Genomic DNA, 56,979 nt, shown 5'->3' with positions numbered 1-56,979 from the left:
GCCGATGACCGAGATCTACTACTCCTACGGCCTGTTCTCGGCGGGCGGCGGCTACGCCTTCAAGCGCAACGCCGACGGCACCTACGATCCGAAGGACACGGGCATGAACAACCCGGGCGCGATCCGCGGCATGGAAACGCTGATGTCGCTGATCAAGGGTGGCGTGATGCCCAAGACCGCGAGCTATGCCGAAGCGGAAGCTGGCATGAACGAAGGTCGCATCGCGATGACGATCAACGGCCCCTGGGCATGGAACAACCTGAAGAAGAGCAAGATCGACTTCGGCGTGGCACCCTTCCCGAAGGTCGACGGCAAGCAGGGCGGCGCCTTCGTCGGCGTGCTCGGCGCGATGGTCAGCACCGCCAGCCCGAACAAGGAAGCGGCCAACGAGTTCCTCGAGAACTACCTGCTGTCGCTGGACGGACTCAAGGCAATGCATGCGCATGTGCCGCTGGGTGTGCCGGCCAACAAGGCGTTCTACAACGAACTCAAGAGCGATCCGCTGATCGCCGGCACCATGGCGGCGGCGCAAGCCGGTTCGCCGATGCCGAACAACCCTGAAATGACGCGTTTCTGGACGGCGATGCAAGCCGCGCTGCAGAACATCACGCAGGGTCGCGAGTCGGTGAAGGACGGTCTGGATCGCGCCGCCAAGCGTATCCGCGGCGAGTAAGCCGCACGGGGCCGCGTCGTCTGCCACGCCACCCGGTGTGGCGGCCGGCGCAGCCCCCAACGACAGGACGCGGCTGGCGCAGTGGGGCGGGGTGGCCCTGCGACGCGGCAGGTCGGCAAGGCGCCGGCCCGGCAGCGTCCTGATAATCAGAAAGAGAAGATGAAAGTGGTGAAGGAATGAAGCGCTCGTATCTGCACATGGCGCTCGCGGCGCTCGGCGCGGTGTCGCTGCTGGCCGGGTTCGCACTGGTCGTGGTGTTCTACATGGCGCGTCAGCCGATGCTGGCGATCGGCGCGCTGGCGATGATCGCGGCCGCCGTCTGGGTGTATGTCTCGCCGCGCTTCTACGCCTGGCGTTATGTGGTGCCCGGCATCTTCGCGGCGCTGCTCTTCATCGTCCTGCCGATGGCCTACACGCTGACCATCGGCTTCACGAACTACAGCTCGGCGCACCTGCTCTCGTTCGAGCGCGCGACCGAGGTACTGGTCGGCCGCACCGTCACCAGCGGCGAAGGCATGAGCTTCAAGCTCTACCCTGAACAGGGCGGCGCGCACCGGCTGGTGTTCGCCGACGACAACGATCATCTTTTCACGACCGGGCCGGTGAAGCTCGGCAAGGCGCAGCGCGTGCCGGTGGCGCCGCTCGCGGCCGAACCGCAGGGCGAAGCGGCCACGCTGAAGGATGTGATTGCCCTCAAGGCAGGTCTTTCCGAACTGACCGCGGTGATGCCCGACGGCACCGAGATGCGCCTGAGCAGCCTGCGCCGCTTCTCGGCGATGCACCCGGCCTACGCCCGCAACAAGGACGGCTCGCTGACCGACGCCGCCGACGGCAGCATCCTCACGCCCGACTTCAAGCGCGGCAACTGGGTGCGTGCCAACGGCGAAGCGGTGGAACCGGGGTTCCGCGTCTATGTCGGGCTGGAAAACTACGTTCAGATCTTCAAGGATCAGCGCTTCTTCGAACCCTTCGGCCGCGTCTTCGGCTGGACGGTGTCCTTCGCCGGCATCAACACCGTGCTGACCTTCGCGATCGGCATCCTGCTCGCCACCGCGATGAACTGGGACGCGCTGCGCTACCGCAACTTCTACCGCCTGATGCTGTTCCTGCCGTACGCGGTGCCGGCCTTCATCTCGATCCCGGTGTTCCGCGGGCTCTTCAACGAGAACCTCGGCGAGATCAACATGGTGCTCGACATGTTCTTCGGCGTGCGGCCAAGCTGGTTCTCGGACGCGACGCTGGCGCGCAGCATGGTGCTGATCGTGAATACCTGGCTCGGCTACCCGTACATGATGATTCTGTGCATGGGCCTGATCAAGGCGATCCCGTCCGAGCTGTACGAAGCCTCCGCGCTGGCCGGTGCCGGCCCGCTGACGAACTTCTTCCGCATCACGCTGCCGCTGATCTCGCGCCCGATCGCACCGTTGCTGATCGCGTCCTTCGCGTTCAACTTCAACAACCTCACGCTGATCGCGCTGCTGACCAACGGCGCGCCTGACTACCTCGACACCCAGGTGCCGGTGGGCGCGACCGACCTGCTCGCGTCCTACACCTACCGCATCGCGTTCCAGGATTCGGGCCAGAACTACGCGCTGGCCTGTGCGATCGCCTCGATCGTGTTCCTGATCGTCGCCACGCTGGCGGTGGTCAACCTGCGCCTGTTCAAGGTCAACGACGCCAACGCCTGAAGGAGCTGATGACATGGCTATCGTCCTGAAAAAATCGCACCGCTGGCGCGTGTTTGCCACCCACGCCGCGATGATCCTGTTCATCCTGATGACGGTGATGCCGTTCCTGATGATCGTGTCGATCTCGCTGCGTCCGGGCAACTTCGCCGGCGGCAACCTGATCCCCTCGCACATCAGCTTCGAACACTGGAAGCTCGCGCTCGGCATGTCCTACGTCGATGCCGACGGCGCGCTGGTCAAGCCGCCCTTCCCGGTGCTGCAGTGGATCATCAACTCGATGAAGGTCGCGCTGCTGTCGGCTTCGATCTCGCTGATCCTGTCGATCACCAGCGCCTACGCATTCGCCCGCATGCGCTTCCGCGGCCGCGACACGATGCTCAACGCGCTGCTGCTGCTGCAGATGTTCCCGTCGGTGCTCGCGCTGGTGGCGATCTACGCGCTGTTCGACCGCATCGGCGACTTCGTGCCCTGGCTCGGCCTCAACAGCCACTGGAGCCTTGCGCTGGCCTACACCGGCGGCGTCGCGCAGCACATCTGGCTGATCAAGGGCTACTACGACAGCGTGCCGCGCGAGCTTGAAGAGGCCGCGTCGGTCGATGGCGCAACACCCTTCCAGGCGTTCGTGCATGTACTGCTGCCGATGGCGGTGCCGATCCTGGTCGTGGTCTTCGTGCTCGCCTTCCTCGGCGGCATGATCGAGTACCCGGTCGCCTCGGTGCTGATGCACGACGAAGACAAGCTGACGCTGGCGATCGGTTCCCGATTGTTCCTCTTCAACCAGCGCTACCTGTGGGGGGACTTCGCGGCCACCGCGATCCTCGCCGGCATGCCGCTGACCGTGCTGTTCCTCGTGACCCAGAAGTGGCTCGTCTCGGGCCTCACCTCCGGGGCCGTCAAGGGCTGAAGCAACCGACATCCGTCTGCCTTGCGCCCGCCGTTGCGCGGTGGGTGCAGGCGGCGCTCATCCTTAGCAAACAGAAATCGACCACCCATAGCGATAACGACAGGGGACAAACCAACATGGCCAAACAAGGTTTCCGACTGAGCGCGCTGGCGATCGCCGCGCTGTGTGCCTTCGCCGCACCGCTGGCGCAGTCTGCCGCCGCACCGTCCACCGTGACAGTGCAGCCGGTGCAGGATCTGCGCGCCGACTTCATGATGGGCGCCGACGTCTCGATGACCGACCAGCTCGAGCGCCTCGGTGCCAAGTTCTACGACGCGCAGGGTCAGCAGAAGGACATCTTCGCGATCCTGAAGGAAAACGGCGTCAACTGGATCCGCCTGCGCCTGTGGAACAACCCGGTCAATGCGGCCGACGTCGTCGAGGGTGGCAAGACCCTCTCGCGCAAGGGCGAGCCGGTCGGCGGCGGCAACAACGACCTCGCGGCGACGATCCGCATGGCCACGCGCGCCAAGGCGCTGGGCCTGAAGGTGCTGCTCGACTTCCACTACAGCGACTTCTGGGTCGACCCCGACAAGCAGAACAAACCGGCCGCCTGGGCCAACCTGAAGGGCGCCGAGCTCGAGAAGGCGGTGCATGACTACACCGCCGACGTGCTCAAGGCGATGCGCGAAGCCAAGGCCTCGCCCGACATGGTGCAGATCGGCAACGAACTCAACGGCGGCATGCTGTGGCCGGACGGCAAGACCTGGAAGGCAAAACCCGAAGAGCAGATCGGTGGTGACGACGGTTTTGTCGCACTGCTGTCGCAGGGCATCAAGGCCGCGCGCGAAGCGGACCCCTCGCGCCAGATGAAGATCGCGGTGCATCTGGCCAACGGCGCCACCAACGACCTGTACCGCCGCGTCTTCGATCTGCTGACAAAGAAGGGTGTCGACTACGACATCATCGGCCTCTCGTTCTACCCGTACTGGCACGGCACGCTGGAAGACTTCCAGACCAACGTCGACGACATCTCCTCGCGCTACGCGAAGGAGGTGGTACTGATGGAAACCGCCTACGCCTTCACGACGGAAGACGGCGACGGCTTCCCGAACCTCTTCAACAGGGACATGCAGAAGAGCGTCGGCTACCGCGCCACGGTGCAGGGGCAGACCAGCCTGGTGCGTGACCTGATCAATGCGATGGCGCAGGTGCCGGGCTCGCGCGGCGCCGGCCTCTTCTACTGGGAGCCGGGCTGGATCCCGGTCAAGGGCGCAGGCTGGCGCACCGGCGAAGGCAACGCGTGGGACAACCAGGCGATGTTCGACTTCAAGGGTCGCGCGCTGCCCTCGCTGGCGGTGTTCAAGCGTGTCCGCGAAGCCGGCAGCGAGGCCGATGTGCCCAAGCTGCTGCCGATCGCCGCGCAGAAGCTGACCACCTACATCGGCGAAGTCTTCACGCCGCCGGAGAAGATCCGCGTCTCCTTCTCGGATGACGCACAGCGCGACGCCTGGGTGAGCTGGGACGACGTGCCGGCCGACAAGCTCAAGGAAGCCGGCAACTTCGTGCTCAAGGGCCACCTGAGCAACCACGACGTTGCGGTCGAGGCCAACGTCGCGGTGGTGCCGCGCCGCAACCTGATCGAAGACCCGAGCTTCGAGAACGGCAAGCTCGAAGGCTGGAACATCGCTGGCTCTACCGCAGCGGTCAGCAACGAACGCAACCCGGGCAATGCGAAGACCGGCCAGCAGTCGATGCACTACTGGCTCGGCGAACCCTTCAAGTTCGAAGCCACGCGCAGCTACACCGGCATCCCGAACGGCACTTACAGCCTGAAGATCTGGGCGGCCGGCGGCGGTGGCGAGAAGGCGATCGAAGTGCTGGCCCGCGACTGCGGCGACGGCAAGCGCTACACCAAGGCCATCACCAACACCGGCTGGCAGAAGTGGGCGCAGTACGTCGTCACCGGCATCAAGGTGACGAACGGCAGCTGCACGGTGGGTGTTGCGGTCGATGGCCAGACCGGCAACTGGGGCAACTTCGACGACGTCGAGTTCATCCGCGACGGGGCCAACTGAGCACCGTACGGATCTGGTCGGAGCGGCGCTCATCCGCCGCTCCGCGTATCGACGCGGTAGGGGGGAGCCTGCCATGAAGAACAAGGGAATCTCGCTGCGCCTGTGGGCGATGGTCGGGGCTGCAGCCCTGGCCCTGCTGCTCGTCGGTGCGGCGGGGATGTTCGCGGTCCGTGCGCTCGACCGGGCGCTTTGCATCGCCAACGGTGAGACGATTCCGGCGATCGGTGCGACCGCCGGCGCCGAATCCGCGCTGCTGCGCGTGCAGGTGGATGTGCTGAGTCACATGACCAACATCGCCGACGCGAAGAAGGATGCGATCGAAAAGACGCTTGCGGCCGATCTTGCCGATCTCGACAAGGCGCTCGCGTCTCAGGAGAAGCGCCTGTCGGGGTCCGACGAAGCGCGCCTGATGAAGGCCGACCGCGAGACCGTGAAGGCCTTCCTCGAAGTCGTGCCCGAGGTGCTCGCGCTGTCTCGCAAGAATCTGGATGACGCCGCGCGCCACGCCGTCGAGAACGACCTGCTGCCCGCGGGGGCAATAGCACTTGCCGCGCTGCGCGCGCATGCCGACTTCAACGCCAGACGCTCCGCAGCCGAAGCGGCCGCCGCCGCCGAAAGCGCAAGCCGCGGCCGCCTGCAGGTCAGTGCGGTGATCGTGCTCGGCATTGCGGTGGTCGGCGTGCTGGGTGCGCTGCTGGTCCGCAGCATCTCCGGCGCGCTGACACGGGTGCTCGATACCGTGACCCGCATCGGTCGCGATCACGACTTCACGCTGCGGGTGCCGGTCGGCCGCGCCGACGAACTGGGCCTGATCGCGCAGAGCCTCAACACGCTGTTCGACGCGCTGCAGCGTGACCTGGCGCTGCTCGCCAACGGCGTCGCCCGCGTCAGTGGCGCGGCGGGGCGTGTGGCCAACGGCGCGGAAGGTGGCGCGGCCTCGGCCGATGCGCAGAGCGATGCCGCGGCCACGATGGCGGCGGCGATGCAGCAACTCACCGTCAGCGTCGCGCACATCGGCGACCGTGCGGCCGAGGCGCATGCGCTGTCGCACGAGTCCGGCGAACTGGCGCACAGCGGTGGCGAAGTGATCCAGCGCACGCTCGACGACATCGCCCAGATCGCAGCCGCGGTTGACGCTGCATCGGAACGCATCCGCGTGCTGGGCGCTGACAGCGACCGCATCTCCTCGGTGGTGGCGGTGATCCGCGAGGTGGCCGAACAGACCAACCTGCTCGCACTCAACGCGGCGATCGAAGCGGCGCGGGCCGGCGAGCAGGGCCGCGGCTTCGCGGTCGTGGCTGACGAGGTGCGCAAACTCGCCGAGCGCACCGCGAGTTCCACCCGCGAGATCGCCGGCATGGTCGAGGCGATCCGTGGCGGCGCACGCGCTGCGGTAGAGGGCATGGACCATGCCGTCGCCTGCGTCAGCGAGGGGGTTGCCCGCGCCAACGATGCCTCCGCCGCGGTGCAGCGCATCGCGGTGGCGAATCTCAACGCCGAGGCCCGCGTGACCGAGATCAGCGACGCGATCCGCGAGCAGGGCAGCACCAGTGTTGCGGTTGCGCAACGGGTCGAGCAGATCGCGCAGATGGCCGAGGCCGCGAGCCGTTCTTCCAGCGAGGCCGCCGCCCTCGCGCGCGAGCTGGATTCGCTGTCGGGCGACATGCGCCAGGCGCTTGCGGGCTACACGCTCGCCTGAGGCTGGTGATGAACGCGGCACGCCACGCAGGTCACACCGGAAGCGGCCCGCCTTAGTGCCGCAAGGCACTGTCAGCGCACAGCGATTCAAACATCCCGCGTCACACATCGTCACCCGCGCGCAAGCGCGCCGGGCGGGGCGAACACGCGTCCGCGCGGGCCGGGTTTCCTCAAATCTGATTTAACGAAGCCCCCAAAAAACCTCGTTTGCGGCCCGGCACAGGCGGCGCGAAGAATAGGCGGCAGTTGAGATTAAACGTTTTACCGGCACGGCAGTGAGTGCCATGGGGCAGACAGGTATTCGCGGCGGGCAGCAGCACACGGCCCGCATGCGGCGACAGAAAAGCGGCCGCCCCCGAGAGGTGGGCCGCAGACAGCCACGGTAGGTGGAACAGGCAATACAGAGGAGAAAAGAGATCATGAAAAAGCAGTTTCCGATGCGTGTAATCGCTGCCGCACTGATGCTGGCAGGTACCAGCGCCCTGGCGGCGCCGGGTCTTTCCAGCAACGGCTACTTCCGTGCCGGCTTCGGTGCCAGCAAGGACGGCAGCCAGGCGTGCTTCGGCCTGGGGCCGGCGAAGTACCGTCTGGGCAACGAATGCGACAACTACGGCGAGTTCGGTCTGGACGTCGAAGGTCCGGCCATGTCCAACGGCACCGTGTGGAAGGGCCACGCGATGCTGACCGGCTGGAAGGGCTATCCGGATTCGATCAACGGCGCATCGACGAGCTGGTCGCAGCTCTACCTGTCGGGCCACAACCTCGGCACCGGCGTGCTGCAGGGCGCGAGCATCTGGGCCGGCCGTCGCTACTACGATCGTCCGGACATCCACATCCTCGACTACAAGTACCAGCAATCCGACGGCGACGGCGCCGGTGTCGAGAACCTGGACTTCGGCTTCGGCAAGTTCAGCTACGCGATCGAGCGCACCGCGGTGACCTGGCGCGACTCCAGCAAGAGTGACGACGACACCCTGTACTACGCGAACCTGCTCAAGCTCGAAAGCGTCAAGATCCATGACAACGGCTACCTGACCTTCAACGGTGGCTTCTCGACCGGCAAGGAAAGTCGCGACCAGAAGTACAAGGCAGAAGGCGGCTGGTATGGCGGCGTGTTCTACGACGCGCAGCTGGGCGACCTGAATGCCTGGAACCGAGTCGGCATCCAGTACGGCAAGGGTTCGATGGCGAACGGCAACTTCGGCCAGATCAACACCGATGCGGCCAAGGAAGACACCACCACGCAGTTCCTGGACAACGTCAGCTACACGTCCGGCGACGGCAAGTGGACCGCGCTCGCGAACATCATCTATCGCAAGGACAAGCGTGCCGACCTGTGGAAGGACCAGACCTGGTTCTCGGTGGGCGCCCGTCCGCACTACCACTTCGACGACATCTGGGGCGTGGCCACCGAACTGGGCTGGTCGCAGCTGAAGTCCTCGGGCGACGAAAAGACCCGCACGCTGAGCAAGGCGACCGTGGCCCTTACCGCGGCAGCCGGTCGTACGCCGTATTCGCGCCCCGAACTGCGCGTGTTCTACACCGTCGCGAAGTGGAACGAAGAGGCGAAGGGCTGGGTCGCGTACGACACCTACGGCACCCAGACCTCGGGCAGCTCCTTCGGCATCCAGGCCGAGAGCTGGTGGTAAGACGCAGCGCGGCGGCCCCGTCACCGGTCGCCGCGTTGCAGCGCACATCTTCGTGCGACGGAAGGTCATCTCCTTCCTGTGGTTACGCCGTCTCACCGAAGGTGGGGCGGCCTTTTTTTTTGGGCTTCGCCCGGCATGGGTGAAGCGAGCTGGAGCGGAACAACGATGAGCACATCCACTTCGATTTACTGCCTCTCTGCCTTGCTGGCGATCGGGCTTGCCGCCGAATGCACCGCCGCAGAAGCCGGCAAGCTGCTGGTGTGGGTCAACAAGGACAAATGCTTCGACGCCTGGACGCGCACCGCCGAGCAGTACGGCAAGCAGACTGGCGTCGCGGTCAAGGTCGAGGCGACGATTCCCGACTTCTTCCACAACGCCGCGGCGGTCGGCAAAGGGCCCGACATCGTCGTGTGGGCCCACGACATCCTCGGCCGCTGGGTGGCCGACGGGCTGCTGCAGCCGGTGACGCCCAGCCAGCGCGTGAAGGACGCGATCGACCCGCAGGGCTGGCAGGCCTTCTCGCTCGGGCGCAAGTACTGGGGCTACCCGATCGGCATCGAAGCGATCCACCTGATCTACAACAAGCGTTACGTCAGTACGCCGCCGCAGAGCTTCGAGGACATTGCGCAGCTCGATCGCAAGCTTGCGTCGTCAAACCGCAAGGCCATCCTGTGGGATCTCTCGCACATCTACTACAGCTGGCCCCTGTTTGCGGCGAACGGGGCATACGCCTTCAAGCCGCGTGAAGAGGGCTGGAATCCGAACGACGTCGGCGTCGCCAATGCCGGGGCGCAGAAGGGGGCGGCTGCGCTGCAGCGCCTCATCAAGGACGGCGTGCTGCCGGCCGGCGCGAATCGCGACGAGGCCGAATCGGCCTTCCTCGAAGGCCGGGTCGCGATGACCATCGACGGCCCCTGGGTGTGGGACAAGCTCAAGGACGCCGGCATTGATTTCGGCACCGCGGCGATCCCGCGCACAGGGGGCAAGCCGGGGGCGCCCTTTGTCGGCGTGACCGGCGCCATGCTTAGCCGTGCCAGCCCGAACAAGAGGCTCGCGACCGAGTTCATCGAGAACGCCCTGCTCAAGCCTGAGGCGCTGAAAGCCTGCAATGCGGACAAGTCGCTCGGCGTGCCGGCCGATCTGAAGGTGCGTGCCGAGCTGGCGAGCGACCCCCATGTGCGCGGCATGACCGAGGCTGCCCGCTACGGCGCGCCGATGCCGAACAACCCCGAGATGACCTACTTCTGGGGGCCGATGGAGACGGCGCTCGAAGCGATCATCGATGGCCGCAAGACGCCCGCCGACGCGCTGACGGCGGCGGCGAAGCGGATCCGCGAGCGCTGACGCGCGCCGCAAGCCGTGCTGGGCGCCCCCAAATCCAGTTTGAGGGGCGCCCTCTCGTGAAGCCCGATTTGCGTTAAAAAAATCTAGGGCGAGCGCCAAAAATCGATCGTTTGATCGGGCTCCGGCGGCGCCGCAAGATGTCACCCGACACATCACGCCGACGCGACATGAAGCTGCTGACCATCGACACCGGAACGACCAACACGCGGGTGACCGTGTGGCGCGATGGTCGGGTGCTGCACCGCGCGGCGCGCCAGGTCGGCGTGCGTGACACGGCGATCAGTGGCAGCCACGCCACCCTGCAGCAGGGTGTGCGCGACACCATCGCCGATGCGCTGGCGGGGGCCGGGCTGGGCATCGAGAGCGTCTCGCGCGTGATCGCCTCGGGCATGATCAGTTCGGAGTTCGGCCTGCGCCGCGTACCGCATCTCGATGCGCCTGCGGGCTGCGATGCGTTGGCCGCCGGCATGGTCTCGGCACGCATCCCCGAGGTCTGCCGCAAGACGTTGTGGTTCGTGCCCGGCGTGCGCAACGTGACGGCCGAGATCGGCCTGCACAACTGCGAGGCGATGGACATGATGCGCGGTGAAGAAACCGAGACCATGGGTCTGGTCGAGCGCCTTGGCATCCGCGAAGCGGCGGTGGTCGTGTTGCCCGGTTCGCATTCCAAGTTCGTGCATCTGGATGCCGCGCAGCGCGTGGTTGGCTGCGTCACCACGCTGGCCGGCGAGTTGCTGCATGTGCTGACGCACAACACGATCCTCGCCGGTTCGCTCGACAGCGCGTTCGCCGAACGCATCGACGCCGAGATGCTGCGCGCCGGCGCGCGCGCCGCGCGTGACATCGGGCTCGGGCGTGCCGGCTTCGTCGTGCGCATCCTCGACCAGTTCAGCGTGTATGGCCGCAACGCACGTGCCAACTACCTGCTGGGCGCGGTGCTCGCCGCCGACCTGATGACGCTGAAGAACAGCAGCGCGATCCGCATGAGCCCGGGAACCCAGTTCGTGATCACCGGCAAGCCGCTGCTGCGCGAAGCGCTCGCGTTGCTCGTGTCGGGCGATGACTTCTTCTCTGGCACGGTCACGGTCACAAGCGACGCGCAGCAATCCGACCTCGCCGGCTGGGGCGCGCTGCAGGTGGCCCGAAAGCGCGGGCTGGTGCCGGATGCCTTCTTCCCCGGCACGGTCGTGAGCGAGGCGCCGCGCAAGAACTCGCATCGCAAGGCGGTGCCCGCATGAGCGCGCGATTCGCCAACTACCCCAGCCTCGCCGGCCGCAGCGTCTTCATCAGCGGCGGCGCCAACGGCATCGGCGCGAGCCTGGTCGAACACTTCGCGCGGCAGCATGCGCGGGTCAGCTTCGTCGATGCCGATCGCGTGTCGGGCGAGGCGCTGGCCGCGCGTCTGACCGACGCTGCACACGCGCCGCTGTTCCTGCCCTGCGATGTCACCGACATCGACGCGCTCACTTGCGCGATCGAGAAAGCACGTGAAGTGCAGGGGCCGATCGCGGTGCTGATCAACAACGCCGCCAACGACGAACGCCACGCGGCCGAGACCGTGAGCCCGGACTACTGGGAGCAAGCGATGGCGGTGAACCTCCGCCACCACTTCTTCGCCGCGCAGGCGGTGTTCCCCGACATGCGCGCCGCCGGCACCGGCTCGATCATCAACGTCGGCTCCAATGGCTGGATCATCAAGGCGCCTGGCTACCCGCTGTATGCCACCGCCAAGGCGGCGATCCACGGCCTCACGCGCAGCCTTGCGCGCGAGTTCGGCCCCGCCGGCGTGCGCGTGAACAGCCTGGTGCCCGGCTGGGTGATGACCGAGAAACAGTTGCGCCTGTGGGTCGGCCCCGAAGCCGACGCCGAGATCGAACGCAACCAGTGCCTGCGCCGCCGCCTGCAGACTGCGGACGTCGCGCGGATGGCGCTGTTCCTCGCTGCCGACGACAGCGCGATGTGCTCGGCACAGGACTTCGTCGTGGATGGAGGCTGGTCGTGATCGATGTCGATACGCCGCTACCGGCCACCGTTCCGCCCAGCCTGGGTGACGTGCGCTGCCTTACCGGCGAATGCGTGCAGTGGGATGCCGCAGAAGCCCGCTTGCTGTGGACCGACATCGAGGCACGCTGCCTGCACGCCTGGTCGCCGGCGAGTGGTGCACGGCAATCCTGGCCGATGCCGGCCCTCCTCGCCAGCTTCGCGCTCAGTGTCGCGCCGGGCAGACTCTTGCTGGGGCTGGAACGCAGTCTGGCCAGTTTCGATCTCGTCACCGGCAGGGTGCAAGAACTGCTGGCCCTGCCGCTGGAGCCCGGGCTGCGGGTCAACGATGGCCGTTGTGACCGCGACGGCAATTTCGTCTTCGGCCTGAAGAACGAGCACGACGCCACACCGCGCAGCCAGTTCTGGCGCTACACCGCAGAGGGCGCGCTGCAGCCGCTGGCGCTACCGCCGGTCGCCATCGCGAACAGCCTGTGCTTCAGCCGCGACGGCACGCGCCTGTACTTCGCCGACTCGCTGCAGAACCGCATGCATTGCGCCGCTTACAACGCGGCGAGCGGCCATGTCAGCGGCGTACGCCCGTTCGGCCCGCACTTCGGGCGCGGTGTCGAACCCGACGGCGCGGTGGTCGACGCCGAGGACGGCGTCTGGTGCGCGCTGTGGGGCGGTGGCGCAGTGGCAAGGATCGATCCGCGTGGCTGGCTCACCGACCTGCACACCTTGCCGGTCAGCCAGGCGGCCTGCCCCGGTTTCGGGGGCGCCGCGCTCGACACACTCTACATTTCGAGCGCCAGCGCCGGGCTCGACGACAGCGCACGCACCAACCAGCCGCTTGCCGGCGCGATGTTCGCATTGCGCGTGCCGGGCCTGCGCGGCCTCGCCGACGGGCGCTTCGGAGGCGCGCTGTGAGCCCGCTGCCGGTCATCGCGATCCTGCGCGGCCTGCGCGAGCATGAAGTGGCGGCGCAACTCGACGCGCTGCTGGCCGCCGGCATCGAGCAGATCGAGATTCCGCTCAACGCAAGCGGCGCGGAAGCCACGCTCGGTGCGGCGCTGGGGTACGCCAGCACGCGCATGCGTATCGGCGCGGGCACGGTGCTCGACGTCGCGGCGATCGAACGTGTCGCGGCAGGGGGTGCGCGCTTCGTGCTGACGCCGAATGTGAACGCTGCCGTGATCCGGCGCGGGCGCGAATGCGGGCTCGATGTGATCGCCGGCGTCGCGACGCCGAGCGAAGCCTTCGCGGCGCTCGATGCCGGCGCGACCGGCCTGAAGCTGTTCCCCGCGATCAGCCTCGGGGTGAATTTCGTCAGCGCGCTGCGCGCCGTACTGCCCCCGGTGCAGATGGTTGCGGTGGGCGGCATAAGTGCCGGCAACCTGCGCGCCTTCATCGAAGCCGGCTGCACCGGTGTCGGCTTGGGCTCCGCGCTCTACCGCGCCGGCCGTAGCGCCCACCAGACCTACGCTGTGGCGATGTCGCTGCGGCACGCGCTGGAGGGCTGCCCGGCATGAAGGTCACCCGCTTCACAACCTACCGCGTCGCACCGCGCTGGCTGTTCCTCAAGGTCGAGACCGACGCCGGCATCACCGGCTGGGGCGAACCGGTGATTGAGGGCAGGGCGCGCACCGTGGAAGCTGCGGTGCATGAGTTGGCCGAATACGTCATCGGCCGTGACCCGGCGCAGATCAACGACCTCTGGCAGACGCTCTACCGCGGCGGCTTCTACCGTGGCGGCCCGGTGCTGATGAGCGCGATCGCCGGTATCGACCAGGCGCTGTGGGACATCAAGGGCAAGGCGCTCGGCGTGCCGGTGTACGAATTGCTTGGCGGCCGCGTGCGCGACCGCATGCGCACCTACCGCTGGGTCGGCGGCGACCGCCCCGCCGAACTCGTCGCCGCGATCGGCGAACAGCTCGAAGCCGGCTTCGACACCTTCAAGTTCAACGGCAGCGAAGAGCTGGCGATGCTGGCTGGCCCGCGCGCGGTGGATGCCGTCGTCGCGCGTGTCGCCGCGGTGCGCGAAGCCTTCGGCGAACGGGTCGACTTCGGTATCGACTTCCACGGCCGCGTCGCCGCGCCGATGGCGCGTGTGCTGCTGCGTGAGCTCGAACCCTTCCGCCCGCTCTTCGTCGAGGAGCCGGTGCTGCCCGAGCAGGCCGAGCACTACCGCCCGCTCGCCGACAGCACCGCGATTCCGCTGGCGGCGGGCGAGCGCATGTATTCCCGTTTCGACTTCAAGCGCGTGCTCGCCGACGGCGGCCTCGCGATCCTGCAGCCCGACCCCTCGCACGCCGGCGGCATCACCGAATGCCACAAGATCGCCGCGATGGCCGAGGCGCACGACGTGGCCTTTGCGCCGCACTGTCCGCTCGGCCCCATTGCGCTGGCGGCCTGCCTGCAGCTCGACTTCGTCGCATACAACGCGGTGCTGCAGGAACACAGCATCGGCATCCATTACAACCAGGGCGCAGATCTGCTCGACTATGTGGTTAACCGCGAAGACTTCCGCATCGAAGGCGGCTGTATCGCGGCGTTGCCCAAGCCCGGTCTCGGTGTCGAGATCGACGAGGCGCGCGTGCTTGCTGCGAGCGCATGCGCGCCAGACTGGCGTAACCCGGTGTGGCGACACGCCGATGGCAGCGTCGCGGAGTGGTGAGGCCACGCACCCGCCACCGCATTACAGGAGACATACAGATGGCCAGCATTTCCTTCCGTAACATCAACAAGATCTACGCCGGCAACATCCCGGTGATTCGCGACGTCAATCTCGACATTGCCGACGGCGAACTGTGCGTCTTCGTCGGCCCCTCGGGCTGTGGCAAATCGACGCTGCTGCGCATGGTCGCGGGGCTGGAAGACATCACCTCCGGCGACTTGCTGATCGACGGCAAGCAGGTCAACAAGCTGCCGCCCTCGGCGCGCGGCATCGCGATGGTGTTCCAGAGCTACGCGCTGTATCCGCACATGACGGTTGCGCGCAACATGGGCTTCGCACTGCGCCTCGCGCACACCGCCAAGGCGGCGATCGACGGCAGCGTGGACAAGGCAGCGCGCATCCTGCAGGTGGAGCACCTGCTCGAACGCAAGCCGAAGGAACTCTCGGGCGGGCAGCGCCAGCGTGTGGCGATCGGCCGCGCCATCGTGCGCGAGCCGGGCGTGTTCCTGTTCGACGAGCCGCTCTCCAACCTCGACGCCGGCCTGCGCGTGCAGACCCGCATCGAGATCGCGCGCTTGCAGCGCAAGCTGGGCAAGGCCAGCATGATCTACGTGACGCATGACCAGGTGGAAGCGATGACGCTGGCCGACAAGATCGTGCTGCTGAACACCGGTGATGCGACGCATCGCTACGGCAGCATCGCGCAGGTCGGCTCGCCGCTGGAGCTCTACCACCGCCCGCGCAACCTCTTCGCGGCCGGCTTCATCGGCTCGCCGAAGATGAACCTGATTCCCGGCGAACTGGTCTCCGCGACGCCGACCCGCGCCGAGGTGCGCATCGAGACCGGCGAACTGCTGGTGGCCGAACTCGACGCCACCCGCCTGCAGCCGGGCGCCAAGGTCACGCTGGGCGTGCGGCCCGAGCACATCGTGCCCGATGCGCACGGCCTGCAGGCGCTTCACCGCCAGGTGATGTGGACCGAGCGGCTCGGCGAATCGACCTTCATCTACCTCGAACAGGCCTGCTCGGCCGACGCGCTGATTGCCAAGGCCAAGGGCGACCAGCCGGTGCCCTGCGGTGCGACGGTTGCGCTGGGCATTCCGCCCGGCGCCTGCCACCTGTTCGACGAGGCCGGCCAAGCCTTGCCGCGGCCGTGCCACGACCTGGCGAAACTCAAGCTGCCCTGGCTCCAGGGCGCCACCGACCCGCTGCAAGCGAAGGTGGCCTGACCGTGCAGTACGCCGGCCGCATCGCGGGATCCCCCGTCCCCCAACTTCCCCAACCCCCCCTTGGGCGATCGCGGCCGGCACCCCTTTTCAGTGACCCAGTCACACCCATTCACGCCGTAAAAGGAATGCCATGAAGATTCTCGTGACCGGCGGCGCCGGCTACATCGGCAGCATCACCAGCGTGCAACTGATCGGCGCCGGCTACGAGCCGGTGATCGTCGACAACTTCTGCAACGCCAGCCCCAAGGTGCTCGACCGCATCGAACAGATCGCGGGCCGCCGCCCGACGCTGTACGCGGGCGACATCCGCGACCACGCGCTGCTCGACCGCATCTTCGCCGAGCACAAGATCGAAGCGGTGATCCACTTCGCTGCGCTCAAGGCGGTCGGCGAGTCGGTCGCCAAGCCGCTGGAGTACTACGAGAACAACCTCGGCGGCACCTTCGTGCTGCTCGAAGCGATGCGCGCGGCCGGGGTAAAGAACTTCGTCTTCAGCAGCTCCGCCACCGTGTATGGCGACCCGGCCTCGGTGCCGATCCGCGAGGATTTCCCGACCCGCGCCACCAACCCCTATGGCTGGACCAAGCTGATGATGGAGCAGGTGCTGACCGACTTCCAGCACGCCACGCCGGACTGGTCGGTGACCCTGCTGCGCTACTTCAACCCGGTCGGCGCGCACCCCAGCGGCCTGATGGGCGAAGACCCGCAAGGCATCCCGAACAACCTGATGCCGTATCTGGCGCAGGTCGCCGTCGGCCGCCGCGAGTATCTCTCGGTGTATGGCAGCGACTACCCGACGCCGGACGGCACCGGCGTGCGCGATTACATCCATGTGATGGATCTCGCCGACGGCCACATCGCCGCACTGAAGGCCCGCCAGGGCAGGGCAGGCGTGCACGTGTTCAACCTCGGCACCGGCCACGGCAACAGCGTGCTCGAAATGGTCGCCGCCTTCGGCCGCGCGGTCGGTCGCGAGCTGCCCTACAAGCTCGTCGATCGCCGCCCCGGCGACATCGCCGAATGCTGGGCCGACCCGGCCTACGCCGAACGCGAACTGGGCTGGCGCGCCACGCGCAGCCTCGACGACATGACGCGCGACACCTGGAATTGGCAATCAAAGAATCCCAACGGTTATCAGGACGCCTGACCGCGAGTCGTCACCCGGTTGTCCGAATCTTGAATTTGAAGGAAAGAGGTACCCCAGATGTTTGACCCGATCGATCACCCGCATCGCCGCTACAACCCGCTCAAGGGTGACTGGGTGCTGGTTTCGCCGCACCGCGCGAAGCGCCCCTGGCAAGGCCAGCAAGAAACGCCGGACCGCAGCGCGCGCCCCGCGCACGACCCCGAGTGCTACCTGTGCGCGCGCAACAAGCGCGTCACCGGCGAGACCAACCCCGACTACGCGCACACCTTCGTCTTCACCAACGACTTCGCCGCGCTGATGACCGACACGCCGGCCGCGCCTGAACCGGCCGACCCGCTGTTCCAGTTGCAGAGCGCGCGCGGCACCAGCCGGGTGATCTGCTTCTCGCCGGACCACAGCAAGTCGCTGCCCGAGTTGTCGCTCGACGCGATCGGCCATGTCATCGACACCTGGCAGGTGGAATCCGCTGACCTCGGCAAGACCTACCCATGGGTGCAGGTCTTCGAGAACAAGGGCGCGATGATGGGCTGCTCCAACCCGCACCCGCACGGCCAGATCTGGGCCAACAGCTTCCTGCCGAACGAAGCCGCCGCCGAGCAACGCACGCAGGCCGAATACTTCGCGAAGAACGGCCGCCCGCTGCTGCTGGACTACGCCGCGCGTGAAGTCGCCGATGGCGCCCGCACCGTGGTCGAAACCGAACACTGGCTCGCCGTCGTGCCCTACTGGGCCGCGTGGCCGTTCGAGACCCTGCTGATGCCCAAGGCCGCCCATGTGCGCCGCATCACCGAGCTCTCGCCCGCGCAGAAAGCCGATCTCGCCATCGCGCTGAAGAAGCTCACCAGCCGCTACGACAACCTGTTCCAGTGCTCCTTCCCGTACTCGATGGGCTGGCACGGCGCGCCGTTTGGCGACGAGGGCTCCGCCGAGCACTGGCAACTTCACGCGCACTTCTACCCGCCGCTGCTGCGTTCGGCCACGGTGCGCAAGTTCATGGTCGGCTACGAGATGCTGGCCGAGGCGCAACGCGACCTCACCGCCGAACAGGCCGCCGACAAGCTGCGCGCCGTCAGCGATGTCCACTATCTGGAGGCAGCGGAATGAGTACCCCTCAAGAACGCACCCGCGACACCTTCGCCAAACATTTCGGCGACGGCGGCATCACCGTCCGCGCGCCGGGCCGGGTGAACCTGATCGGTGAGCACACCGACTACAACGACGGCTTCGTGCTGCCCTGCGCGATCGACTACGAAACCGCGGTCACCGGCCGCGTGCGTGCTGACCGCACCGTGCGCGTCATCGCCGCCGACTACGCTGACGCGCTCGACGAGTTCTCGCTGGATGCGGAGATCGTGTCGCGCGACGACGCGATGTGGGCCAATTACGTGCGCGGCGTCGTCAAGTTCCTGCTCGCCCGTGGCTTGAAGCTCGGCGGCGCGGATCTGGTGATCTCCGGCAACGTGCCGCAGGGCGCGGGGCTCTCGTCCTCTGCGGCGCTCGAAGTCGCCGTCGGCCAGGCCTTCAAGACGCTGTTCCAGTTGCCGGTGTCGGCCACCGAACTCGCACTCAACGGTCAGCAGGCCGAGAACCAGTTCGTGGGCTGCAACTGCGGCATCATGGATCAACTCATCTCCGCGCAGGGCCAGGCCTCGCACGCGCTGCTGATCGACTGCCGCTCGCTGGAAACCCGCGCCGTCGCGTTGCCCGAAGGCGTGGCGGTGATGATCCTCAACTCCAACGTGCGCCGCGGTCTGGTCGATAGCGAGTACAACACCCGCCGCGAGCAATGCGAAGCCGCCGCGCGCCACTACGGTGTCAAGGCGCTGCGCGACATCGACGAAGCCGCGCTGGAAGCCGGCAAGGCGGGGCTCGATGCGCTCAGCTATCGCCGTGCCCGCCACGTCGTCACCGAAAACGCCCGCACCCTGGCTGCTGCCGACGCGCTGGCCGCCGGCGCGCTGCGCCGCATGGGCGCGCTGATGGCCGCCTCGCACGCCTCGATGCGCGACGATTTCGAGATCACCGTGCCGCCCATCGACACCCTGGTCAACATCGTCAACGAAGTCATCGGCGAAGATGGTGGCGTGCGCATGACAGGTGGCGGCTTCGGCGGCTGCGTCGTCGCGCTGGTGCCGCTGGCGCAAGTCGCCGCGGTGGAAGCGGCGGTGGCGGCCCAGTACCGCTCGCCGGAAGGCAAGCCGGCCACGGTGTACGTGTGCCGCGCAACAGACGGAGCAGGGGAAGCATGATGAATACGGCGGCGGCACGCATCTTCAAACTGGAGCACCCGGGCGGTCTGCGCATCGCGGTGATGGACATCGGGGCCACCTGGCTGTCCTGTGAAGTGCCGCTCGCCGGTGGCGGGCACCGCGAGGTGCTGCTCGGCTGCGACAGCGCGGAGGACTACGCGCGCCAGACCGCGTACCTCGGCGCCATCATCGGCCGCTACGCCAACCGCATCACCGATGCCCGCTTCACGCTCGACGGCAAGACCTACGATCTCGCCGCCAACAACGGGCCGAACAACCTGCACGGCGGGCCGGAAGGCTTCGACCGGCAGCGCTGGACGCTCGTCTCGCACAGCGCCACCGAACTGGTGCTCGCGATCGACTCACCCGACGGCGACCAGGGCTTCCCCGGCCGTGCGCAGGTGCAGGTGCGCTATGCACTCACCGATGCCGGCACGGTGCAGATCGACTTCACGGCAGAGGTCGACAAGGCCTGCCCGATCGCGCTGACCAGCCACGCCTACTTCAACCTCGACGGCGTCACGCCGGACGGCGACATCCGCGCGCAGACACTGAAGATCGCCGCCGAGCGCTATGTGCCGGTCGACGCCACGCTCGCGCCCTTGGGCGAACCAGCCGAAGTCGCCGACACGCCCTTCGACTTCCGCAAACCCTGCCGCATCGGCAGCGCCTGGCCCGACGCGGTTCGCGACAACGAACAACTGCGCAACGGCGCCGGCTACGACCACAGCTTCCTGCTCGACGAAGCCTGCCGCCACGCCACCGTGCCGGCCGCCGAGCTCGCCTCCGCCGACTGGAAGCTCACGATGCGCGTCTACACCGACCAACCCGCGATCCAGTGCTACACCGGCAACTACCTCGCCGGCATCCCCGCCCGCGGCGGTAAGCAATACACCGTCCACGCCGGCATCGCCCTCGAACCCGGCTACCCACCAGACAGCCCCAACCAGCGCGCCTGGTCCGGCTGCATCCTGCGGCCGGGGCAGGTGGGGAAGGGGACGATCCGGTTTGTGTTTGAGGGGGCGAACTAGAGATCACGCAGGGGCGAAAGCCCGGCCGCCGGAATGAAAAAGCCGTCCAGATGGGCGGCTTTGTTTTTCTTGCGCAGGCTTTGTCTTTTGGGTCATGGCATCGGTCCGGACGGAGTTCCAGCGGTCTCACGAAACCGAGGCTAGCGTCGGACTTCTCAAGTTCAGCCCACACCTACCGGGCGCCCACAATCTCAATACCGTAGGGCGGAAAAGCGCAGCGCCTTCCGCCGCATGGAGCCGCACACCTCAGCCCCCACGTTCCCCACCAGCAATATCGGGCACCTCCTCGCCAGCCCAGTCCGGCGCATAGATGCCTCGCGCGACGCAGCGGTGAAACGAGGAGTGGGGCCAGTCCCGAACACTGGTCACCAGCCCGTGCTTGACCGGATTGATGTGCACGTAGTCGAGGTGCGCGGCATAGTCGCGCTCGTCGCGGATGGTGTGCTCCCAGAAGCGCCGTTGCCAGATGCCGCGCTCGCCCCTCGCGGCACGCACCGCGGAGAGGCGTTCGGTTTTCGGTTGTGCCTTCGCAAAGGCGATCTTGATCGCCCGCCAGCGGCCGGAGTAATCGCTGTCGCCCGGCGGCAGCGTCCAGACCGCATGCATGTGGTCCGGCAGCACCACCCACGCATCGATGTGGAAGGGGCGACGGGCACGGACCGTTCTCACCGCGTCACGCAGAGCGTCGATCTGCGTGACGAGCGTGCTGGCCTCGCGTTCGAGCAGGTTTACCGTGAAGAAGAAGGTCCCGCCAGGAACCCGGTTGCGGCGATAGTCGGGCATGGTGGGATTGTGCCGAGGGCGGGCATGCGGCGGAAGGCGCTGCGCTTTTCCGCCCTACGCGCTAGGCCGCAATCGCCATGACCAAAATCTCGGCGATGCGATTGTCTGACAGTGGATCGTGCTGGTATTTGATAAGGCAACTTAGCGTTACCTGTGGCTCAGTCATGGAGATAATGAAGTCGTCGACCGCTTGATTCCCAATGTTCTTGAACCTGTAATCACCTGACGGGATCGCTTGCGCATTAGGTACCCGCGCCTTGCCGGTCTTGTCGTATTTGTTGAAGTCGTAGATGTCGCAGGTAAGTCGAATCGGCGTTTCATCAATTCTGGTTGGCGGATGAAACAACCCTTTTTCGTCAGACGTCAGCGAAAATACGGGGCTGTTTTCTGGTCCTGTCAAACCTATCCGTCTTACTTCTTCACTCTCCAGTAGATCGTCAAACTCGCGGATCGCGCCAATGATCTGCGTGCCTATCTGGTAGACAGGACCATTGAAGATCTGTCTCGTGTCGCCGGACATGACGACAGTGTTGTTGTTGCCATCCTGCTGTACCTGTACTTCGCCGCCTTTGTGTGCAAGCTCGAAGATTGACTTCAAGAACTCGAAGGCGTTCTTCGTTGCCTCCCAGATTTCTGGTGTTCCATGGAGAAACGGCAGAGTAGTCTGAATTCCCGAATAAATTGCCCCGAGATACGCGATAAAGGAGCCGTCTTCATAGCGGGTTATGCGTACCTGCAGGTGGCGGCGATCTTCTTCATAGAGCCGCTTCTTGTCTGAAAGTGCGCGGAACTGTCCGTCAAAGACGTGCTGCAAAGCAGTTAGGCCTGCAGCAACTTTGTCGAGGCGATCGCCATTGTCGAAAGCCCGGCCTTGCATTTCGAACTTATAAGGATCCATGAGAAGAACTCGCTGGTTGCGTGACGTTGGAAATAATTGGCCCTCTGCGAACCTTTGCGCATGACCAGTGCAGTTGGGTGGGTTGAGCGCAGCGAAGCCCAGCACCTTCGCAACCGCCGCCGCATGGCAACAGTGCGTTGGCCGGGGTCCCGCCCCCGGCGGGCGTCTTACTTTCTGGCAACAGCACCAGAAAGTAAGCAAAGAGTGCCGCCCGGCGTTCGCGGTCAGGCGCTTTGCGCCTGACTTCCCTCGCGTGCTCGCGAAGTCGGGCGGCTGCGGAATTCGGCCCTGCGGGCCTCAAACAGTCCTCGCCGTCGGCGCTGCGCGCCGATCCCCCGACCCCGCTGCGCCACTCGGCGCTCTCGACGGGAACCAAAGTCAAAACCATCGCAGCCCATTAGGTTGGGCTGTATGAAGTGAAGCCCAACGCGGAGTGTGGCCACGAAACCCACTCGTGCGTTTCGTCCCGTTCATCCTTGGCCCTTCTTGCCGCGGGCCTTGTCGAACTTCCGCCAGTACGTGAAGACGTCTTCCTGCACTTCGAATTCGAGGTCGTCGAGGCGCGCTTGCATTCGTGCGCGCGCATCCGCGACGGCCTTGTTGTAGATGCTCGGTCCGACCTCTTCGAGAAAGAAGTTCAACAGCGCGCCGGCCGTCATGTTGCCGATTGGCGCTTCCATGTTCTCGGAGAAGTATCGCTGGATGGACTCGATGGCCTGCTGGCGGTCGGGTTTGTCGAGTTCGATGGACATCGCGGGCCTGGCTGAACGGTCGGGTTTGGGGCTCGGCGTCGATGCGGCGCGACGCTGTTGCAGATGATGCCGCAAGGCGTGTCGGCTGCCTATCGTATTGCCCGCACGAATCGAATCTCGACACCGCGGTAGGGCGGGTCCGCCGAAGGCGAACCCGCGCGGACATCACGTTCGCCCTATGGCGACCGCGCGAAAGGCGGGTTACGCCGTTGGCTAATCTGCCCTGCGGCTGTTGTTCGATGGGTCGGGCCGCATCATTCTGCGTCTCGCCGGAGCACGACATGCGTCGCCTTCTCGGTCGCCACATGCTGCACGCACTTGAACCCGGCGGCGCGCAGATCGACGCCTTCGAGAAGGCGTTCGCCGCGGCCCAACAGCACCGGCGCAATGGCAAGGTGCATTTCGTCGATCAGGCCGGCGCGCAGATATTGCTGAATGGTGTTGGCGCCGCCGCCGATGCGCACGTCACGCGCGCCGGCCGCCTCGCGCGCACGATCCAGCGCTTCGACAATGCCGCCGGTGACGAAGTGGAAAGTCGTGTTGCCCGCCATTTCGATCGCAGGGCGGGCGTGATGCGTCAGCACGAATACCGGCACGTGATAGGGCGGCTCGTCGCCCCACCAGCCTTTCCAGTTCAGGTCGGGCCACGGGCCGCGACTCGGGCTGAACATGTTCCGGCCGAGAATCCACGCGCCGATGTTGGTGAAGCCTCGTCTGGCGAATTCGTCGTCGATGCCTGTCGTGCCGGTATCCACGCCGAACAGGGCGCGCTGGAAGGTTTGCGTCGGAAACGCCCACTGGTGCAATTCGGTTCCGCCCACCCCCAGCGGGTTGTTGAGGCCCTGGTCGGGCCCGGCGCCGAAGCCATCCAGGGAAATCGTGAAACTCTCGACTCGTACGCGCGTCATTTCAATTCCCCTTGATGTCTAACGGTGCCCGCATGTTCGACCCGAAGCGTGGCAACGCGCAACGGCATCGAATGCCGCGCCCGATGCGCGATCAGCCCGCTTGCTTGATCACCCAGACCGCCACCAACGCGACACCCATCGCCCCCTGCGCCCACACCGCCGCCCGCGTGAGCGTCATCAGCCGCGAGCCCGGCGATGCGCGCGACCTGAGGACGAGGCCGACCAGCAGCACAGGGAAAAACGCAAGCACCCAGGCGAACCACGCGACCCCGACCCCCATGCACCCGAAGCTCTCGCACTTCAGCCGCCAGATGAGCGCCGCGCATGTCGCCAGCGCGAGCACGGCGACGACATGGACGCAGGCGAGCGCCCTGCTCAGCACCGGAATGCCCTGATCACAGGCGGCAAGCCGCAGCCGCGCGGACCCCCGGTTTTCACTCCGTCTCCTCGTCTGTGATGCCGGCCCATGCCAGGGCGTCGCGTCGCTCCCAGAAGGTGCGGTACTCGAGGATCTTGCCGTCCGCGAGCACGAAGCCGTCGGCGAACCGACCCCCGACCCATTCATTGCTGCTCGCGAGTCGGACCCGGGCATGGAGATACACGACGATCCGCTCTGCGCCGACAAGGTACTTCTCGGGGTCGCAGCTTCCTTCCGCCCAGGTCGCGCGGCCCTTGCTGACATTCGCGCGCACCGCCTCGACGCCGATGTGGGTGCCGGCGGTGTCCCAGCCCTCCGGCTCGGTGCGGACGACCCCGGGCGCGAAACAGGCCGCCATCGCATCCATGTCGTTGCGGTTGATGGCTGCGAAGAAGTCGCGCAGGAGGTCGAGATTCGGGTTCATGGGCGGTTGCGGCGGTGCTGAATGTGCATGGGTTGAAGATCGCAAGCCGGCGCGGCCCGCGGCGGGTGACGTTGGCTCAGGGCTTCGGCTGCGCCGACAGCGCCTTCATCTTCTCGGCACCTTCTGCGGTGATCTGCTGAATCTGCGGCACCAGTTTGGACATGCGCGCCTGCATGATCTGCATCGAGGCCTGCATCACTTGCGGCATCTTCTTGATGACGGCCTGGCCCGCCGGCGACTTGTAGAACGACAGCATGCCATCCACCTCTTTCTGGGTGAATGTCTTCTGGTAGATGTCGAGGAACATCGGTTCGAGCATCTCCCACTTCAGTTCTTCCTTCACCAGGCCGGCCAGCTTTTCCTGCGTCTCGATCATCACTTTCTCTTGCTCTGCGGTGAGCGACTGATCCGCCAAGGCCTGCTTCATCGATGCCTTCATCATTGCGTCCATTTGCAGCATCGCGTTATCCACCAGTTTCTTCGAATTGGTGATCTCGATCAGGCGCTTGACCGATGCTTCGCTGGCCGGTTGCTCGGCGGCGGTGGCGGGCAGCACCGCGACGCTGATGAAAAGGGCGAGGGCGAGTTGTGCGATTCTCACGAGTGCGTTCCTTGTTGGATAAATGCTGGATGAGTTGGGCGCGAGCGCGCCGGGGAGCAAAAGCCTAGCAGCTTGGTACGGCGCTCGCGGGCCGGTTTCGTGGCGTGTGTGACATACAGCGGCATTCGATTGCCGGGGTCGTCGCGCCGAAGCACCGCATGAGTTGCCTTGGCGCGCCACCCATGGTGCACGCATCCCGACCCGGCTGCGTGGCAGGGCGGGTTCGTCGTAAACGAATCCGCGCGGAAGCGACTTCACCGAGTCGCAAGAGTGTGAATGGCGAGTCTGGCGCCAACCCGCGCCTCGCTCGATCGCGTGCGATCCCTGTGCGTCAGGATGCGCGGCCGCATCAATGATCGCGCGCCGCTGCGCTGCCCCGCCAGGATGTCACTGCTTGCTCACGGAGCATCTGAAAGTCTTGCGTCCTGGCTTCCAGTTTCGCTACGTATCCATGCCGAACGAGTGTGAAAAACGGTTAATACCGGTTCTATCTCTGGTATTAAAGTGGCGCTTTTGGTATGTTACGTTTCATTCAAGTTTCAGGCGCTTTCGGATGGCTAACCCGCCCCCGAAACAGCCGGGTAGGGCGGGCTCGCTACAGGCGAGCCTGCGCGGTTTGCTCTCACCACTCGATGGCGTTGCGACGCGCCCAGGACGCCCGCGGTTTGGTCCTGGATGGGTTGCGGACGATCAGTCTCTCTCGTTCCACGGTTGCTTTAGCGCGTCGGTTCGCAGGCGATGTCGTGGCGGCTTCCAGACCTGCAGGTTGCGGGCGCTCTTCCGAGCGAACCGGTGGCAAGGCGCGTGCGTGGCAAGACCTGGCGGCCTTCGCTGTTCGAGCGTTTTTGCGTCGAACGTGAGCGCAGTTGCCGTAGTTCCACGCACCGAAGAAGGAAAGAATCCTCGGTCATCGGCACCTGATGATGGCCGTCGACTCCGCGCCGTTTGTCCGTATCCAGCTTGAAATCACGGTGGGCTCAGTGGGTGGCTTGCCCACATTGATCCAGAAATCTTAGGACTCCTTATGCTCAAGATAACTCTTACAAAGGCCTTCATCGCTGCCTCCCTCATGGGCGCGACGATGCTTGCTTTTGCAGATTCACGTTTCTCGCCGTCGGTGGCCGGTGGCGGTGGCAGCGCTTCGGCGCGCGTCCTCGCGCAGTGGTCGTTCCTGTTCGCCAAAGAGAACAATATCCAGGTCAATTACGCTGCGAGCAATTCGCGAGCGGGTCTGCGCGATATCAGCGATCGCAAGGTGGATTTTGCGCTGACCGAAATTCCGATGTCCCAGGAGGAAGTCGTGTCGCGGGGGCTTATCCAGATGCCCTTGCTCGTCGGTGGCGTGACGCCGGTTGTCAATGTGCCGGGCGTCGCACCAGGGGCACTGCGTCTGAACGCGGCCCTGCTTGCCCGGATCTATCTCGGCGAGTTGCATTACTGGAACGACGACGAAATCCGCGCGGCCAATCCCGGCCTGAATCTCCCGAAGCTGGCCATCAAGCCGGTTGTTCGCGACGGCGCATCCGGCACCACGAAGACCTTCACGACCTACCTGGCGGGCGCAGATGCCCGTTGGGCTTCACGCATGGGTGCGAGCGAAGCGCCGGCGTGGCCGGTTCCGGTCGCGAAGGCGGCAACCACCAGCGCCATGACCGAGCAGGTTCACGGAACCCCCGGGGCAATCGGATATATCGCGCTCGACGAAGCGTTGCGCGCCAAGCTCGCCTACGTTCAGTTGCGCAATCGTTCAGGGCGCTATGTCGCGCCGTCCGTGAGCAGCATCTCGGCGGCCATCATGATGTCCGGTCTGGGGCAGGGGGGCTCGCAGGCGGCCTCGCTGATCGACGTGACGGGCGAAGCGACATGGCCGATCGGAGAGGTGACCTACGTTCTGTTTGAACGCAAGGCCAGGCAAGCCGATCGCGCGCGAACGTCACTGCGGTTCCTGTACTGGGCCCAGCTGCGTGGCGACCAGTTTGCGGCGGATGCGGGCTTTGCGCCGTTGCCCGCCTCGATTCAAGCCAAGAACATCGCGTTGTTTCGCGACGTGATGGGTCCCGATGGCGCACCGCTGGACTTCCTGGCCATGCGTGCACGACTGCTCGCCTTGGTTGGCCAGCCGGTGACGAGATCCTGAATCCAGCGCCAACGAGGTAGTGCCCCGGCCGCGCGAGCTGCCGGGTTCTCGGATGCCGTGCGGGTGTGAACCTGCGCGGCATTTTTGCTTTCCAGCCAGCCAGCCAGCTAGGCCCGGCGCACCCCGGTGCCGTCGGCGCCGCGCAGCGCGCCGAGTGCGTTGCCCTGATGCTGGCCGTACTCGCGCGCCACGGCGAGGAAGCCCTCGGTCGCCGCGCCCAGTGCCGCCCCGCGTCGCCATGCCACGCCGATCTCCAGCGGCGGAATCTCCTCGGTGATCGGGATCGCGACCAGGCGCTCGCCTTCCAGTGACCAGGCGCGGAACAGCACCTCCGGCAGCAGGCACACGCCTGAGCCGGTCGCGACGAGGCTGCGCGTGGCCTCGGTCGAGCGCGTTTTCACGGTGACCTTGGGGCGGATGCCGGCGTCGCGCCACAAGTCGCCCGACACCTTCTCCAGCTCGTCGTTGCGCAGCACGATCACCGACTCCTCGCGCAGTTCGGCGAGCGACACGCTCCCGCGTTCGGCGAAGCGGTGCGAGAGCGGCAGCCACAGCCGCCAGGGCGAGCGCACCAGCAGCGCGGTGTGGAAAGCCGCGGCGTTTTCCAGCACCGAGATGGTGGTCAGCGCGACGTCGATCTCGCCGTTGATCAGCTGGTGTTCGATGAAATGGCCGGCGTCTTCCAGCACCCGCGTGTGGATGCGCGGGAAGGTGCGCCGGTAGCGCTCCAGCAGGCCGGGCAGGTAGTAGCCGGTGAGCGGGCTGGTCGCGCCGATGACCAGATCGCCGGCCAGCGAATCCGGCCGCACCGCCAGTGCCTGCTCGGCGGTGGCCACCGCGCCAAGGATGCGCTGGGTGTGGCGGAAGAATTCGTGCCCGGCGTGCGTCAGCGCCATGCCCCGCGCATGCCGCCGGAACAGCAGGCTGCCCAGGTGTGCCTCGAGGCGCTGGATGCCTTCGGTGATGGCGGCCTGCGACACATTGAGCGTCTGCATCGCTGCCGAGATGGAACCGGTCTCGGCCACCGCGTTGAAGTAGCGCAGCGACCTGAATGACATGGGCATCTTCTTCCCCCGGATTTGCCCAAACACATGGGAACTTGACCCGTTTTTCCGGGCCGGACAAGTCTAGCTATCGGATTTTCCGATGGCAACTAAAGGGCTAACGGTATTTCCAGCCTGTGGGGTGCAGGGCTAAGGTTTGCCTGACAGCGGAAGCAATCGCGACAGGCTCACCCCAATCCACAACGGAGGAAACCCGAGATGGCAATCAAGGCTGGCAAGCTGACCGTGACCGCGCTGGGTGCGCTGGCGGTCGTGCTGGGGGGCACGGCAGTCCGTGCCGGTGAAGGGCAGCTCGATATCGTGGCCTGGCCCGGCTACATCGAGCGGGGCGACACAGATCCGCATTACAACTGGGTCGGCGCCTTCGAGAAGGACACCGGCTGCAAGGTCAACGTGAAGACGGCCGCCACCTCCGACGAGATGGTGTCGCTGATGAGCCAGGGCTCTTACGACCTCGTGACCGCCTCGGGCGACGCCTCGCTGCGCCTGATTGCCGGCAAGCGGGTGCAGGCGATCGACACCAGCAAGCTGCGCGACTGGAACAAGCTCGACCCGCGCCTGAAGAATGCGCCCTGGTATGTGGTCGGCGGCCAGACCTTCGGCGTGCCCTACCAGTGGGGCCCGAACGTGCTGATGTACAACACCGAGGTCTTCAAGACCGCGCCGACCTCCTGGTCGGTGGTGTTCGAGCCGCAGAACCTGCCCGACGGCAAGCCCAACAAGGGCCGCGTGCAGGCCTACGACGGCGCGATCTACATCGCCGACGCAGCCTTGTACCTGAAGGCCAAGCGGCCGGAGCTGGGCATCAAGGACCCGTACGAACTCAACCCCACGCAGTACGCCGCGGTGCTGGAGCTGCTGCGCAAGCAACGCCCGCTGGTGCATCGCTACTGGCATGACTACAACGTGCAGATGTCGGACTTCAAGTCCGAGGGTGTCGCGGCCTCCGGCTCCTGGCCGGTGCAGGTCAACATGCTCAAGGCCGACAAGCGCCCGATCGCCTCGACGATCCCGGCCGAAGGGGTCACCGGCTGGGCCGACACCACGATGATGCATGCCAATGCCAAGCATCCGCAGTGCGCCTACGCCTGGCTGAACTGGTCGCTGAACGACAAGGTGCAGGCCGGTGTGGCGGAATGGTTCGGCTCCAACCCGGTGACCACCTCCGCCTGCTCGACCCGTGCGCCGGGCGGCGGCAAGTTTTGCGAGACGAACGGCTTCGACAACTTCGACAAGATCGCCTTCTGGAAGACGCCGCAGGCCCAGTGCGCCTCGCAGGGAACCTGCGTGCCGTACAGCCGTTGGACGGCGGACTACATCGCGATCATGGGCGGTAGGTAAGCGCCTGTGGGGCTTCCTGCTGCGCGCCCCGATCTCGAACCTGCGATGCTCGCCGTACCGCATGTACGGCTGTGCTTCTCGGCTCGACCTCGGGTCGCTCGCGACGGAATCTCTCACAGGCCCCCCGCCCGCACGCTGCGCTGATAACCGCAGCCAGCCACCGAATCCACACCAGCGAGTGTCAACGTGCAAACGTCGATCGAATTCCAGAACGTGAGTCGTCACTTCGGCGAAGTGCGCGCCGTCGATGATGTCTCGATCACGATCCGCCAGGGCGAGTTCTTCTCGATGCTGGGCCCGTCCGGCTCCGGCAAGACGACCTGCCTGCGGCTGATTGCCGGCTTCGAGCTGCCGACGGCCGGGCGCATCGTGCTCGGCGGTCGCGACACGACGAACGTGCCGCCGTATGAGCGCGACGTGAATACGGTGTTCCAGGACTACGCGCTGTTCCCGCACCTGTCGGTGGTCGAGAACGTCGAGTACGGCCTGCGGATGAAGGGCGTCTCTTCGGCCGAACGCCGGCAGCGTGCGCTGGCGGCGCTCGAACAGGTGGCGCTGGGCCGCTTCGGCGACCGCCGGCCCTCGCAGCTCTCGGGCGGCCAACGGCAACGGGTGGCACTGGCCCGCGCACTGGTCAACAAACCTTCGGTGCTGCTGCTCGACGAGCCGCTCGGTGCGCTCGACCTGCGCCTGCGCGAGCAGATGCAGGTCGAACTGCGCCAGTTGCATCGCCAGCTCGGCATCACCTTCGTCTATGTCACCCACGACCAGGGCGAGGCGATGTCGATGTCGGACCGCGTCGCGGTGTTCGCGAACGGCCGCATCGAGCAGGTCGATTCGCCGCGCAACCTCTACCAGCGGCCGCAGACGCGCTTCGTCGCCGAGTTCGTCGGCGGCTCCAACGTGCTGGCCGACGCGCTGGCGGAAACCGTGACCGGCGAACGCAAGGCGGTGTCGGTGCGGCCGGAACACATCCGCGTGCTGGCCAGCGAGATCGCGCTGCCCGACGGCCATGTCGGCGTGCTTGGCCGACTGGTGGACATCCAGTACCACGGCGCCACCAGCCGCTATGAAGTCGAGGTGGACGGCCGCATCGTCACCGCGGCGCTGTCCAACCGCGACGACGGCGCGGATGCCGCCCGCATCGGGCAGGACGTGCGACTGGCCTGGCCCTCGGCGGCGATGGTCGCCCTCGTCGCATGAACGCCGCGACCATGAACCTTGCCGCGTCCACGATGCCCGCCCGCCCCGCGAGCCGCGGCGTCTCCAACGCGCTGTTCGGCCGTCCGCGCACGCTGCTGTGGATGCTGCTGCTGCCGCCGCTGGCGTGGTTCCTGCTGTTCTACCTCGGGCCGCTGCTGGCACTGCTCGGCCAGAGCGTGCTGACCTTCGACGACTTCTCGATGACCGTCAGCAACGAGCTGACGCTGGCGAACTTCAAGGCCCTGGTCAGCGACCCGAGCAATCTCGACATCGTCGCGCGCACCTTCACGATGGCGCTGGCGGTGTCGGCGGCCTGCGCGCTGCTCGGTTACCCGATCGCCTACTACATGGCGCGCTATGCCGACGCCCGCATGAAGGGCCTGCTCTACGTCGCGGTGATGCTGCCGATGTGGGCCAGCTACATCGTCAAGGCCTACGCCTGGACGGTCATCCTTGCCAAGGAGGGGCTCGTCGCCTGGCTGGTCAGCACGCTGGGCCTGCTCCCGCTCGGCGACGCGTTGCTCGCGCTGCCCTATGTCGGCGGCAACACCTGGTCGACATCGCACTTCGGTCGCTTCCTGGTCTTCAATTACATGTGGCTGCCCTTCATGATTCTGCCGATCCAGGCCTCGATCGAACGCATCGCGCCGAACCTGCTGCTCGCGTCCGCCGATCTGGGCGCGAGCCCGGCGCAGACCTTCCGCACCGTGGTGCTGCCGCTGTCGGTCCCCGGCATCGCGGCGGGCTCGATCTTCACCTTCTGCCTGACCTTCGGCGACTTCATCATCCCGACCCTGGTCGGGCCGTCCGGCGACTTCCTCGGTACCGCGGTCTACAAGTACCAGGGCGCGATCGGGAACATGCCGATGGCTGCGGCGCTGACGCTGGTCCCGATCGTCGTGGTCGGTGCCTGGCTGTGGCTGGCCAAGAGACTGGGGGCCTTCGATGCGCTCTGACCGCAACGCGCCGCGTGCGCCGCTCGCCCTCAAGCTGGTCGTGGCCGGCGGGCTGCTGTTCATGCACTTCCCGATCGCGGTGATCGCGCTCTACGCCTTCAACGTCGAAGAGAACGCCTTCACCTTCCCGATCAAGGGCTTCACGCTGAAGTGGTTCGCCCGCGTGTTCGAGCGCGGCGACGTCATGGAGTCGGTGCTGCTCTCGCTGCAGGTGGCGCTGCTCGCGGCGCTGATCGCGATCGTGCTCGGCACGCTGGCGGCGCTGGCGATTTACCGCCGCCAGTTCCCCGGCCGCGAAGGCATCAACCTGCTGTTCAACCTGCCGATCGCGCTGCCCGGCATCATCACCGGCATCGCGCTGCTGTCGTCGCTGCGGCTGATGCATCTCGAGCCCTCGACGATCACCATCGTCATCGGCCACGCCACCTTCTGCGTGGTGATGGTCTACAACAACGTGATCGCGCGGCTGCGGCGGATGCCGCACAGCCTGGTCGAAGCCTCGATGGATCTGGGCGCTGACGGTCTGCAGACCTTCCGCCACGTGATCCTGCCCGGCATGGCGACCGCCGTGCTCGCCGGCGGCATCCTCGCCTTCGCGCTCTCTTTCGACGAAATCATCGTCACCACCTTTACTGCCGGCGCGCAGCGCACGCTGCCGATCTGGCTGCTCAATCAGCTCGCCAAGCCGCGCGAGATGCCGATCACCAACGTCGTCGCGCTGCTGGTCACCGTCGTCACCACGATCCCGATCATCGCCGCCTACCGCCTCATCGCGGGTACCGAAGGCGTCGAGGGCGCGAGCAAGTAGGACAACCACACCATCTCATCCCGCACAGGGCACAGGAAGCCAAACATGAGAACGGAACTCTTCATCGACGGTCAGTTCGTCTCCGGCGAAGACGCACCGGAACGCATCATCAACCCGGCCACGGGCGAGCTGATCTGCGAGGTCCGCGAAGCCTCGCCGGCCCAGATCGAACGGGCGGTGGCGGCTGCCGAGCGTGCCTTCCCGGCCTGGAGCCGCACCGCGCCGCGCGAACGCGCGAACCTGCTGCTGAAGGTGGCCGACCGCATCGAGCAGATCGGCCCGGAGCTCGCGCGCATCGAATCCACCAACTGCGGCAAGCCCTACCTCGCCGCGCTCAATGACGAGATCCCGGCGATCGCCGACATCTTCCGCTTCTTCGCCGGTGCGGTGCGCTCGATGAACGCGGTGGCCACCGCCGAGTACCTGGCCGGCCATACCAGCATGATTCGTCGCGACCCGCTCGGCGTGGTGGCGTCGATCTCGCCCTGGAACTATCCGCTGCTGATGGCGGCGTGGAAGATCTGCCCCGCGGTCGCGGCGGGCAACACCGTGGTGCTCAAGCCCTCGGAGCAGACGCCGCTGTCCTCGCTGAAGCTCGCCGAACTGATCGCCGAGATCTTCCCGCCGGGGGTCATCAACATCATCTGCGGCCGTGGCGAATCGACCGGCGCGCCGCTGATCAGCCAGCCGCAGGTCCGGATGATCTCGGTGACCGGTGACGTGTCGACCGGCCAGAAGGTGCTCGAGATCGCCGCGCGTTCGATCAAGCGCACGCATCTGGAACTGGGTGGCAAGGCGCCGGCGATCATCTTCGACGATGCCGATATCGAGGCCGCCGTGCAGGGCATCCGCACCTTCGGTTACTACAACGCAGGGCAGGACTGCACCGCCGCCTGCCGCATCTACGCGCAGAAGGGCATCTACGAGAAGTTCGTCGCCGAACTCGGTGCCGCGGTGTCCACGATCCGCATGGGCGAGCAGAACGACATGGGCGTCGAGATGGGCCCCTGCATCAGCGAACGCCAGCGTTCGCGCGTCGCCAGCTTCGTCGAACGCGCGGTGCAGCAGTCGCATATCGAAGTCGTCTGCGGCGGCAAGGTCGCGCAGCGTCGGGGCTTCTTCTACGAGCCGACGGTGCTGGCCGGCGCGCGGCAGGACGACGAGATCGTCCGCAAGGAAGTCTTCGGCCCGGTCGTGTCGGTGACGCCCTTCGCTGACCTCGATGACGCGATCCGGCTCGCGAACGATTCGGACTACGGCCTCGCCTCGTCGGTGTGGACCGGCGACGTCAGCAAGGGCATGCGGGTCGCCGCCGAACTGCAGTACGGCGCGACCTGGGTGAATACCCATTTCATGCTGACTTCCGAGATGCCCCACGGCGGCATGAAGAAATCCGGCTACGGCAAGGACCAGTCGGTCTACGCGCTGGAGGACTACACCTGCGCCCGTCACGTGATGGTGAAGCTGTGACGCGGCGCTGAGCGATACCGCAGGGGCCGGTCGGCTCCTGCGACAACAACCCTGACGGAGAGGAGAGCGGCGAATGAGCCCGAAGATGAAGGTATTGGCTGTACTACTGCCTACAACGATGCTGTCGTCACAGGCGTTCGCCCAGGCGGCGAGCGACCCGCTCAGCGTCGTCAAGGCCTACATGAAGTCCTGGAGTGCGCTGGCGGAAAAACGCGGCGTCAGCGACATGGATATCACCGCGGTCGCCAACGAGACGGCGCAGTTCCTCGACGCCGACGTCGAGTACCTTGATTCGACTGTCGGCACGCCGCAGTTCGGCATCGTCGTGGCCCGCGACAACGTCATCAAGCCCTTCCTGAGTTCCTTCCCGAACGCACGCTGGGAGATGGTCGGCGCGCCCAAGGTCAGCGGCGATACCGTCGAGTTCGACTGGCGCTTCACCGGCAACAACTACGGGCCCTACATCGTCGACCCGACCTGCCCCGGCAAGGGCGATCCGCTCGACCTGCCCGGCCACTCGAAGATCGTCGTCAAGGGTGGCGTGATCACCTACCAGAACGACGCATACAACGACAAGACGATCCCCGAGCAGCTGCGCCGCACCGTCGCCGCCTGCACCGCGCAGAAGGCCGAAGAAACGAAGAAGGCCGACGCGGCGAAGAGCCTCGCGATCACCGGCAATTTCATGCTCGCCAGCGACTACATGTTCCGCGGCATCTCGGTCACGCAACGCAAGCCGGCGGTGCAGGGCGGCATCGACATGGTGCACCCGGCCGGCTTCTACGCATCGCTGTGGGCCAGCAACGTGTCGGAAGCGATGTACAACCACGGCTCCGGGCTTGAGACCGACCTCTACGCCGGCTGGAAGTGGGACATCGGCGGCGGCTTCACGCTCGACACCGGCTTTGCCGCCTACTTCTACCCCGGCGCCTACACCATCGCCAACGATGGCCAGAAGGTGAAGTACGACACCCAGGAACTGAAGCTGGGCCTCGTCTATGACACGATGACGCTGAACCTCTGGTACGGCCTCAACAAGTACTGGGCCGGCATCTGGTACGACAAGGCCTTCAACCAGGTCGAAAACACCAAGGGCTCGACCTACATCGAGTTCAACTACAACCCGCAGCTCTCCGAGACGGTGACGCTCAACCTGCACGCCGGCTACCAGAAGGTGAACCACAGCCCCGACTATGACTTCGCCGACTTCAAGGCGGGCGTCACGGCCGACATGGGCTTCGTGAAGATGCCGGGCTGGATGCTGGCGGGCGCCGTGGTGCATAACACCGGCGACAAGGAGGCCTGGTACTCCTACAACCGCGATGGCGAAACCAAGAAGGCCGTCGGCACGACCCTGCTGGTGACGGTGGGCAAGTACTTCTGACCTGCAGCTACGCGGGGTGCCGGTGGCGCCCCGCGTATGTCGCCGCCAGCGCGGCGCGATCCATCAGTGCGCGAGCGATGCGCCGCACCATTGCTGTTCGCAAGGCACACCGTTGTGGTTGCCATCCATCTCGACCCCGGGGCAGTTGCGCAGGAAATACGTCGCTTCTTCGCAGGACGTCATCTGCGAGCAATGCGTCCGGCCGTCGCAAGACAAACGTGCGGATGTGCTCAGGGCCGCCGGCTCGATGCTGGTGTGCGCCGGTGCAGCATGCCTGCGTGGCGCGTAGCCATAGATCGCGCCCGCAACGATGAGTACCAGGATCAGCGCACCGATCACCCCGTCGCGAGACCGCCTTGCCGTTTGCGGACGCGCGCGGCGCAGCGGGGCTTGCCGGGACGGCCGCGCGAGATAGGCGATGTTCACCGCCTTCTTCTTCCCGCCTTGGCCCGCCGTAACCTCGAACGACACACGCTCCCCGACCACCGGGCGCCCGCCCTGTTTCGGGAAGGCAGAAATGTGCGCGAACAATTCACCGTCGCCCACGTCCGGCGTGACGAATCCAAAGCCCCTGTCGTCGTTCCATTTCGTGAGGGTGCCGTCGAATCTCATGGTGATGGGTTCCTTGCGGACTAGCCGACCGTCGATGTACGGGGCCAATGTGATCTTGCCGCAAACCCTGTCAGGCGCCTACGGCTTTGCAGGCATGAATCTGATCACACGCAAAAAATGACCCCGGACGTATCCGGGGTCGCCGCAGCGCTCGGCGGGGTGGTGCCGGGCGGTGGGGAAGGGACGCAGGCTGCGTCTTGCGGGGGTGCCTGCGTCCGGAGAAAGTGGCGGGCAGTCAGGTGGTCGCGAGTTGCCGTTTGCCGCCGTGTTCGAGGCCGCGTTGCAGCAGGCAGAAGGCGCACAGCAGCACGCCGACGGCGATGCGGGTCCACCAGGAACTGAGCGTGCCGTCGAAGGTGATCAGCGACTGGATCACGCCGAGGATCAGCACGCCGACCAGCGAGCCGGCGACATAGCCGACGCCGCCGGTGAGCAGGGTGCCGCCGATCACCACCGCGGCGATCGCATCGAGCTCCATGCCCTGCGCGTGCAGGCCGTAGCCCGAGAGCATGTAGAAGGTGACGACCACGCCGGCGAGCGCGGAGCAGGTGCCGCTGAATGTGTAGACGAGGATCTTGGTGCGGCCGACCGGCAAGCCCATCAGCACCGCGGAGCGCTCGTTGCCGCCGATCGCGTAAACCGTGCGACCGAAGCGGGTGTAGTGGGCGAGGAACACGCCCAGCGCGACCACCGCGAGCGCGATGACCACGTTGATCGAGATGAAGTTCTCGCCCCACAGCATGATCTTGTGGTGCGCGATGGCCATGTAGGCGGGGTCGGTGATCTCGATCGAATCGATGCTGATGACGTAGCACAGGCCGCGTGCGAGGAACATGCCGCCGAGCGTGACGATGAAGGGCTGCAACTGGAAGAAGTGGATCAGGCAGCCCATCAGCGCGCCGAAGCCCGCGCCGATCGCCAGGCACAGCGGCACCACGACATACACCGGCCAGTGGTGATGCTCGACCAGGCTTGCCGACACCATGGTGACCAGCGCGATGATCGAGCCGACCGATAGATCGATGCCGCCGGTGAGGATTACCAGGCTCATGCCGATCGCCACCACGACGAGGAAGGCGTTGTCGATCAGCAGGTTCAGGAACACCTGGCTGGAGAGGAAGCCGGTGTAGGCCACCGCGCCATAGCCAAAGGTCAGCACGAACAGCAGGCTGGTCACCGCCAGCGGCAGCAGGGCGGGGTTGAAGAGGCGGTTGCGGCTCATCAGCGGGGCTCCCGACGCAGGTGTTGCAGCAAGGTGGCGCGGAAGCTGTCGGACTGCATCAGGCAGACCGTGAGCACCACCACCGATTTGACGACCATGTTGATTTCCGGCGGCACGCCCAGCGAGTAGATCGCGTAAGTCAGGCTCTGGATGATCAGCGCACCGATCAGGCTGCCCGCAAGCGAGAAGCGCCCGCCGGCGAGCGAGGTGCCGCCGAGCGTGACGGCGAGGATTGCGTCCAGTTCCATCAGCAGGCCGGCGTTGTTGCCGTCTGCGCTCTTCACGTTCGATGCGACGATCAGTCCGGCGATGGCGGCACACACGCCGCAGAATGCGTACACCATGATCAGGATGCGGCGGGCGTTGAGGCCGGCAAAGCGTGCCGCCACCGGGTTGATGCCCACCGCTTCGATGAACAGGCCCAGCGCGGTGCGATGCACCAGCAGCAACATCAGCAGCGCCACCGCGGCCACGATGTAGAGCGCGACCGGCAGGCCGAACAGGAAGCCGTTGCCGATGATGAAGAAGGGCTCGTAGTAGACCGTGATGATCTGGCCCTCGGTGATCAACTGTGCGACACCGCGGCCGGCGACCATCAGGATCAGCGTGGCGACGATAGGCTGCATGCCGGCGCCGGCAACCAGCGCGCCGTTCCATAGCCCGCACAGCAGGCCGGCGCCGAGTGCGATCAAGAGTGCCAGCGCCATCGGGGTCTGCGACACGTACACCGGCGTTCCGTTCTGGATGATCAGCGTGCCCCCGATCAAACTTGCGGCCACTGCACCGCAGATCGCAACCACCGCGCCGACCGAGATGTCGATGCCGCGTGTGGCGATCACAGGCGTCATGCCGATCGCGACCAGCATCAGCGGCGCTGCGCGGTTGAGGATGTCGATCAGTGCGCCGTAGAGGTGGCCGTTCTTCACCGTGATGCTGAAGAAGTTCGGGTTGAAGGCGCCGTTGATGATCAGCAGCAGCGCAAGCGTGGCGCAGGGCCAGAACAGCCGGCGGCGGGTCAGCCCCTGCAACGGGGCCGGCAGTGCGAAGCGGGCGGGTTGAGGCATGGTCTCGGCTTTCATTGTTCGGCTCCGGCGATCAGGCGGAACACGTCGCGCTCCTGCGCGCCGGCCCCGTCGATTTCACCGACCTTGCGGCGGTCGCGCAGCACCGCAATGCGGTCGCTCACACGCAGCACCTCGGCCATCTCGGACGAAATGAACAGGATCGCAAGGCCTTTGCGGCACTGCGCCTTCACCATGTCCATGATCTCCAGCTTGGCCGCCACGTCAATGCCGCGTGTCGGTTCGTCGAGGATCAGCATCTTCGGTTCGGTGGCGAGCCAGCGCGCGAGCAGCGCCTTCTGCTGGTTGCCGCCGGAGAGTTGGCCGATCGGCTTTTCGGCGTCCGGTGTGCGCACACCGAGCTGCGCGATCAGCCGGTCGGCGATCTCGCGCTGCTTGCGCTTCGGGATGTAACGGAAGATGCCGCGCCGCGCCTGCAGCGCGAGCACGATGTTCTCGCGGATCGACAGTTCGGCGACGATGCCCTCGGTCTTGCGGTCTTCCGGGCAGAAGCCGATGCCGGCGCGGATCGCATCGGCCGGGCTGCGGAACTGGCGCTTGGCGCCGCCGCAATCCACGCTGCCGGCGTCTGCACGGTCGATGCCGAACAGCAGGCGCGCGGTCTCAGTGCGGCCGGAGCCTAGCAGGCCACCGAGCCCCAGCACACGGCCGGCGCGGAACTCCAGATCGAGCGGTTGCACCGCGCCACGCTTGCCGAGGCTGCGGGCGCTGAACAGCGGGGCACCGGTGTCCTGCGCGGCGTGTTCGGCGCTGGCGTCTTCGGCGGGGCGTGCGAAGGCGCTTTCTTCAATCGCGCGGCCAACCATCTTTTCGATCAAGGCCATGCGCGGCAAATCGGCCGCGAGGTATTCGCCGACGAATTCGCCGTTGCGCAGCACCGTGATGCGGTCGGAGATCGCGTAGGTCTGATCGAGGAAATGCGTGACGAAGAGGATCGCGATGCCGCGCGCCTTGAGCCCGCGCAGCGTATCGAACAGCCGCGCGACTTCGTCTTCGTCGAGGCTGGATGTCGGTTCGTCGAGCACCAGGATGCGCGCGTCAGTCGATAGCGCACGCGCAATCGCGACCATCTGTTGGATTGCGACCGGGTAGTGGCCAAGCGGCAGCGATACGTCGACATCGACGTTCAGCGCCTTCAGGGCGGCCACCGCGTCCTGCTGCATGTGCTTCCAGTCCACCATGCCGTGGCGCATCGGGAAGCGGCCGATGTAGATGTTCTCCGCCACCGAAAGGTTGGGGCAGAGGTTGATTTCCTGATACACGGTGCTTATGCCCAACTGCTGGGCGTGCCCGACGCACTCGGGATGCACGATCTCATCGCCGAGGCGGATCTCGCCGGCGTCCGGCGCTTCTACGCCGGTCAGCACCTTGATGAGCGTGGATTTGCCTGCACCGTTCTGCCCCATGAGGGCATGCACTTCGCCGGGGAAGAGGCGCAGTGCGGCTTTCGAGAGCGCATGAACGCCCGGAAAGCGCTTGTCGATGCCCCGCATTTCGAGCACCGGCTGTGAAGCGTTGACGACCATGACCGTCCCTTGCTGGAAAGGATTCCGTCGCGGGGCCCCGGCGGGCCACTACCGCGAGCTTAGCCCGCGGCGGAACCGGTTGCGCGTCAGCCTTCGCACCAGGCGAGCCCGGTGCGATCAGGCGGGGCTCAGTACTTGCGGTTCGGGAATTCCTTGGCCGCGACTTCCATCGGGAACACGCCTTCCTTCGTCACGATGCGCTTGGGCAATTGCTTGCCGGCAACCACGGCCTTTGCGGCTTCCATCAGCTGCGGGCCGAGTTGCGGGTTACATTCAACCGTGACGTTGAGCTTGCCGGCAATCATCGCTTCGAACGCGCCCTTCACGGCGTCGATCGAGATGATGATGATGTCCTTGCCCGGCTTGAGGCCAGCTTCTTCGATGGCCTGGATCGCGCCGATCGCCATGTCGTCGTTATGGGCGTAGAGCACGTTGATCTTCTTGCCCTCGGCCTTGAGGAAGGCTTCCATCACTTCCTTGCCCTTGGCGCGGGTGAAGTCGCCGGTTTGCGAGCGGATGATCTTGAAGCGCGGTTGGGCCTTGATCACTTCTTCGAAGCCGTTCTTGCGGTCGATCGCCGGGGCAGAGCCAACGGTGCCTTGCAGCTCGACGATGTTCACATCGCCCTGGCCCTTGTAGTTGTCGAGCAGCCATTTGCCTGCGCGGCGGCCTTCTTCAACAAAGTCCGAGCCAATGAAGGTGACGTACAGCGAATCGTCCTTCACGCTGACGGCGCGGTCGGTGAGGATCACCGGGATCTTCGCGGCCTTGGCTTCCTGCAGCACGGTTTCCCAGCCGCTTTCCACCACCGGCGAGAAGGCGATCACGTCGACCTTTTGCGCGATGTAGGAACGGATCGCCTTGATCTGGTTCTCCTGTTTCTGCTGTGCATCGGAGAACTTGAGGGTGATGCCGGCTTCCTTGGCCGACTGCTTGATCGACTGCGTGTTGGCGGTGCGCCACTCGCTTTCTGCCCCCACCTGTGCAAAACCAAGCGTGATCTTCTTGTCCGCTGCCTGTACGCCGGCAGTTGCTGCGAGCAGCAAGCCACCCGCCAGCGTGAGGACACAACGTCTGCTGATGCTCATCTTCTGTCTCCTTTGGTGTTTGGGGCCTTTTTGGCGGGGCTCCGACCGCGTGTGCCTGTGTTTCCTGCTCCGGTCTTGCGGCGCTCTTTGGCGCCTTGTGTGATATGAAATGCGCAGCCGCTGGACGCGGCGTTCAACCAGTCAATCTTCGGGTGACTTAGTGCTTTAAAGCATAGGCCAGCTCGTTCCACCGAATTTCGTTACGGAAGGCGTCGATGCGGGTGTCGCGGCCGATCTGCAGGAACTCGATGTCGAGCATGTCAGCGAAGATGCGCAGCGTGTCGGCATCCAGCGCTTGCGTGAACACGGCGTGGTGCGCGCCGCCCGCGTGGATCCAGGCTTCAGCCGACACCGCGAGGCTCGGCAGTGCCTTCCACACCGCACGCGCGGTGGGCAGCTTGGGCAGATCGTGTGGCGGATCGATGACGTCGAGTTCGCTGACGATCAGGCGGAAGCGGTTGCCCATGTCGATCAGGCTCGCGTTCACCGCCGGGCCGGCCTTGGCGTTGAAAATGAGGCGCGCCGGGTCATCCTTCTTGCCGATCGACAGCGGCAGCACGTCGAGCTTTGGCTTCATGTCGCCCGCGATCGAGGGGCAGACCTCCAGCATGTGCGAGCCGACGACGAGGTCGCCTGACATCGCGAAGTCGTAGGTGTAGTCCTCCATGAACGAGGCGCCGCCGGGCAGGCCTTCGCTCATGAACTTCAGCGTGTGCAACAGCGCGGAGGTCTTCCAGTCGCCTTCGGCGCCGAAGCCGTAGCCCTGCTGCATCAGGCGCTGTACTGCGAGGCCCGGCAGCTGCACGAGGCCGTGCAGGTTCTCGAAGGTGGTGGTGAAGGCGCCGAATTTGCCGCGTTCGAGGAAGTTCTTGATGCCCAGCTCGATGCGCGCGGCTTCGAGCAGGTTGGCGCGTTTCTCGCCGCCTGCGCGCACGCTGTCGGCCAGCGTGTAGCGCGTTTCGTATTCATCGACCAGCGCTTTCAGGGCGCTGTCTTCGACCGCCTCGATGTCTTTCACCAGGTCGCCCATGCCGTATCCGTCGACCGCATAGCCGAACTTGATCTGCGCCTCGACCTTGTCGCCTTCGGTGACCGCCACGTCGCGCATGTTGTCGCCGAAGCGCGCCACCTTGAGTTGGCGCATGTCGTGCACCGCAGCGGCGACGCGGATCCAGCGGCCCAGCTTGGCCTGCGCGGCAGGGTCTTGCCAGTGGCCGACCACCACCTCGTAGCTCTTGCGCATGCGCGCGCCGATGAAGCCGAACTCGCGGCCGCCGTGCGCGGTCTGGTTCAGGTTCATGAAGTTCATGTCCATCGTCGCCCAGGGCACCGATGCGTTGAATTGCGTGTGGAACTGCATCCACGGCTTGTTGAGCGCCTGAAGGCCGGCGATCCACATCTTGGCCGGCGAGAAGGTGTGCATCCAGGTGATCAGGCCGACGCAGTCCGGCGCGTTGTTCGCTTCACGGCAGACGGCGAGGATTTCTTCCGCGCTCTTCACGGTGGGCTTGAGCACGAGTTTGAGCGGCAGGCCGGCTTCGGCGTTGAGGCCGGCGACCAGCTTCGTGGCGTTGTCCGAAACCTGTTGCAGCGTCTTCGGGCCGTACAGGAACTGGCTGCCGACGACGAACCAGACTTCGAGTTGTTTGTAGCGTTCCACGGTATGTCCTTCCTTGGATGGATGCGTGCGTCAGCCCCGGCCCTGGCCGTAGTAGGCCTTGGCGCCGTGCTTGCGCAGGTAGTGTTTGTCGAGCAGGTAGTCGGCGATCGGCCCCTGCCGTGGATTCAGTGAGAGCGTCAGCAGCGCCATGCGCGCGACCTCTTCGAGGACGACGGCGTTATGCACCGCGTCTTCCGCCGACTTGCCCCAGGCGAAGGGCGCGTGTTCGGAAACGAGGATGCCGGGCATCGCGAGCGGGCTGCGTTCGCCCAGCGTCTCGATGATCACGCTGCCGGTGTTCAGCTCGTACTCGCTCTCGACCTCGGCGTTGCTGAGCGGCCGCGTGCAGGGGATCTCGCCGTGAAAGTAGTCGGCGTGCGTCGTGCCAAAGGCCGGTATCGGCTTGTGCGCCTGCGCCCATGCGGTGGCATGCGTGGAGTGCGTATGCACGATGCCGCCGATCTCCGGGTAACGCCGGTACAAGGCCAGGTGCGTCGGCGTATCGGACGACGGGCGCAGCTCGCCTTCAACCTTCTCGCCATTCAAGCTCAGCACCACGATGTCGCGAGCGGTCATGTGCTCATAGGCCACGCCGGAGGGCTTGATCGCAACCAGGCCGCGCTCGCGATCGACGCCGCTGACGTTGCCCCAGGTGAAGGTGACCAGGCCGTGGCGGGGCAGGGCGAGGTTGGCTTCGAGTACCGCTTCGCGGAGGGCGAGGCTCGACATCAGTGGATCTCCGCCGCGAAGAGCGGTTCGCCGACCTTGGCCCATTCGAGGTAGCGCTGGTACAGCGCGTCGAACTTGCCGGTGCGTGCTGCATCGGGCGTGAAGGTGCGTTCGATGCGGCTGGCCATCTTCTGCTGTGCGGCTTCCACCGTACCGTAGGTGCCGGCTGCGACGGCCGCGAAGATTGCGGCGCCCAGCGCACAGCATTGATCCGACGCAACCACGTCGATCGGACGCTGCATCACATCGGCGCAGACCTGCATCACCGTCGGCGCCTTGCGCGCGATACCGCCCATTGCGAGCACGCTGTTCACTGCGACGTTCTGGTCGATGAAGCATTCCATGATCGCGCGGGCGCCGAAGGCTGTTGAGGCGATGAGGCCGCCGAACAACGCGGGCGCATCGGTGCCGAGGTTGATGTCGGTGATGACGCCCTTGAGGCGTTGATTCGCGAAGGGCGTGCGGCGGCCGTTGAACCAGTCCAGCACCACCGGCAGGTGATCCAGATCCTGCGAGGCGGCCCAAGCTTCGGCGAGCGCCGGGATCAACTGCGCCTGCGCGTCGGCCAGCGGGCCGGCGAGCGACGGGTTGTGTTTGGCAGCGAATTCGAGCGGCCAGCCGAGCAGGCGCGCGTACCAGGCGTAGATGTCACCAAAGGCGGACTGGCCGGCTTCGAGGCCGACCTTGCCGGGCAGCACGCTGCCATCGACCTGGCCGCAGATGCCGGCGATGGCGCGCTCGCCAATCGTGGCGGCGTCCGCCATCAGGATGTCGCAGGTAGAGGTGCCGATCACCTTGACCAGCGTGTGCGGGCCGGCGCCGCCACCGACCGCGCCCATGTGGCAGTCGAAGGCGCCGCCCGAGATGATCACCGTATCGGGCAGGTTGAGCTTCTCGGCCCACTCCGGGGTGATGCGGCCGACCGGGCGTTCCGCCGTCCAGGTGTCGGCAAACATCGGGTACTGCAGCGTTTCGAAGAGTTTCCGATCGAGCGCTTCGATGAAACCGCGTTCGGGCAGGCCACCCCATTCCGGGTGCCAAAGGCTCTTGTGGCCGGCGGCGCAGCGGCCACGGCGAATGTCCTGCGGACGGGTGGTGCCAGAGAGCAGGGCAGGCACCCAGTCGGCGAGTTCGACCCAGCTCACCGCCGCGCGGCGCACGCGCTCGTCCGCCGCGGTGACATGAAGGATCTTGGCCCAGAACCATTCAGAGGAATACACACCGCCAATGTAGCGGGTGTAGTCACGGAACTGACCGCTGCGCGCCAGCGCGTTGATCGCTTCGGCCTCTGCGATCGCGGTGTGGTCCTTCCACAGCACGAACATCGCATTCGGGTTGTCGGCGAAGTCCGGATGCAGCGCCAGCACATGGCCGGCTGCGTCCACCGGCGCCGGCGTCGAGCCGGTGGAATCCACACCGATACCGACCACCGCGGCGCGTTGCTCGGCGCTGAGTTGGGCGACAACTTCGCGCACCGCTGCCTGCATCGACTCCATGTAATCAAGCGGGTGGTGGCGGAACTGGTTGCGCACCGGGTCGCAGAACTCGCCGCGCTTCCAGCGTGGATACCAGGCGACATGGGTGGCCAGCTCAGCGCCGTCGCCGCAGCGCACCGCCAGCGCACGCACTGAGTCACTGCCGAAATCCAGGCCAATCGCGATGGCGCTTGAAGGGCTTGCTTGCACGAATCGAATCTCCAGACAGCGGCATCGCGTTGATGCCATCGATGTGGCGAACCTTAGGAGTTCGAATTCATGGGGTGTCAGGAGGGGGCGGCTGGCTTCATGCACTTTTCGGCTGTCGCCCACTTTGTTGCGCCGCAGTAAATGGACGGCCTGACTGAGTTCTGTCGTAGATATGGATAAAGCTGCTGAGTCCGCCGGTTTGGGCTTGCAGAGCCTTTTATGGGGCGATGACCGGGACTTATGATCCGTTCCGCACTCTCGGCGCCCACCGGTCGGGGGCTTCCGCCGTGCCGGATGCGACGCAAATTCAAGGCTGGAGTGGGTTTGCGGCGTGCGCAGGGGGCGCTGTTCCGAGCCGTCAAGGCGAGGTTCTCGCAGAGGCCGGCGCGCTCATCGGGCTGTTGCGGGGCTGACCCGGCGGCGTTTCTGATGCCGCTTGCAGCTGAATATGGACTTTTGTGTGGAAGGTGGGGCACGCCGATATGGACGATTGGTCGGGCCCGATGTGGAGAGAGTCACTGCCCAAGCGGTAGTGGTTTCGGGGAGGGTGGTCAGCCTGCTTGGCGGCCGATAAACGGGGGTGGGCTTGCGGCACAACGTGCCCGGGCCCGCTTCGTACAGAAACGAAGTCAGGAGACGAAAAGATGAAACGTAGAACTGCCTTGGCGACTGCGCTGGTACTCGCTGCTGCCGCCTGCTTGCCCGTAGCGAATGCCGCCGACAAGGGGCTGGTCGGTATTTCGATGCCGACCAAGTCGTCATCGCGCTGGATTTCGGACGGCGACAGCATGGTCAAGATCTTCAAGGGCCGGGGCTATCGCACCGACCTGCAGTACGCGGAAGACGACATCCCGAACCAGCTCGCCCAGATCGAGAACATGATCACCAAGGGCGTGAAGGTGCTGGTGATCGCGGCAATCGACGGCACCACGCTGTCCGACGCGCTGCAGAAGGCGGCCGACAAGGGCATCAAGGTCATCGCTTACGACCGCCTGATCCGCAACTCGAAGAACGTCGACTACTACGCGACCTTCGACAACTTCCAGGTCGGCGTGATCCAGGCCAGCTCCATCGAAGGTGCGCTGGGTTTGAAGCAGGGCAAGGGGCCGTTCAACATCGAACTCTTCGGCGGCTCGCCGGACGACAACAACGCGTTCTTCTTCTACAACGGCGCGATGTCGGTGCTCGACCCGTACATCAAGAGCGGCAAGCTGGTCGTACGCAGCAAGCAGATGGGCATGGACAAGGTCTCGACGTTGCGCTGGGACGGCGCCGTGGCGCAGGCGCGCATGGACAACCTGCTTTCGGCCTTCTACACGAAGGAGAAGGTGCACGCCGTGCTGTCGCCGTATGACGGGTTGTCGATCGGCATCCTCTCGTCGCTGAAGGGTGTTGGTTACGGCACGGCAGGGCAGCCCTGGCCCTATGTGAGCGGTCAGGATGCGGAGATTCCGTCGATGAAGTCGATCCTGCGTGGCGAGCAGTACTCCACCGTGTTCAAGGACACGCGCGAGCTCGCCAAGGTCACCGCCGACATGGTGGACGCGGTGCTCAGCGGCAAGCAGCCGACCATCAACGACACCAAGACCTACAACAACGGGGTGAAGGTGGTGCCGTCCTACCTGCTCAAGCCGGTGGCGGTCGACAAGAGCAACTGGAAGCAGATTCTGGTTGGCAGCGGCTACTACACCGAAGACCAGCTGAAGTAAGCAGGGCGCGGGGCGGACACGCGCCCCGCAGCGTGTAATGCCCGCCGTGCGGTGCGTCCGGCGGCGGGTAGCAGTGGAGGGGCAGAGTGGATTCGATCCTGGAAATGCGCGGTATCACCAAACGCTTCACCGGCGTGGTCGCGCTCAAGGACGTGAACCTTGCCGTGCGTGCCGGTGAAATCCACGCGATCGTGGGCGAGAACGGTGCCGGCAAGTCGACGCTGATGAAAGTGCTCAGCGGTGTGTATCCGTATGGCAGTTACGAGGGCGACATCCGCTTTGAGGGCCGCGAGCAGCGCTTCGAATCGATCGCCGACAGCGAAGCGCAAGGCATCATCATCATTCACCAGGAACTGGCGCTGGTGCCGCTGCTGTCGATCGCCGAGAACATCTTCCTCGGCAACGAACAGACGCGGCACGGCGTGATCGACGAAGCGCAGACGCACCGTCGCACGGTGGAACTGCTGGCCAAGGTCGGGCTCTCGGAGTCGCCGGATACGCCGGTCGGCGATCTGGGTGTCGGCAAACAGCAACTGGTCGAGATCGCCAAAGCGCTGTCGAAGCGGGTGCGGCTGCTGATCCTCGACGAACCCACGGCAAGCCTGAACGAGAACGACAGCCAGGCGCTGCTCGACTTGCTGCTGGAATTTCGCGCGCAGGGCATTACCAGCATCCTGATTTCGCACAAGCTCAACGAGATCGCGCGGGTTGCCGACACGATCACGGTGCTGCGCGACGGTTCGACCGTGACATCGCTCGATTGCTCCGCCGGCCCTGCCAGCGAGGATGTGATCATCCGCCATATGGTGGGCCGCGAAATGGCCGACCGTTACCCGGCCCGCACGCCCGATATCGGTGACGTGGTGTTCGAGGTGCGGGACTGGACGGTGATGCACCCCTTGCTGACCGACCGCGTGGCAACACGTGGCGTGAGCCTGAACGTTCGACGCGGCGAGATTGTCGGTATTGCGGGCCTGATGGGGGCCGGGCGTACCGAATTCGCGATGAGCCTGTTCGGCCGCTCCTACGGCCGACATGTGAAGGGCTCGGCATTCCTGAAGGGCGCCGAGATCGACGTCGGCAGCGTGCAGAGCGCGGTCCGCAACGGCCTCGCCTATGTCACTGAAGACCGCAAGGGGTACGGCCTGGTGCTGGAAAACGAGATCCGCCACAACATCACGCTGGCACACCTGCCCGGCGTGTCGTCGCGCGGCGTGATCGACGAGGGGCGCGAATTCGCGGTGGCCACCGAGTACCGCAAGAAAATGCGCATCCGCAGCGCAGACGTGTTCCAGCATGTGGGCAACCTGTCCGGCGGCAATCAGCAGAAGGTCGTGCTGTCGAAATGGCTGTTCGCGAGCCCCGAGGTGCTGATCCTCGACGAGCCGACGCGCGGCATCGACGTCGGCGCGAAATTCGAAATCTACAGCCTGATGGCGCAGCTTGCCGCAGAGGGTAAATGCATCATCCTGATCTCGTCCGAGATGCCTGAACTGCTGGGCATGAGCGACCGCATCTATGTCATGAACGAAGGTGCCTTCGTTGCCGAAATGCCGGCAGCCGAGGCGAGCCAGGAAAAGATCATGCGTGCGATCGTGAAGGCGGGAAACTGAAGGCGGGAAGCAAACGATATGGAAACGATAATGGACACAGCGGCAGCCCCCAGCCGGGGCAAATCCCTGCTCGACTTCGTGAAGAGCAACCTGCGCGACTACGGCATGCTGTTCTCGCTCGCCGTGATCATGCTGTTCTTCCAGTACATGACGGAAGGCACGCTGCTTGAACCGCTGAACATCACGAACCTGGTGCTGCAGAACAGCTACATCGTGATCATGGCGCTCGGCATGCTGCTGGTGATTGTGGCCGGGCACATCGACCTCTCGGTGGGTTCGGTCGCAGGGTTTGTCGGTGCGCTCGCGGCAGTGCTGATGGTGAACTTTCACTGGCATTACCTGCCGGCCGCCTTTGTATGCCTCGCCGTCGGCGCGGTGATCGGTGGCCTGCAAGGCTACCTGGTAGCCTTCCACAAGATTCCGGCCTTCATCGTCACGTTGGGCGGCATGCTGGTGTTCAAGGGGCTGGCGCTGGCGCTGCTCGCCGGTCAGTCGGTCGGCCCCTTCCCGGGGCAGTTCCAGCTGCTCAGTTCCGGCTTCATTCCCGATCCTTTCGGCGCCGAGTCATTGCGCGTGACCTCGATGGCGCTCGGTGTCGCCGGGGCCGCTGCACTGTTCTACAGCGGCTGGCGCGCGCGCGCCAACAAGACCCGCTACGGCGCGACGGTGGAGCCCTTCGGCCTCTTCATCGGCAAGACGACGGTGTTCGCAGCGGCGATCCTCTACTTCACCTATCTGCTCTCGTCGTACAAGGGGCTGCCGAATGTACTGGTGATCATGCTGGCGCTGACGCTGCTGTTCGACTTTGTCACCAAGCGCACGACGATCGGGCGCCGCATCTACGCGCTGGGTGGCAACGAGAAGGCGGCGCGGCTTTCGGGCATCAAGACCGAACGGCTGTCCTTCCTCACCTTCGTTAACATGGGGGGGCTCGCGGCACTCGCCGGACTGGTGTTTGCGGCGCGCCTGAACACCGCAACGCCGAAGGCGGGGCTCGGTTTCGAGCTCGACGTGATTGCGGCCTGCTTCATCGGTGGCGCATCGGCGTCGGGCGGTGTCGGCAAGGTGATGGGGGCGGTGATCGGCGCCTTCATCATGGGCGTGATGAACAACGGCATGTCGATCCTCGGCATCGGCATCGACTACCAGCAGGTGATCAAGGGCCTGGTGCTGGTCGCCGCAGTCTTTGTCGACGTGTACAACAAGAAGAAGTGAGCGTTCCGCATGCGTGAAACGATACCGTCGCACAGTTCGGTCTCGGGAGATCCCACGCCGAACTTTGGCGACCACGGGGGCAAGCAGCTCAACCCGCTGCTGCCCGGGTATTCGTTCAATCTCTACCTTGTGGCCGGGGTGACCCCGATCATCGAGAACGGACCGCTCGACTTCTTCATCGACCGGCCCAATGGCATGAAGGGCTTCATCATCAACATGACGGTGAAGGGCGAGGGCAAGGTGGTCGACGGTGATGAATCCTTCATCTGCCGCACCGGCGACCTGCTGCTGTTCTCGCCCGAAACGCCGCACTTTTACGGGCGCGCACCGGGCAGCCCTGACTGGTACCACCGCTGGGTGTACTTTCGCCCGCGCGGCTACTGGGCCAACTGGCTCAAGTGGCCGCACCCGACGCGGCGCGTCGGGCGATTGCGGCTGGGTTCGCCGGAACTGATTGCCGAGTTCGACGAGCTGTTCCTGCAGATCGACCGCACGCATCGCGGCGAACGACGCACGTCCGAAGAGCTGGCGATCAATCTGCTTGAACGCCTGCTCATCCGCGCTTACGAAGAACGCCCCGAAAACCTGCCCAAACCGATCGACAGCCGGGTGCAGAGCGCGTGCCAGTTCATCGCGAAGAATCTCGCCGACGATCTTGGCCTGGATGCGATCGCGCGCCATGTCTGCCTCTCGCCGTCGCGCCTGGCGCACCTGTTCCGCGAACAGATGGGCATGAACATCGTGCGCTGGCGTGAAGACCAACGCGTGCTGCTCGCCAAGCATCTCTTGCAGAGCACCCGCACGCCGGTGTCGCGGGTGTCGGAAATTGTCGGCTACGAAGATCAGCTGTACTTCTCGCGGGTGTTTCGCAAGCGCGTCGGCATCAGCCCGAGCGGCTACCGCAAGTCCTGCGATTCCGAGCCGCATCCCCTGGTCGATCCAAAGCTGATGGCGCCGCTCGCGAGCTTTGCGTTCGAGGTGCTCCAGAAAGGGAGCCGGGGATGAGCTTCCGCCTGGTGGCGCTGGATCTGGACGGTACGCTGCTCGACAGCCACCTCCGGATCCGCCCCCAGTCGCTTGCCGCGATTGCCCAACTGCGCCGGCGTGGCGTCGAGGTGATGCTGGTGACCGGCCGCCACCACGCGGCCGCCGCGCCCTATCACCGCGCACTCGGTCTCGAATTGCCCGCCGTCTGCTGCAACGGCACCTACCTGTACGACTATGCCCGCCACACGGCCTTGATGCCCAACCCGCTGTCGCGCACCCAGGCCCTGTTCCTGCTCCGCAAGGTGCGTGAAAGCGGCGTCCACGCGCTGATGTACATCGAGGATACGATCACCTACGAGCGCATCGAACCGCATCTCGCGCGCCTGCTGCACTGGATCGATACCGAGCACCCCGGTGACCGTGCGGCATTTACCCATGTCGCGCGTTTCGAGGACGTGGCGATCAGCGCCGACGTGGTGTGGAAATTCGCCCTCACCCACCCGACCGTCGAACCCTTGCAGGTGCTTGTCGCCGAAGTCGAACGAGAAATGGGGCTGGCGTGCGAATGGTCGGGCAGCAACCGCGTCGACATCGCGCAGGGTGGCAACAGCAAAGGCGCCTTGCTCGGGCGCTGGCTCGATGCGCACGATATTCCTCACCAGGCGGTCATCGCCTTCGGCGACAGCCCCAACGACATCAGCATGCTGAAGCTTGCCGGCATGGGCGTCGCAATGGGCGGCTGCGCCGACATCGTGCGCCATGCCGCCGATTGGCAGATCGGCTCGAACGACAGCGACGCGATCGCGCGCGCGCTCGAGCAGGTATTCGCGTAGCGCGGCGTTGCGCCTGGCTGCTGCGAGATCGGTCCGGCGGTGAAAGCAACCGACCGCGGCGCGCAGCGAGTCGCCCGGCTAGATGCAGCGTCAGGTGTCGATCTTCTCTTCAGTCTGGATTGCAGACGAACGCTTCCAGTGGCGGAAGAACGCCACCCAGGCTACGGCGTTCAGAACGAACGCGGTGACGAACGTTGCGACAAATGGAAGCTCCGGAATTCGAAGCAGGGTTCGGATCACCTCGAAACCGAACATCGCCAGATAGAACGTGAGCTGATAGCCGACCAGAACAAGAAGGAAGGCGCGCCCACCCCGTTCGCGTGGCGCAAAGACAGGTGCCAGAACCACCGCCAAGAGATGCGAAGGAAACAGCACATAGCCCACCAGCTCAAGCACCATGGTCTCGTGCGCATAGGCGGCGGAAGGCATCAACAGTGCGATGGCGACAACAAGGCGCTTGGGCATTCGGTACCTGCGGGAGCCGGCGGGGGCCGAGCCGAAGCGGAGAGAACCCGAACTGCACAGCAGTTTGGGTGTCCGGTTGGCTGACCTGTTAGGCGACAGGCTTCGGTGGGTCACTTCGAACTACGCCGCCAATATTTGCCTACGGCCAATAGCAGGCCCGCTTGGAATACGCCGCATAGCGCCAACACCCCAAGTACAACAAACGGTTGAGAAACAACCTCTGGCCAGAAGTCGAACAGCAGGCCAATCGAAAAGGCCGAGGGATAAGTCAGTGCAGCCAACAACATTCCGGGAAACATGTACTCCTGGCCGGAGTTCCGTTGCACAAACTCCCCGTAAAACGCCCACGCCGCCGCGAGAAAAACCAAGCTGAGGTAGCCGAAGGCAATGCGTCGTAGCATTGATGTGACGCCTAACGTTGGACGTAACGGGCGCCGGAGCGCAGCGAAGGGAACCAAAATGCGCAGCATTTGGGGGGGGGCGTTTGACTGCCTGGTTAGCCAGCGGTGCCGACATTTTTGCTAAGAAACGCAGACGACGCCGGACACAGATTTGAAAACTGCGGCGTGGCCTGAATGGCCGGAGGCGCAGCCATGCGAGCGGCTGGCGAATAGCCGAGCCCCAAGAAGAACCCTTTAGCCGTGGTTGTGAGAAGAAACAGTTCCTTGATGCCATGAGTTGCGGCCAGTGACTCGACGAAAGCCACCAATCTGTGCGCAATGCCAGAAGAGCGAAAGGCCGGCGCGACTGCCAGCGAACGCAACAAGCCAAAGGGAGGGTGTATCTCTAGGCCGACAACGCCAACCAGAGCACCACCCGAACGGACACCGAAAAAGGAAATCGATGCCGAGGGCGTAATGTCGGAGACGGGCAGCCCGCACTCAGACAACAAGGGCAGCACTTCTTGAACAGATGCGAGCGGTTCAATATTCATAGCGGAGACGGCCAACGTTGGAAGTAACCGGCACCGAAGCGCAGCGGAGGGAACCAAACTGCGCAGCATTTTGGCGTCCCGTTGACGGACTTGTTAGCGCGCGGCGACATGGGCAAACGAGCGGCGAGGTTGGAAAGTGCCGAAAGCACTGCGCCATGCAGCGCCGGAGCACAGAAGTTCGGCGGCCGATTGGCTGACAGGGCCAACAAGTTGAACGTATCGAGCACCCCGCAAAGCGGCATGAATGGCTCCCGCTCCAAAGCGCATTGACCAGCGCCAAGCAGCATAAACCGCGAACTGGAGAACGGGGCTGTGGCTACGGAAATAGAGGCCGCCGAGCAACAGCAGCATTTCCACCCCGATGTAGTCGGCGACTAGAACAAACGCACGCAACTCCGGGCTTGAAATCACCGCAAGCGCGAGTAGAAAAGCGCACGCTTGGCCGTGGCGAAATAGATGACGTTGTTTCATGTGGCGACGTTAATTGAAATGGCTATAACAAGCGCCGCGCGGGCCAAGAGCCATGCGCGGAGCGCGTCCACTCGAGCGAAGGGTTAGGCAGCACTCTAGGCCGGAGCCTGAAGCTGCAAGCCAACAATGCCAACGACGACCAACCCAATGCAACCAATGCGAGCAAGGTTGGCTGGCTCTTGGAAGAAGAGCATGCCGGCGATTGCCGTACCGGCGGCACCGATCCCGGCCCAGACCGCATAGGCGGTGCCTACAGGAATGACCCTGAGTGTGAGGCTCATGAGCCAAACGCTGAGGATGGCAGCTACGACCGACAAAGCTGAGGGAACCAGCCGTGTAAAGCTCTCCGAGAGCTTCATGCTCACGGAGAACGCGATCTCCAAGAGGCCGGAGGCCAGGATGACCAACCAGGCTGAGGTTGTGCTTGTGAGGGTGAGCATGGGCAAAGGTGGTGGAGCACAGAACGCGGGAACTCTGTCAGTTCACGCTCGGTACGTCCAGTGGACGCCATGCGGCGAAGGCCAGAACTGACGAGAACGGGCAGGGCGTCGCCCGCGTGCGGCCTAACGTTGGACGTAACGGGCGCCGGAGCGCAGCGGAGGGAACCCAAACTGCGCAGCAGTTCGGGTGTCCGGTTGACTGACCAGTTAGACAGCACCTGTGCGTCTACTGGCACGTATTCATTGGCTCGTCTGCGCATTCCACCTTCCCTTCAACTTCGTACCAGTTCGCTTGTGCCGCACCCGCGCAGCGTAGCGACTGAATTCGCCCCGTTGCCTTTACCTTCACGGACACGCCGGCCGTCTTCTTGGCAACTTCGGAATCGGTGAAAATGGTGTATTCGGCTGCACCGGTATCAAAGTGAAGAGAACTGCGGTCTTCGTTGGGTCGGAAGTAATGGAAGTATTCAAAGGACGACGGAGTGAAGTTCTTAGCCGTAGGGTATTCAAGCTCCACGTTCCCAGGGCGTCCAAAGCGGTACCGCACGGAATCTCCCATTGAACACACGGAGATCTGCTTGCCTGAAGTCGTTGAGCAGGAAAAGACAACTTTCTCTGAAGGAGTGCAGAGACTATTTGACTCGCCGCCAATCGCTAGGGCTGGGAACGCCACCACAAGGAGAGGAATCAGATTTCTCATGATGTCTAACGTGGAAGTGAGGGGCAGCCGGAGCGAAGCGAAGGGAACCACAAGCACAGTTTGTGGCTGTCCCGCTCGGCTGTAGTGTTAGGCCGTGGCCGAGGCTTGTCAGCCGTGTTTTGGTGCTCCACCATCATTTACACATTGCACCATACAGCGCATCCACGTCTTCCAGACCGCTCGGTACGCGCCATAAAACGTGGTCTCCTCCGTCGTACGGATTGGTAAACCTCACGTTCCCGTTATTCCATAGCGCGATAGAAACTCCGGCATCCGACGCGTCCTCGCCGAGAGCTATTGACGCCATGCGTCCTGATTTGCATTTAGCCGCGATAACATAGGTGGACGGCGGCGAGTTCATAGCCCCATTTCTGACGCGAATGTAGGCGATACTTCCGTGCTTCTTAAGCGATCCTTTGTCATAGGCAAGGTATACCGGGAGATTATTGCTCCAGATTTTATTATCGTATGGCAATTTCACCCACTCGGCCGCTTTTGTGTTTAACCTTGAGTAAACGGCCGTACTTTCAGGTGTTGGCGCGCATAGCGCGTTCTGAGATATCGCGGCTAATAAAATGATTAGTAGGCGCTTCGGATTCATGATGATGAGGTCTAACGTTGAAAGTAACCGGCACCGAAGCGCAGCGGAGGGAACCAAACTGCGCAGCAGTTTGGTGTTCGGTTGACTGCACTGTTGGGCATCACCGCGGAGTTCGATGCTTCTTTGCGACGTATGCTTTGCACTGCTGCTCCGCGGTTCTGGTGCCGTCGATCTGAAGGCCCGCATAGAGCCCGCAAGGGCGAGCAAACGCCACTTTTGGATCCAAGTTCCAATATGGTGGCTCAGACGAGCAGATGTACATTTCCTTCGCGGCCCAACCGCGGGGATCTTTCTTCGCAACGACCCAAAGCATTTTGTCGAGCGATGGATCGCATTCTTGGGCCTTCTCCCAGTCCATGGTCTTTCCTTCTTGTGCCATGAGGCTGCCAACGATGACTGCCCAGTCGCCAGCCTGATTAAGCCGGTCTATTCGGAAGCGAACTGGCTGTCCTGCCCGGCGAACGGCCTCAGGTCTAATAGAATCAAGAAGATCGCGACGCTCCTCGGCGCTTAGCGAAAAGGCGGAAGTCGACGTAACGGCCAACAGAATTGCAATAAGTGACTGACGCATAACTAAGCAAGATGCCTAACGTGCTAGGTCAGGGGCCGCCGGAGCGAAGCGGAGGGGACCGGCAAGCGCAGCTTGCCGGCGGTCCCTCTCGACCGGCGGGTTAGGAGGCGGCGGAAATGCATTGCTCATGCAGCGGGGCACTTCTGCGAAAGCTTCTTTAGAGCGAACTTCCCCCTCTCTGCCACCGACGGGTTGCCATCCGACGCAAGAATGTTGGCCAGTTGGAATCCAACAGCCCCGAGCGTTTCCAACTCCCGAATTAGTACGTCACCGGCAACACGTCGCACAAAGGCTGAACGATCTGAAGATGCAGCTCTCAAGGTCTCTTCGAGTGGCTTTTTTGTAGTCAGAGGGCGATCGCAAAGCATTGGCATAAAGTGACCTTGGCAATAACGTATGTCTGTCCACTCCCATTTTCGCCCCGCGACCCACGTTGCCTTCCCGTCAAGTAGTGACCGATAGGCTTTTGCCCTTACGGATGGCTGAATGGCGCTGCTTGCTATCTGAGGCAGATGTGCGTCAAGCACGTACGATTTCCCGACCTGAGCCAGAACCGAAGCTAATGGCCCTGCGGCAGCGGAGATCAGACGGGACTTTAGGACCTGGGCTATTGATTCAGTTGAGGCAATCGTTAACAGCGTTTGCCTTCCTTCGTCTTCCGAGCGACCCCATGAGTTCCAATGGGGAAGGACAGCGCACAGAACGTCGACAACGTCTTCTGGATTCGATGCGACCGCAATCGACGGTAGCTGATCACGGGCAGCCGAACGAACTTGAGGTACCCAATCGTTGAGACGACGGACAGCCATGGCAAAGAAGAACCGATTGGGAGCGCGTCCCGCAAGGATGCGTAGAGTGCGCTCGCGCTTGAAACCGTCGCCACTGCATAGATCAATCCAGGTAAGAAACGGGGTGGGCTTGTCCCAGAACTTCCACTTGGCAGGCTTAGCGTGTGCAGCAGCTTGATAGAGACCCGAACGGATAAGGCGTTCCCAATACTCCAAATTGGACAAAGGTAGAGATGACGTTACTTCCACCAATGCGGTCATGTCGGCAACCACACCACTACCGGAATTGAGCGAGGCGACGAACTCGCTAACTGCGGATAGAACGTGATCTTCCATTTCTCGTTGCAGCGACACGGGAATTCCGCCTCCTAACGTTGAAAGTAACCGGCACCGGAGCGCCAGCGAAGGGGACCCAAAAAGCGCAGCAGTTTGGTGTCCGGTTGACTGAACTGTTAGGTGCGGGGCGGAGGATTGCCGGAGCCATACAGGTTGATCGTCTTGCGGGGTACGCCGTAGTTGTGAAGGAGATCATCAAAGAACCCCATGTCTTCTAGCTCGCGGTTATTTTCGTACGC

The 56,979-nt window shown here is 64.8% G+C and carries 54 protein-coding genes (1 of these 54 only partly in view); 29 read left to right on the top strand and 25 right to left on the bottom strand.

What is annotated here, in order from left to right; all coding sequences use genetic code 11:
* The 17 genes from malE (GGR36_RS12330) to GGR36_RS12250 form a co-directional block, all read left to right on the top strand.
* Positions 1 to 673, top strand: partial view of a maltose/maltodextrin ABC transporter substrate-binding protein MalE gene (gene malE / locus GGR36_RS12330; RefSeq protein WP_183635043.1) — the 3' portion only. Its footprint begins 536 nt before the window's first position; only the last 673 of its 1,209 coding nucleotides appear in the window; its start codon lies off the left edge, out of view; its stop codon occupies positions 671 to 673.
* 176 nt (positions 674 to 849) lie between these two features.
* Entirely contained in the window at positions 850 to 2,361 is a 1,512-nt protein-coding gene (gene malF, locus GGR36_RS12325) for a maltose ABC transporter permease MalF (RefSeq protein ID WP_183635042.1), read from the top strand.
* Positions 2,362 to 2,374: 13 nt separating this feature from the next.
* Complete coding sequence (gene malG / locus GGR36_RS12320; RefSeq protein ID WP_183635041.1) at positions 2,375 to 3,265, top strand: maltose ABC transporter permease MalG; 891 nt, start codon at positions 2,375 to 2,377, stop codon at positions 3,263 to 3,265.
* Between the two features lie 116 nt (positions 3,266 to 3,381).
* Entirely contained in the window at positions 3,382 to 5,322 is a 1,941-nt protein-coding gene (locus tag GGR36_RS12315; protein ID WP_183635040.1) for a glycosyl hydrolase 53 family protein, read from the top strand.
* A gap of 73 nt (positions 5,323 to 5,395) precedes the next feature.
* The gene (locus GGR36_RS12310) at positions 5,396 to 7,021 is read left to right on the top strand and encodes a methyl-accepting chemotaxis protein (protein ID WP_183635039.1); all 1,626 of its coding nucleotides are present in this window, start codon (positions 5,396 to 5,398) and stop codon (positions 7,019 to 7,021) included.
* Positions 7,022 to 7,439: 418 nt separating this feature from the next.
* A complete protein-coding gene (locus tag GGR36_RS12305; RefSeq protein WP_183635038.1) occupies positions 7,440 to 8,669 on the top strand; it encodes a carbohydrate porin in 1,230 nt (409 codons plus the stop codon).
* Positions 8,670 to 8,834: 165 nt separating this feature from the next.
* A complete protein-coding gene (gene malE, locus GGR36_RS12300) occupies positions 8,835 to 10,013 on the top strand; it encodes a maltose/maltodextrin ABC transporter substrate-binding protein MalE (RefSeq protein ID WP_183635037.1) in 1,179 nt (392 codons plus the stop codon).
* Between the two features lie 167 nt (positions 10,014 to 10,180).
* Positions 10,181 to 11,251: a 2-dehydro-3-deoxygalactonokinase gene (locus GGR36_RS12295; protein WP_183635036.1), complete on the top strand. Its 1,071-nt coding sequence runs from the start codon at positions 10,181 to 10,183 to the stop codon at positions 11,249 to 11,251.
* Positions 11,248 to 12,015, top strand: a complete 768-nt coding sequence (locus tag GGR36_RS12290; protein ID WP_183635035.1) for an SDR family NAD(P)-dependent oxidoreductase — start codon at positions 11,248 to 11,250, stop codon at positions 12,013 to 12,015. The genes GGR36_RS12295 and GGR36_RS12290 overlap by 4 nt, the downstream gene beginning before the upstream one ends.
* Positions 12,012 to 12,923, top strand: coding sequence for an SMP-30/gluconolactonase/LRE family protein (locus GGR36_RS12285; RefSeq protein ID WP_207064417.1), 912 nt, complete (start codon positions 12,012 to 12,014; stop codon positions 12,921 to 12,923). The genes GGR36_RS12290 and GGR36_RS12285 overlap by 4 nt, the downstream gene beginning before the upstream one ends.
* Positions 12,920 to 13,525, top strand: a complete 606-nt coding sequence (locus tag GGR36_RS12280) for a 2-dehydro-3-deoxy-6-phosphogalactonate aldolase (protein ID WP_207064416.1) — start codon at positions 12,920 to 12,922, stop codon at positions 13,523 to 13,525. Before GGR36_RS12285 ends, GGR36_RS12280 begins: the two co-directional genes overlap by 4 nt.
* Positions 13,522 to 14,670: a galactonate dehydratase gene (gene dgoD, locus GGR36_RS12275; protein WP_183635033.1), complete on the top strand. Its 1,149-nt coding sequence runs from the start codon at positions 13,522 to 13,524 to the stop codon at positions 14,668 to 14,670. Before GGR36_RS12280 ends, dgoD begins: the two co-directional genes overlap by 4 nt.
* Positions 14,671 to 14,708: 38 nt before the next feature.
* Complete coding sequence (locus GGR36_RS12270; protein ID WP_183635032.1) at positions 14,709 to 15,899, top strand: ABC transporter ATP-binding protein; 1,191 nt, start codon at positions 14,709 to 14,711, stop codon at positions 15,897 to 15,899.
* Positions 15,900 to 16,029: 130 nt separating this feature from the next.
* On the top strand, positions 16,030 to 17,046 hold the full coding sequence (gene galE / locus GGR36_RS12265; RefSeq protein ID WP_183635031.1) for a UDP-glucose 4-epimerase GalE: 1,017 nt from the start codon (positions 16,030 to 16,032) through the stop codon (positions 17,044 to 17,046).
* A gap of 57 nt (positions 17,047 to 17,103) precedes the next feature.
* Positions 17,104 to 18,150 (top strand): galactose-1-phosphate uridylyltransferase, encoded by a 1,047-nt coding sequence (gene galT / locus GGR36_RS12260; protein ID WP_183635030.1) that lies wholly within the window; start codon positions 17,104 to 17,106, stop codon positions 18,148 to 18,150.
* Positions 18,147 to 19,295, top strand: a complete 1,149-nt coding sequence (gene galK / locus GGR36_RS12255; protein WP_183635029.1) for a galactokinase — start codon at positions 18,147 to 18,149, stop codon at positions 19,293 to 19,295. The genes galT and galK overlap by 4 nt, the downstream gene beginning before the upstream one ends.
* Positions 19,292 to 20,326: a galactose-1-epimerase gene (locus GGR36_RS12250; RefSeq protein WP_183635028.1), complete on the top strand. Its 1,035-nt coding sequence runs from the start codon at positions 19,292 to 19,294 to the stop codon at positions 20,324 to 20,326. Before galK ends, GGR36_RS12250 begins: the two co-directional genes overlap by 4 nt.
* 246 nt (positions 20,327 to 20,572) lie before the next feature.
* On the opposite strand, the gene GGR36_RS12245 is transcribed toward GGR36_RS12250, so the two are convergent.
* The 7 genes from GGR36_RS12245 to GGR36_RS22280 all read right to left on the bottom strand — a co-directional run bounded on the left by GGR36_RS12245 (position 20,573) and on the right by GGR36_RS22280 (position 25,110).
* Positions 20,573 to 21,109: an REP-associated tyrosine transposase gene (locus GGR36_RS12245; protein WP_183635027.1), complete on the bottom strand. Its 537-nt coding sequence runs from the start codon at positions 21,107 to 21,109 to the stop codon at positions 20,573 to 20,575.
* 61 nt (positions 21,110 to 21,170) lie between these two features.
* A complete protein-coding gene (locus tag GGR36_RS12240) occupies positions 21,171 to 22,007 on the bottom strand; it encodes a hypothetical protein (RefSeq protein ID WP_183635026.1) in 837 nt (278 codons plus the stop codon).
* Between the two features lie 470 nt (positions 22,008 to 22,477).
* Positions 22,478 to 22,759, bottom strand: coding sequence for a DUF2164 domain-containing protein (locus GGR36_RS12235; protein WP_183635025.1), 282 nt, complete (start codon positions 22,757 to 22,759; stop codon positions 22,478 to 22,480).
* 254 nt (positions 22,760 to 23,013) lie between these two features.
* Entirely contained in the window at positions 23,014 to 23,667 is a 654-nt protein-coding gene (locus tag GGR36_RS12230) for a dihydrofolate reductase family protein (RefSeq protein WP_183635024.1), read from the bottom strand.
* 91 nt (positions 23,668 to 23,758) lie between these two features.
* The gene (locus GGR36_RS12225) at positions 23,759 to 24,049 is read right to left on the bottom strand and encodes a hypothetical protein (protein ID WP_183635023.1); all 291 of its coding nucleotides are present in this window, start codon (positions 24,047 to 24,049) and stop codon (positions 23,759 to 23,761) included.
* 52 nt (positions 24,050 to 24,101) lie between these two features.
* Positions 24,102 to 24,509, bottom strand: coding sequence for a nuclear transport factor 2 family protein (locus GGR36_RS12220; protein WP_183635022.1), 408 nt, complete (start codon positions 24,507 to 24,509; stop codon positions 24,102 to 24,104).
* Between the two features lie 76 nt (positions 24,510 to 24,585).
* The gene (locus GGR36_RS22280) at positions 24,586 to 25,110 is read right to left on the bottom strand and encodes a DUF2059 domain-containing protein (protein ID WP_183635021.1); all 525 of its coding nucleotides are present in this window, start codon (positions 25,108 to 25,110) and stop codon (positions 24,586 to 24,588) included.
* A gap of 1,117 nt (positions 25,111 to 26,227) precedes the next feature.
* Here GGR36_RS22280 and pstS point away from each other — a divergent pair.
* Complete coding sequence (gene pstS / locus GGR36_RS12210; protein WP_183635020.1) at positions 26,228 to 27,247, top strand: phosphate ABC transporter substrate-binding protein PstS; 1,020 nt, start codon at positions 26,228 to 26,230, stop codon at positions 27,245 to 27,247.
* Between the two features lie 107 nt (positions 27,248 to 27,354).
* On the opposite strand, the gene GGR36_RS12205 is transcribed toward pstS, so the two are convergent.
* On the bottom strand, positions 27,355 to 28,305 hold the full coding sequence (locus GGR36_RS12205; protein WP_207064415.1) for a LysR family transcriptional regulator: 951 nt from the start codon (positions 28,303 to 28,305) through the stop codon (positions 27,355 to 27,357).
* A gap of 204 nt (positions 28,306 to 28,509) precedes the next feature.
* Between GGR36_RS12205 and GGR36_RS12200 the strand changes: the two genes are divergently transcribed.
* From GGR36_RS12200 to GGR36_RS12175, 6 genes are all read left to right on the top strand, one after another.
* Positions 28,510 to 29,652, top strand: a complete 1,143-nt coding sequence (locus tag GGR36_RS12200) for an ABC transporter substrate-binding protein (protein ID WP_183635018.1) — start codon at positions 28,510 to 28,512, stop codon at positions 29,650 to 29,652.
* Between the two features lie 186 nt (positions 29,653 to 29,838).
* Positions 29,839 to 30,855: an ATP-binding cassette domain-containing protein gene (locus GGR36_RS22275; protein WP_183635017.1), complete on the top strand. Its 1,017-nt coding sequence runs from the start codon at positions 29,839 to 29,841 to the stop codon at positions 30,853 to 30,855.
* Positions 30,852 to 31,811: an ABC transporter permease gene (locus GGR36_RS12190; RefSeq protein ID WP_207064414.1), complete on the top strand. Its 960-nt coding sequence runs from the start codon at positions 30,852 to 30,854 to the stop codon at positions 31,809 to 31,811. The genes GGR36_RS22275 and GGR36_RS12190 overlap by 4 nt, the downstream gene beginning before the upstream one ends.
* Positions 31,801 to 32,619, top strand: a complete 819-nt coding sequence (locus GGR36_RS12185; protein ID WP_183635016.1) for an ABC transporter permease — start codon at positions 31,801 to 31,803, stop codon at positions 32,617 to 32,619. Before GGR36_RS12190 ends, GGR36_RS12185 begins: the two co-directional genes overlap by 11 nt.
* Positions 32,620 to 32,664: 45 nt before the next feature.
* Positions 32,665 to 34,089, top strand: coding sequence for a gamma-aminobutyraldehyde dehydrogenase (locus GGR36_RS12180; protein ID WP_183635015.1), 1,425 nt, complete (start codon positions 32,665 to 32,667; stop codon positions 34,087 to 34,089).
* Positions 34,090 to 34,162: 73 nt separating this feature from the next.
* The gene (locus GGR36_RS12175; protein WP_183635014.1) at positions 34,163 to 35,473 is read left to right on the top strand and encodes a TorF family putative porin; all 1,311 of its coding nucleotides are present in this window, start codon (positions 34,163 to 34,165) and stop codon (positions 35,471 to 35,473) included.
* A 63-nt stretch (positions 35,474 to 35,536) separates the two neighbouring features.
* On the opposite strand, the gene GGR36_RS12170 is transcribed toward GGR36_RS12175, so the two are convergent.
* The 8 genes from GGR36_RS12170 to GGR36_RS12135 all read right to left on the bottom strand — a co-directional run bounded on the left by GGR36_RS12170 (position 35,537) and on the right by GGR36_RS12135 (position 45,077).
* A complete protein-coding gene (locus tag GGR36_RS12170) occupies positions 35,537 to 36,085 on the bottom strand; it encodes a cold shock domain-containing protein (RefSeq protein WP_183635013.1) in 549 nt (182 codons plus the stop codon).
* Between the two features lie 235 nt (positions 36,086 to 36,320).
* Positions 36,321 to 37,307, bottom strand: a complete 987-nt coding sequence (gene yjfF, locus GGR36_RS12165) for a galactofuranose ABC transporter, permease protein YjfF (RefSeq protein ID WP_183635012.1) — start codon at positions 37,305 to 37,307, stop codon at positions 36,321 to 36,323.
* Positions 37,307 to 38,386: an ABC transporter permease gene (locus GGR36_RS12160; RefSeq protein ID WP_242533256.1), complete on the bottom strand. Its 1,080-nt coding sequence runs from the start codon at positions 38,384 to 38,386 to the stop codon at positions 37,307 to 37,309. The genes yjfF and GGR36_RS12160 overlap by 1 nt, the downstream gene beginning before the upstream one ends.
* Positions 38,383 to 39,915, bottom strand: a complete 1,533-nt coding sequence (locus tag GGR36_RS12155; RefSeq protein WP_207064413.1) for a sugar ABC transporter ATP-binding protein — start codon at positions 39,913 to 39,915, stop codon at positions 38,383 to 38,385. The genes GGR36_RS12160 and GGR36_RS12155 overlap by 4 nt, the downstream gene beginning before the upstream one ends.
* A 128-nt stretch (positions 39,916 to 40,043) precedes the next feature.
* Complete coding sequence (locus tag GGR36_RS12150) at positions 40,044 to 41,003, bottom strand: ABC transporter substrate-binding protein (protein WP_183635011.1); 960 nt, start codon at positions 41,001 to 41,003, stop codon at positions 40,044 to 40,046.
* A gap of 157 nt (positions 41,004 to 41,160) precedes the next feature.
* Entirely contained in the window at positions 41,161 to 42,663 is a 1,503-nt protein-coding gene (gene araA, locus GGR36_RS12145; RefSeq protein WP_183635010.1) for an L-arabinose isomerase, read from the bottom strand.
* A 30-nt stretch (positions 42,664 to 42,693) separates the two neighbouring features.
* Entirely contained in the window at positions 42,694 to 43,392 is a 699-nt protein-coding gene (locus GGR36_RS12140; RefSeq protein ID WP_183635009.1) for an L-ribulose-5-phosphate 4-epimerase, read from the bottom strand.
* The gene (locus GGR36_RS12135; RefSeq protein WP_338086682.1) at positions 43,392 to 45,077 is read right to left on the bottom strand and encodes a ribulokinase; all 1,686 of its coding nucleotides are present in this window, start codon (positions 45,075 to 45,077) and stop codon (positions 43,392 to 43,394) included. Before GGR36_RS12135 ends, GGR36_RS12140 begins: the two co-directional genes overlap by 1 nt.
* 644 nt (positions 45,078 to 45,721) lie before the next feature.
* Here GGR36_RS12135 and chvE point away from each other — a divergent pair.
* The 5 genes from chvE (at position 45,722) to GGR36_RS12110 (ending at position 51,434) form a co-directional block, all read left to right on the top strand.
* A complete protein-coding gene (gene chvE / locus GGR36_RS12130; RefSeq protein WP_183635007.1) occupies positions 45,722 to 46,786 on the top strand; it encodes a multiple monosaccharide ABC transporter substrate-binding protein in 1,065 nt (354 codons plus the stop codon).
* An 86-nt stretch (positions 46,787 to 46,872) separates the two neighbouring features.
* Complete coding sequence (gene mmsA, locus GGR36_RS12125; protein WP_338086681.1) at positions 46,873 to 48,399, top strand: multiple monosaccharide ABC transporter ATP-binding protein; 1,527 nt, start codon at positions 46,873 to 46,875, stop codon at positions 48,397 to 48,399.
* 30 nt (positions 48,400 to 48,429) lie between these two features.
* Complete coding sequence (gene mmsB / locus GGR36_RS12120) at positions 48,430 to 49,614, top strand: multiple monosaccharide ABC transporter permease (protein WP_207064412.1); 1,185 nt, start codon at positions 48,430 to 48,432, stop codon at positions 49,612 to 49,614.
* Between the two features lie 9 nt (positions 49,615 to 49,623).
* Positions 49,624 to 50,619, top strand: a complete 996-nt coding sequence (gene araC, locus GGR36_RS12115; RefSeq protein ID WP_183635005.1) for an arabinose operon transcriptional regulator AraC — start codon at positions 49,624 to 49,626, stop codon at positions 50,617 to 50,619.
* Positions 50,616 to 51,434 (top strand): pyridoxal phosphatase, encoded by an 819-nt coding sequence (locus GGR36_RS12110; protein ID WP_183635004.1) that lies wholly within the window; start codon positions 50,616 to 50,618, stop codon positions 51,432 to 51,434. Before araC ends, GGR36_RS12110 begins: the two co-directional genes overlap by 4 nt.
* Positions 51,435 to 51,524: 90 nt before the next feature.
* On the opposite strand, the gene GGR36_RS12105 is transcribed toward GGR36_RS12110, so the two are convergent.
* The 9 genes from GGR36_RS12105 to GGR36_RS12070 all read right to left on the bottom strand — a co-directional run bounded on the left by GGR36_RS12105 (position 51,525) and on the right by GGR36_RS12070 (position 56,740).
* The gene (locus GGR36_RS12105) at positions 51,525 to 51,899 is read right to left on the bottom strand and encodes a hypothetical protein (RefSeq protein WP_183635003.1); all 375 of its coding nucleotides are present in this window, start codon (positions 51,897 to 51,899) and stop codon (positions 51,525 to 51,527) included.
* 110 nt (positions 51,900 to 52,009) lie between these two features.
* Complete coding sequence (locus tag GGR36_RS12100; protein WP_183635002.1) at positions 52,010 to 52,300, bottom strand: SCO4225 family membrane protein; 291 nt, start codon at positions 52,298 to 52,300, stop codon at positions 52,010 to 52,012.
* A gap of 95 nt (positions 52,301 to 52,395) precedes the next feature.
* On the bottom strand, positions 52,396 to 52,833 hold the full coding sequence (gene arsN2 / locus GGR36_RS12095; RefSeq protein WP_183635001.1) for an arsenic resistance N-acetyltransferase ArsN2: 438 nt from the start codon (positions 52,831 to 52,833) through the stop codon (positions 52,396 to 52,398).
* Between the two features lie 93 nt (positions 52,834 to 52,926).
* A complete protein-coding gene (locus GGR36_RS12090) occupies positions 52,927 to 53,304 on the bottom strand; it encodes a hypothetical protein (RefSeq protein WP_183635000.1) in 378 nt (125 codons plus the stop codon).
* Positions 53,305 to 53,399: 95 nt separating this feature from the next.
* The gene (locus GGR36_RS12085; RefSeq protein ID WP_183634999.1) at positions 53,400 to 53,744 is read right to left on the bottom strand and encodes a DMT family transporter; all 345 of its coding nucleotides are present in this window, start codon (positions 53,742 to 53,744) and stop codon (positions 53,400 to 53,402) included.
* A gap of 226 nt (positions 53,745 to 53,970) precedes the next feature.
* Positions 53,971 to 54,444 carry a hypothetical protein gene (locus GGR36_RS12080; RefSeq protein WP_183634998.1) on the bottom strand — a complete coding sequence of 158 codons (474 nt, stop codon included), beginning with the start codon at positions 54,442 to 54,444 and terminating at the stop codon, positions 53,971 to 53,973.
* Positions 54,445 to 54,577: 133 nt separating this feature from the next.
* On the bottom strand, positions 54,578 to 55,045 hold the full coding sequence (locus GGR36_RS12075) for a hypothetical protein (RefSeq protein WP_183634997.1): 468 nt from the start codon (positions 55,043 to 55,045) through the stop codon (positions 54,578 to 54,580).
* Positions 55,046 to 55,145: 100 nt separating this feature from the next.
* On the bottom strand, positions 55,146 to 55,424 hold the full coding sequence (locus GGR36_RS21665; RefSeq protein ID WP_221229581.1) for a hypothetical protein: 279 nt from the start codon (positions 55,422 to 55,424) through the stop codon (positions 55,146 to 55,148).
* Between the two features lie 317 nt (positions 55,425 to 55,741).
* Positions 55,742 to 56,740, bottom strand: coding sequence for a hypothetical protein (locus GGR36_RS12070; RefSeq protein WP_221229580.1), 999 nt, complete (start codon positions 56,738 to 56,740; stop codon positions 55,742 to 55,744).
* Positions 56,741 to 56,979 lie beyond the last annotated feature (239 nt).

It is taken from the genome of Niveibacterium umoris, from assembly GCF_014197015.1.
Taxonomy (GTDB): domain Bacteria; phylum Pseudomonadota; class Gammaproteobacteria; order Burkholderiales; family Rhodocyclaceae; genus Niveibacterium; species Niveibacterium umoris.
Note: the sequence above shows the minus strand (reverse complement) of the source record. Positions and strands in the feature narration are given on the sequence as shown.

Bases quoted from the DNA above. Each gene is read 5' to 3' on its own strand.
- malF (WP_183635042.1), top strand. From the start codon at position 850: ATGAAGCGCTCGTATCTGCACATGGCGCTCGCGGCGCTCGGCGCGGTG.
- malG (WP_183635041.1), top strand. From the start codon at position 2,375: ATGGCTATCGTCCTGAAAAAATCGCACCGCTGGCGCGTGTTTGCCACC.
- GGR36_RS12315 (WP_183635040.1), top strand. From the start codon at position 3,382: ATGGCCAAACAAGGTTTCCGACTGAGCGCGCTGGCGATCGCCGCGCTG.
- GGR36_RS12310 (WP_183635039.1), top strand. From the start codon at position 5,396: ATGAAGAACAAGGGAATCTCGCTGCGCCTGTGGGCGATGGTCGGGGCT.
- GGR36_RS12305 (WP_183635038.1), top strand. From the start codon at position 7,440: ATGAAAAAGCAGTTTCCGATGCGTGTAATCGCTGCCGCACTGATGCTG.
- malE (WP_183635037.1), top strand. From the start codon at position 8,835: ATGAGCACATCCACTTCGATTTACTGCCTCTCTGCCTTGCTGGCGATC.
- GGR36_RS12295 (WP_183635036.1), top strand. From the start codon at position 10,181: ATGAAGCTGCTGACCATCGACACCGGAACGACCAACACGCGGGTGACC.
- GGR36_RS12290 (WP_183635035.1), top strand. From the start codon at position 11,248: ATGAGCGCGCGATTCGCCAACTACCCCAGCCTCGCCGGCCGCAGCGTC.
- dgoD (WP_183635033.1), top strand. From the start codon at position 13,522: ATGAAGGTCACCCGCTTCACAACCTACCGCGTCGCACCGCGCTGGCTG.
- GGR36_RS12270 (WP_183635032.1), top strand. From the start codon at position 14,709: ATGGCCAGCATTTCCTTCCGTAACATCAACAAGATCTACGCCGGCAAC.
- galE (WP_183635031.1), top strand. From the start codon at position 16,030: ATGAAGATTCTCGTGACCGGCGGCGCCGGCTACATCGGCAGCATCACC.
- galT (WP_183635030.1), top strand. From the start codon at position 17,104: ATGTTTGACCCGATCGATCACCCGCATCGCCGCTACAACCCGCTCAAG.
- galK (WP_183635029.1), top strand. From the start codon at position 18,147: ATGAGTACCCCTCAAGAACGCACCCGCGACACCTTCGCCAAACATTTC.
- GGR36_RS12250 (WP_183635028.1), top strand. From the start codon at position 19,292: ATGATGAATACGGCGGCGGCACGCATCTTCAAACTGGAGCACCCGGGC.
- GGR36_RS12245 (WP_183635027.1), bottom strand. From the start codon at position 21,109: ATGCCCGACTATCGCCGCAACCGGGTTCCTGGCGGGACCTTCTTCTTC.
- GGR36_RS12240 (WP_183635026.1), bottom strand. From the start codon at position 22,007: ATGGATCCTTATAAGTTCGAAATGCAAGGCCGGGCTTTCGACAATGGC.
- GGR36_RS12235 (WP_183635025.1), bottom strand. From the start codon at position 22,759: ATGTCCATCGAACTCGACAAACCCGACCGCCAGCAGGCCATCGAGTCC.
- GGR36_RS12230 (WP_183635024.1), bottom strand. From the start codon at position 23,667: ATGACGCGCGTACGAGTCGAGAGTTTCACGATTTCCCTGGATGGCTTC.
- GGR36_RS12220 (WP_183635022.1), bottom strand. From the start codon at position 24,509: ATGAACCCGAATCTCGACCTCCTGCGCGACTTCTTCGCAGCCATCAAC.
- GGR36_RS12205 (WP_207064415.1), bottom strand. From the start codon at position 28,305: ATGTCATTCAGGTCGCTGCGCTACTTCAACGCGGTGGCCGAGACCGGT.
- GGR36_RS12200 (WP_183635018.1), top strand. From the start codon at position 28,510: ATGGCAATCAAGGCTGGCAAGCTGACCGTGACCGCGCTGGGTGCGCTG.
- GGR36_RS12190 (WP_207064414.1), top strand. From the start codon at position 30,852: ATGAACGCCGCGACCATGAACCTTGCCGCGTCCACGATGCCCGCCCGC.
- GGR36_RS12185 (WP_183635016.1), top strand. From the start codon at position 31,801: ATGCGCTCTGACCGCAACGCGCCGCGTGCGCCGCTCGCCCTCAAGCTG.
- GGR36_RS12180 (WP_183635015.1), top strand. From the start codon at position 32,665: ATGAGAACGGAACTCTTCATCGACGGTCAGTTCGTCTCCGGCGAAGAC.
- GGR36_RS12175 (WP_183635014.1), top strand. From the start codon at position 34,163: ATGAGCCCGAAGATGAAGGTATTGGCTGTACTACTGCCTACAACGATG.
- GGR36_RS12170 (WP_183635013.1), bottom strand. From the start codon at position 36,085: ATGAGATTCGACGGCACCCTCACGAAATGGAACGACGACAGGGGCTTT.
- yjfF (WP_183635012.1), bottom strand. From the start codon at position 37,307: ATGAGCCGCAACCGCCTCTTCAACCCCGCCCTGCTGCCGCTGGCGGTG.
- GGR36_RS12160 (WP_242533256.1), bottom strand. From the start codon at position 38,386: ATGAAAGCCGAGACCATGCCTCAACCCGCCCGCTTCGCACTGCCGGCC.
- GGR36_RS12155 (WP_207064413.1), bottom strand. From the start codon at position 39,915: ATGGTCGTCAACGCTTCACAGCCGGTGCTCGAAATGCGGGGCATCGAC.
- GGR36_RS12150 (WP_183635011.1), bottom strand. From the start codon at position 41,003: ATGAGCATCAGCAGACGTTGTGTCCTCACGCTGGCGGGTGGCTTGCTG.
- GGR36_RS12140 (WP_183635009.1), bottom strand. From the start codon at position 43,392: ATGTCGAGCCTCGCCCTCCGCGAAGCGGTACTCGAAGCCAACCTCGCC.
- chvE (WP_183635007.1), top strand. From the start codon at position 45,722: ATGAAACGTAGAACTGCCTTGGCGACTGCGCTGGTACTCGCTGCTGCC.
- mmsB (WP_207064412.1), top strand. From the start codon at position 48,430: ATGGACACAGCGGCAGCCCCCAGCCGGGGCAAATCCCTGCTCGACTTC.
- araC (WP_183635005.1), top strand. From the start codon at position 49,624: ATGCGTGAAACGATACCGTCGCACAGTTCGGTCTCGGGAGATCCCACG.
- GGR36_RS12110 (WP_183635004.1), top strand. From the start codon at position 50,616: ATGAGCTTCCGCCTGGTGGCGCTGGATCTGGACGGTACGCTGCTCGAC.
- GGR36_RS12105 (WP_183635003.1), bottom strand. From the start codon at position 51,899: ATGCCCAAGCGCCTTGTTGTCGCCATCGCACTGTTGATGCCTTCCGCC.
- GGR36_RS12100 (WP_183635002.1), bottom strand. From the start codon at position 52,300: ATGCTACGACGCATTGCCTTCGGCTACCTCAGCTTGGTTTTTCTCGCG.
- arsN2 (WP_183635001.1), bottom strand. From the start codon at position 52,833: ATGAATATTGAACCGCTCGCATCTGTTCAAGAAGTGCTGCCCTTGTTG.
- GGR36_RS12090 (WP_183635000.1), bottom strand. From the start codon at position 53,304: ATGAAACAACGTCATCTATTTCGCCACGGCCAAGCGTGCGCTTTTCTA.
- GGR36_RS12085 (WP_183634999.1), bottom strand. From the start codon at position 53,744: ATGCTCACCCTCACAAGCACAACCTCAGCCTGGTTGGTCATCCTGGCC.
- GGR36_RS12080 (WP_183634998.1), bottom strand. From the start codon at position 54,444: ATGAGAAATCTGATTCCTCTCCTTGTGGTGGCGTTCCCAGCCCTAGCG.
- GGR36_RS12075 (WP_183634997.1), bottom strand. From the start codon at position 55,045: ATGAATCCGAAGCGCCTACTAATCATTTTATTAGCCGCGATATCTCAG.
- GGR36_RS21665 (WP_221229581.1), bottom strand. From the start codon at position 55,424: ATGGCACAAGAAGGAAAGACCATGGACTGGGAGAAGGCCCAAGAATGC.
- GGR36_RS12070 (WP_221229580.1), bottom strand. From the start codon at position 56,740: ATGGAAGATCACGTTCTATCCGCAGTTAGCGAGTTCGTCGCCTCGCTC.